The organism is Ruegeria sp. HU-ET01832, assembly GCF_040371315.1.
In the GTDB taxonomy this organism is placed as follows: domain Bacteria; phylum Pseudomonadota; class Alphaproteobacteria; order Rhodobacterales; family Rhodobacteraceae; genus Ruegeria; species Ruegeria lacuscaerulensis_A.
This window is the reverse complement of record NZ_BAABWL010000001.1, coordinates 902,286-958,984: the sequence shown is the minus strand read 5'-3', so window position 1 is coordinate 958,984 and position 56,699 is coordinate 902,286. Positions and strand designations below refer to the sequence as shown.

Sequence of the window (56,699 nt, the reverse complement as noted above, 5' to 3'; positions counted from 1 at the left end):
TTGCGGTCAGATCGATCCCATCCCGAGAGGCAATCTCGAATCCGAAAGTCAGGCGGCGTTTGGGCAGATCTTCGAAATAGGCGTCGAAATCCAGCGTGCCATCAGGGTTCGGGGTCTCGCGTTCTTCAAGCGCGACAACGTTAAAAGTTCCGGTCCTGCGCAGACGGGTCCCGACCTTTTGGATGTCCTCGGGGGAATAAACCTCGCCCTCTGGGAAGCCCGCGATCTTTTCGATCGACGAGTGTTTCACATCCGTATCGCCCGAGATGATCATTTTCCCGAACGTCAAGCGCGGCCCCGGAGCCAGATCAATCTGAGCGTCCAACTGGGCCTGCGCGTGTCGGGCGATGACTCTTTGACCTTGAATATCGGCTTTGGCATGGCCTGCATTGCGCCAGCCTTGGACCCCTGCGGAACCGGCACGCTGAATCGCCCCGGTGGTGGCCAGTTCGCCGATCGCGAATTCTTCGGGCAGGACGGTCTGTGGGGCCAAAGGCTGTACGATCGCTTCACCAAACCGGAACTTAGGTCCGGTCTGCACAGTGATGGCGGCGCGGTTGATCTGCGTCGGTACGCTCAGGGAACTCAGTTCGGCCGCTTCCTGACCGTCCAGCTTGATGCTGACGACCGGGCTGAAATACCCCTCGTCGTACAGAATCTGAACAATGGTCCGATAATCCGACAACGCGGCCGATAAAATTTCCAGTGGTGTGCCCAGTCCGCGCGACTCGGCGGTGGCAACGGATGAGGTTTCTTCAAGACGCTCGATCAGAGCTTTGGGCGCGCCTGGAGCGGTCAGAGTTGTCTCTAGCGCAATTAGCGAAGTGGGCAGAACCGCAGCCAGCAGGCCAAACAGGCAAGTTCTCACACAAGCGCGCGGTCCGGTCTTCTGCATCAATTGGCCTCAACTGCCCCAAGTTGAAATCAGTTTTCGCCGTCATGGAAGAAGCGGCGCGTCATGACATTCATGTTAGAGCATTCATCGCCGGTCAGGGGGAAAAATAATCGAAACAGACCAGAAATTAGCGGGTTGTGTGATCAGAGAGCCGCTGGATCAGGACCCGACACTGCGGAACCAGCGAATGATGGCTTCGCGATCTTCGGGTTCCATATAAGTGACGTTGGCCGGAGGCATGGCGTGGCTGACACCAGCCTGCAAGTAGATTTGCCTGGCGTTGCGGGCAATGTCGCCTTCGGTTTCAAGCAAAACGCCCTTCGGAGCCCATTGGATACCCTCCCAGACCGGTTCGCGCGCGTGGCACATAGAGCATCTTCCCAGAACGACGTCATGTGCCTCCTCAAAACCCTCTGCCGCCGCGACTTTCTGTTCATATTGCGTAAGGGGTTGCGCTTCGGCGTCTTCCACAGGTTTGTACATCGGCGCAGTCGACAGCCACATGATCCCAATGAAAAGCAGCGCTGTGGCCAGCCATGTCCACGTCGGGTTACCCGCGCGTGCGTGGCGCGTGTTGAAATAGTGCCGGATGGTAACGCCCATCAGGAAAACCAACGCCGCAATGATCCAGTTGTATTGAGTCGCAAAGGCCAGCGGGTAATGGTTCGACAGCATCAGAAAAACAACAGGAAGCGTCAGGTAGTTGTTGTGCGTCGACCGCAGCTTGGCGATCTTGCCGTATTTCGGGTCCGGCGTTCGGCCATTCTTCAGATCATCGACCACGATGCGCTGGTTGGGCATGATGATGAAGAACACATTCGCTGTCATGATCGTTGCGGTGAACGCCCCCAGATGCAGCATCATCGCGCGGCCCGTGAAAATCTGGTTGTATGCCCAGCCCATCGCCACCAGCAGCGCGAACAACAACACCATCAGCAGGGTAGGACGCTGCCCCAGCTTGGATTTGCATAAAAAGTCATAGATCAGCCAACCCACAGTCAGCGAAGCCGCCGAAATCGCAATGCCCTGCCACAGCGCCAGATCGGCCTTTTGCGCATCAATCAGATACAGCTCTCCGCCTACCCAATAGACGATCATCAGCAGCGCCGCGCCGCTCAGCCAGGTGGCATAGCTTTCCCATTTGAACCAGGTCAGGTGATCGGGCATCCGCTCGGGCGCGACCAGATATTTCTGGATGTGATAGAAGCCGCCACCATGCACCTGCCACTCCTCACCATCTGCCGGGCCTGAGATGTCGCGGTTCAGGCCAAGGTCCAGTGCGATGAAGTAAAAGGACGATCCGATCCAGGCAATGGCGGTGATCACGTGCAACCAGCGCACGGCGAATGCCATCCAATCCCAGAACACGGCAAATTCGAACATGTGGGGTCTCTCCGATTGGTTAGGGCCACACTAGGCAAACCGCTTTTTATTCGGTATTCCCGTATATTGCCAAACTGTATCAAAAAAAACGATAAGATGTCCTATCTCGACAATATCCGAACCTTCGTCCGCGTCTATGATTTAGGCAGTATGTCTGCAGCTGGTCGGGATTTGCGCATTTCCCCAGCGGTGACTTCGGCGCGGATATCGCAACTTGAAGATCACCTGGGCGTGCGCCTGTTCCAGCGCACCACACGCAACCTTTCCCCAACCGAGCAGGGCCGGGCGTTCTATCCAGGCGCAGTGGCCGTTCTTGACGCAGTGGATGAAGCCGAGGCGCAGGTGGTGCATCTGACCGAAGCACCGCGCGGGTCGCTTTTCGTTGCTGCTCCGTTAGGGGTGGGGCGGCGATTGTTGGCCCCGCATGTGCCTGATTTCCTGTCAGAATACCCCGAGATTGACGTTCGGCTACGTTTAACGGATCGATCGGTTGACCTGACGACTGAAGGCTTGGATCTGGCGTTCTTTATTGGCCAGCCCGAAGACAGCACATTGCGTATTCGCAAGATCGCAGACTGCCCGCGTGTTCTGTGCGCCGCGCCAGAATATGTCTCTCGACGGGGGATGCCGCGCACCGGTGCTGATCTTGTTTCGGACAAACATGAATGCCTGAACCTGCGGTTTCCGGGCGCGACCGAGTTCCAGTGGCTGCTGGAAACGCCAGACGGTCCTCGGCGGTTTGCGGTTTCCGGACGGTTCGAATGCGACGATGGCGACGTTCTGACGGATTGGGCCTTGTCTGGGCAGGGTATTGCAATGAAACCGGTGTTCGAAGTCGCCGAACACCTGAAAACAGGTCAACTTGTTCCAGTTGCTATCGAGACGCCCCCGGTCGCGGTGCAAATGGCCTGCCTGTACACGCATAGGCGCCATCAGGACCCGAAGGCACGTCTGTTTATGGATTTCATGATCGCGAGAATTGGTAAGATCGTCAACGCGTTGGGCGAAGGGGGTTGATAGGGGCTCCCGCCACTGTTCGCGCCCTTCGGGCGCTGCAAAGCGTTGGGCCCGGCGCTGCGGCATGGCCGCAGCGTGGGAACACCCTTGAGTTGCGGAACGCCTAGATCAGGAGAAACCGCGCCGTACCTGAAAAGGTGCGGCGCCCGGCCCAACGGGAGGAACCCGGCAGGGTGATCGACGGGCGGGAGGGGATCTGTGTTAACTGCCGCGATAGGTTGAATAGCCAAAAGGCGAAAGCAGCAGCGGTACGTGATAGTGCGCATCAGGATCTGACATGCCGAAACGTATTGGGATCTTGTCCAGAAACAGCGGATCTTCTGCCGATTGCCCCGTTGTCCGCAAATATTCGCCAGCGTCAAACACCAATTCGTATGTACCGATCGCAAAGGCGTCCTTTGGCAAAATTGGACTATCCGTTCGGCCATCAGCGTTTGTTGTCATTTGGGCGAGGATATGACGCGCCTCACCCGCTACGCTGTAGAGCGTGATGTTCAACCCTTGGGCCGGACAGCCGCGTGCGGTGTCCAGAACATGCGTTGTCAGATAGCCTGCCACGGCATTCTCCTGTGATCTGCAATTTGCTTTGCCACAGTCTGGCGCAAAGTTCTAAAATATGGAAATGCCAAAAGAACCGGAAACTGCGTTCGGATTAGTTTGATAATCATCCGGCTGTTTCTGGGCTATGGCTGAGGACAAACAAAAGAACGGACACCCATATGCAGCCCCCTCGTTATCCTCGCGACATGATCGGATACGGTTTGACACCGCCCGATGCTCAATGGCCCGGTGGTGCCAAGATCGCGGTTCAAATCGTGCTGAATTACGAAGAAGGCGGGGAAAACAACATACTTCACGGCGATGCGGCCTCCGAAGCTTTTCTGTCTGAAATCGTCGGGGCCGCGCAATGGCCGGGTCAGCGGCATTGGAACATGGAGTCGATTTACGAATACGGCGCACGCGCCGGGTTCTGGCGGTTGCACCGGCTTATGAAAGACCTGCCTATTACGGTCTATGGTGTCGCGACCGCGCTGGCCCGGTCCCCAGACCAAGTTGACGCAATGAAGTCTGCGGGATGGGAGATCGCCAGCCACGGTTTGAAATGGGTTGAGCACAAGGATATGCCCGAAGCAGAGGAACGCGCCCAGATTACCGAAGCGATCCGCCTGCATACCGAAGTCGTAGGTCCGCGCCCGCGCGGCTGGTATACGGGGCGCTGTTCCGAGAATACGGTTCGATTGGTCGCTGAAGAGGGCGGGTTTGACTATGTCGCTGACACCTATGCGGATGATCTTCCCTACTGGATCCACGCAGGCGAAAGGGATCAGCTGATCGTTCCATATACTTTGGATTGCAACGACATGCGCTTTGCCACACCGCAGGGTTTTAACGCGGGCGACCAGTTTTATTCCTATCTTAAGGACAGTTTCGACGCGCTCTATGCCGAAGGCCAAGAGGGCGCGCCCAAGATGTTGTCAATCGGGCTGCATTGCAGACTGATCGGGCGTCCCGGCCGGGTTATGGCGTTGAAACGGTTTCTCGACTATGCGCAGAGTTTTGAGGACGTATGGTTCGCCACCCGCTTGCAAATCGCACAGCATTGGGCCGCACATCACCCGCCGAGCCGCCATCCGAAACCGTCCCAGATGGACCGCGCAACATTCGTCGGCACTTATGGCGGCATTTTCGAGCATTCGGCCTGGATTGCCGAGCGCGCGTTCGAGCTAGAGCTTGGCCCGGCTCATGACACTGCGGGTGGATTGCACAATGCGCTGACGCGTATGTTCCGGTCTGCCTCGGATCACGAAAGACTGAGCGTTCTGACCGCGCACCCGGATTTGGCAGGCAAACTGGCGCAGGCGAAACGTCTGACACAGGAAAGCACGTCTGAACAGGCATCAGCCGGGTTGGATGCGTTGACAGACGCCGAGCGCGCGGCGTTTACGGACCTGAATACTCGTTACACCGAGAGGTTTGGTTTCCCTTTCATCATCGCGGTGCGGGATCACGACAAGGCCTCGATCCTGCAGGCGTTTCAGCGGCGGATTGAACAGGATCGCGAAACGGAATTCCGCGAAGCCTGCCGTCAGGTTGAACGCATTGCCGAGTTTCGGCTGCGGGACATTCTTCCGTCATGATGCAGATCGTCGCCCGTCCGCTGACCGCTCAAGCCTTTGCGCCGTACGGAGACCTGATTGAGGCTGCGGGTCAACCAGACAAAATCATAAACCAAGGACAATGCGGCCGTTTCCATGACCGTGCCCAGATGGATTTCGCTGACGGACGCGCGGGTATCAGCCTGTTTAACGCCAATCCGCGCGCTTTCCCCTATGTGTTGGATTTGGTCGAGCGGCATCCCGAAGGCAGCCAAGCCTTTATACCGATGACACCTCAACCGTTTCTGGTCGTGGTCGCACCAGATGCCAATGGAATGCCCGGCCAGCCCGTTGCCTTCCTGACGTCACCCGGTCAGGCCGTAAACTATCATCGGGGCACGTGGCATGGTGTTTTAACGCCGCTGCATGGTCCGGGCCTGTTCGCGGTTGTTGACCGCATCGGTGCCGGGGCGAACCTTGAAGAACACTGGTTCGACACGCCCTATGAAATTGTCGCCCGCTGACGTCGCCAATCAGCGGCCAACCATCAGTCGGGCGACATCCAGCATCCGGGCCGAGAAACCCCATTCGTTGTCGTACCAGCCAAAGACGCGGACCTGATGGTCGCCGATCTGCCGCGTCTCTGGGCCAGCGATGACAAGCGACTCGGGGCGGGTCCGCAAATCGGACGAAACCAAGGGCTCGTCCGTCCAACCCAGAACAGGAGATTGCGCAACGGCCTGACGCAGGTTGGCCTCGAACAAATCCGCAGACACCGGGTGTTCAAGAGTCACGATCAGATCAACCGCCGAGACGCTGGCCGTGGGAACCCGCACCGCCGCGCCCGAGACGCGACCGGCCAGATGGGGCAGAACCTCGTCAATCAGCTGCATGGCGCTGGTGGTGGTGGGAACCATCGAAAGTGCGCCCGCGCGGGATCGGGCCAGATCTCCGCGTGGTGCGTCCACCATTGGCTGGCTGTTCGTATAACAGTGGATGGTCGTCATGTGGCCCGATACCAGGCCACCGATCCCATCTAGAACCTTGACCAAAGGCGCCAGACCGTTCGTCGTGCACGAGGCGTTCGACACGATGCGCGCATCGCCCAGCCGGTCTTCGTTTGCCCCCAGTACAACGGTAACCTCGGTCGCCGGAGACGGGCCGGAAATCAACACTTTCCCCGCACCCGCCGTCAGGCCCTGGCTGGCGACATCTGATGTGCGTGCAACGCCGGTGCAGTCCATCAGGACATCGACGCCGGTCAGATCCACACGAGACAGATCCGCACTGTGGGTCACCGGTATCGCCATCCCGTCGACGATCAATTCGTCAGCAGAGTGTTTAACATCGCCAGCATAGGGACCGAATGTGCTGTCGTATTTGAACAGGTAGGTGCAGGTTTCCAGCGGTGCAATGTCGTTGATCAGCACCAGCTGGATACCACTGTCCTGCGGCATGGCCAGAAGCTGCCGCAGGATCGTGCGGCCGATCCGGCCGAATCCGTTAATCGCAAGTTTCATGCGCAAGCTATGGCAGCCGGTTGCGCTGACCTCAATGCCCGTTTCGCCTTGGGGTCAGTTGCAACTGACCTGCGAAAAGAACTGGCCCGAGATATTCTGGTACATGCTGCCTCGGATGGGGGTACACCCGGTGGCCTGCTGGATCGCTGCGATGGCCTGAAGGGTGCGCAGGCGCGGCGGCGGCCCAAAAGGGTTGAGGTTGTTGTTGTCCCGCGTCGCGCGATACACGACCGGAGCATCCGAGACCTGCGTGATCGCCCAGGTCCGGCTGAAGACCGAAACCGATTTGGTCGGTTCCTTGGCGACCACAGGGGTCGCGTTAATAGCCGTAAGGCCGATGACGGCGGCCAGCGCCAACATTGATCCACGCAGTACCATTGAACAATCTCCAGTGCTAAAAACTGCGGGTATTTCATCAGATTCAACCGGTCCTGTGAAGCCCCGAGCCCAAGAAACCCACCGGAAACTCAGCGTTTAGACAGGGTTAGGGGCATGTGACGGTTCACATCCTTGTAAAGAAGATAACGAAACCGCCCCGGTCCACCGGCATAACAGGCTTGCGGGCAGAAAGCGCGCAACCACATATAGTCGCCGGCTTCGACCTCGACCCAGTCCTGATTCAGCCGATAGACGGCTTTACCTTCAAGCACGTATAGCCCGTGTTCCATCACATGGGTTTCGGCAAACGGGATCACGCCGCCCGGCTCGAACGTGACGATGTTGACATGCATGTCGTGGCGCAGGTCTTGCGGATCGGCGAAACGGGTTGTGGCCCAACGCCCCTCGGTGCCGGGCATCGGGGTTGGGGCGATGTCGCGTTCATTGGTGATGATCGGATCAGGGGCGGGCAGGCCGGGAACGGCTTCATAAGCTTTGCGGATCCAGTGAAACCGGGCAATATCTTCGCCGCGATTGTGCAGGGTCCATTCGGACCCCGCTGGGATATAGGCATAGCCCCCTGTCTCCAACACATGAACATTGCCGTTCAGCGTCAGGGTTACCGAGCCTTCGACCACGAACACTACGGCCTGTGCATTCGGGTCGGTTTCGGGGCGGTCGCTGCCCCCACCGGGCTGAACCTCCATGATATATTGCGAGAATGTTTCGGCAAAACCACTCAGCGGGCGGGACAGAACCCAAAGCCGGGTGTCCTGCCAAAAAGGCAGGTAACTGGTGACGATGTCGCGCATCGTCCCTTTGGGGATCACCGCATAGGCGTCAGTAAACATGGCGCGGTCAGTCAAAAGCTGGTCTTGTCCGGGATGTCCGCCTGACGGCGCATAATAAGTAGGCTGTACCATTTGATGCCTCTGGTTCGGGTTTCTCGCACTATGGGGTGATTGGACAGGCGCTTATAGCGGCGCGATCGCAATAGGTTTGTTCGGGAATATTTGAAGGTTGAAACCTCTTGGGGTTGGCCATGCGGGTTCACATGACTATCCTTGAATGAAAGTGCATTTCAGAAGTGTGAGGCCCCATGAATTCTCTTTTCTCTCTTACAGCAGCAGGCGCTGTGATAATTGGCTTCAGCGTTGCTGCGCAGGCCAAGCCATTGTCGCGGATCATCGCAGAATCGGGGTTGAGCCCGGACGATTTCACATTGCTGACGACCGCGGCAGACGGATTGTTTCAGGGCAGTACGCCACAGGTTGGTTCAGAAGCTACGTGGGCCAGCACGGAAACCGACGCAAAGGGCACTGTCACCGTGCGGGATGTGCGCGACAATTGCGTGCATTTGCAGCACTTGATTGAACCGGCCAATACCGATCAGATACGTGAGGTCAGAACGCGACGTTGCCGCGACGCGGGCGGCAATTGGATTCTCACGCCTTAAAGAGCGCTAGTATCCGCGCGCCCGGTCCACTTCGTGCAACAAGGGCGCGCCACTGTTGAGGCGCTCGAAATTCTCGGCCACATCGTGCAGAGCATCGCCCAGATGCCAGCCAGAAACGTGCGGGGTGATTGTTACACCCGGATGTGTCCATAAAGGGCTGTCTGCAGGTAAAGGTTCGGTTCGGGTGACGTCCAGAACGGCACGACCGGGCGTTCCCTGATCCAAAGCGGTGATCAACGCGGCCTCGTCAATCAAATCTCCGCGTCCGGCATTCAGCAACTGGCTGCCGGGTTTCATGGCCGCCAGCATATCGGGTCCGAACAAGCCGACCGTTTGCGGGGTCGATGGCAGAATGGCACAGACATGGTCACATGCAGACAACAGATCGGGCAGGGCGTCCTCGCCATGCAGGCATGTGACACCTTCGATCTGCTTGGGTGAGCGACTCCAGCCCATGACCTGAAACCCTACCGCGCGCAGCATCTTTGCGCTGCGGGCACCAATATGACCCAAACCCAGCACTCCGACCACAGTGTCTGGCGAATAGAGCGGCGCCTTCGGGGACCATTCCGATCGGTACTGCGCAGCCTCGTGGAAGGGCATGTTGCGCTGTTGACGCAGGATATAGGCCACGAACCACTCGGCGATGCCTTGCGCAGGCGCGTCAGGTTTCAGGCGCGTAACACGCACATGGTCGGGCAGGTTGGGGTTGCCGACAATCGTTTCGACGCCTGCGCCCAGTTTTTGAACAAGCTGAAGATTGGGCAGGCGGGCAAGTTGATCATCGCTGAGTCCTGCCAATGCGATCATTGTAATGTCGCTGGGGTCTCCGATCGTGGCGGGGGTGCGTACGTCCAGACCGGGCTTCAGTGCCCGAACATCCCGCGCGATATCGCTGTCGCTCATCCAATCGGACAGACCTGTCTCTATCAACAATGCCATTTTAACCTCCCCCGAACAGTTTGATTGACTTGACGTCCCGTCCTAGCTGGACATCTTGACGGCAGCTAAGTCATTCTCGGGCCAAAGGTAAAGCCCGGTCACCGGGTCGGAGGAGGAAAACCCATGAACATGTCATTCGGCCTGCGTGATGAGAACGCTCAACTGTTACAACGTGTGGCAGACATGATCCGCGATGAGATCATGCCGCTGGAGGCAGAATATCACGCAGAGATCGGCAAAGGGGATCGTTGGCAATATACAGAACGTCAGGCCGAAATCCTTGAGGGCCTGAAGGCAAAGGCCAAGGCTGCGGGGCTTTGGAATTTCTGGCTGACAGACAGCGACAAAGGGTTTGGTCTTTCCACCGTGGAATACGCCTATTTCGCCGAAGAGATGGGCAAGACCCCATTGGGCGCCGAAGTCTTCAATTGTTCCGCCCCGGATACCGGCAACATGGAGGTCTTCGAACGCTACGGGACCGAAAAGATGAAGGAACAGTGGCTGAAACCGCTGCTCGAAGGTGAAATCCGCTCGGCCTATCTGATGACCGAACCGGATGTGGCCTCGTCGGATGCGACTAATGTGTCGATGTCTTGCGTGCGGGACGGCGATGACTATGTCCTGAACGGCGAAAAATGGTGGTCGTCGGGGGCCGGTGACCCGCGGTGCAAGGTCTATATCGTGATGGTCAAAACCGCCGGGGAAGAGCAGCCTAAACACCAGCGGCAGTCGATGATCGTCGTGCCGGCCGACACACCGGGTGTCGAAATTCTGCGCCCGATGGAGGTCTATGGCCATGACGACGCGCCGCATGGGCATATGCATATCCGGTTCACCAACGTGCGCGTTCCGGCTGAAAACATACTGTTGGGTGAGGGGCGTGGCTTCGAGATCGCTCAGGGTCGTCTTGGGCCGGGGCGTATTCACCATTGCATGCGCGCCATCGGGCAGGCCGAAAGCGCGCTGGATCAGATGTGCAAACGGTCCCTGCAACGCGAGGCGTTCGGTAAGAAGCTGGCCCAGCTTGGGGCGAATTTCGACATCATCGCCGAATGCAGGATGGAGATTGAGATGGCGCGCCTGCTGTGCCTCAAGGCTGCGTGGTACATGGATCAGGGCGATGCACGCGCGGCAGCACCGTGGATCAGCCAGATCAAGGTTGTGGCCCCACGCGTAGCCTTGAAGGTGATTGACGAGGCGGTGCAGATGTTTGGTGCGCAGGGGATCAGTCAGGACACACCGCTTGCCACGGCTTGGACCCATGTGCGGACGTTGCGGTTGGCCGATGGGCCCGATGCGGTGCACCGCCGTCAGGTCGCGCGGGCTGAGCTGAAGAAGCACACGCAGGAAAAAGTCTGAGCAAGGTCATGGTTTCCAATCCGGACGTGAGGGCGCAATCCTATTTCCACATTCGACAGGACGGTGCGTTTGTGGGCAATGACCCCGCGCGCGGCCCGTGGTCGGCCGTGCACTGTCATGCCGGGCCGGTCAGCGGGTTGGTCGTGCGCGCGGCGGAAACCGAAGTCGGGCCCGAGAAGATGTTGACCCGGCTGACGGTGGATTTATTGCGGCCATTGCCTTTGGCTGGATTGCGAGTCGCTGCCGAAACCACGCGCCATACAAAGACATTGGCGACAACGCGGGTGACCGTGCACGATTTGGATGACACGCTTTGCGCTGTTGCAACGACGATGCATCTGGTGCGCCGTGATCTTGGGCCAGTGCCAAACGTGACGATGCAGCCCCCTCGGTTGGATGATGCGGTCACGGGTCCTTTTCCAATTGGCGAAACACGTCACGATCTGCCGGGCTTCGCCAACCATTCGGACATTCTGTATCCCAAAGGCGGAAATCAGGCAGCCGGTCCGAAAACCGTTTGGATGCGCACGCCGCCGCTTTTGGCCGATGAGGCACAGTCGCCGATACAGGCCCTGTGTCCGCTGGCAGATTGCGGGAATGGTATCTCGTGGAACGCGCCCACCACCGAGATGGGGTTCATGAACACCGACCTGACAGTGCAAGTTCACCGTGAGCCGGTCTCGGACTGGTTGGCGTCAGAGTCATTGTGCCATTGGCAACCCTCGGGCATCGGGATGTCTCAGTCCGTACTTTATGACACAGAGGGTCCGGTCGCGACGGCGCTGCAAACGCTTGTCTTATTTCCGCCGGATTAAATGGTTGGCCGGATTCTGCGTGCTGTCTCAAAAGTGCGTTGTCGCTGCGGGGCCGAAACCCTATCTTTCTCACATGCGCTGGATATTGACCCTTTTCACCTTTTGCTTGCCAGTCCCGGTCTTGGCTCATCCCCACGTGTTCATCGACACGGGGCTGGAGTTCATCGTCGATGACGCAGGCAATCTGACGCATGTGCGGGTAACCTGGGCTTATGATGAGCTGTATTCGCTTTTCGAGCTCGAGGACAGAAAACTTGATCAGGATGGCGACGGTATTCTGAGCGAGAGCGAACAGGCCTTTCTGGCCGGGTTCGACGCGCAGTGGATCGAAGGGTATAACGGCGATCTGGTGGTGCGTGCAGATGGCCAGATCATCCCTCTGTCGGGTCCGATGGAACCTACGGCCACCACTGATAACGGCCGCATTGTCTCGACCCATCTGAGGGCTGTTGAGGGCGAACCGGTCGCAGCGGCGGCTTTGTCAGCGAAGGCGTTCGATGAAACCTACTACACAGCATACGAGGTTACGCGCCCGGTAACAGTGTCCAGTAACCTGACCTGCCAGATAGAGCGGACGGATCCCGATATTGACGGCCAGCTCGCCCAGATGCGGGCGTTCTTGCTGACCCTTGATGCCAATTATGATCTTGGGGAGAATGACATCCCCCTGGTTGGTGAAAGCTTTGCGACCGAGATCCGCGTTTCATGTCCAAGTACCTGATTATCCCGGTCCTCCTGTCGCTTGGCCTGCTGCTGTGGTTCTGGGGCAGCGGCGGGTTTGACAGCCTTGCTGCGTGGGCCGCCGGCGAACAGCGGGAGTTTCAGAACCAGATCGCCCGATCCCTGCGCGCCGCCCGCGCGGAACAACCCGAGGCTGTCGCGACCCTTTTAACTGTTTGTTTTGCTTACGGGTTTTTCCACGCCATAGGCCCGGGTCACGGCAAAGTCTTGATCGGAGGGTACGGGCTGGGGCGCAAGGTGGCCTTTTGGCGTTTGTCCGCGATCAGCGTGCTGTCCAGTCTGGGGCAGGCCGTCACTGCAGTGGTTCTGGTGTATGCCGGGGTTCTGGTGTTCCAGATGTCGCGGGACAGTTTGGTCGGCACAACCGAACAGGTCATGGCGCCCGTAAGCTATGGCGCCATAGCGGCAATTGGCCTTTGGCTGGTGTTCCGGGCGTTACGCAGTTTCGCCAGGCGGTACCGGGCGGATCGGACACAGGTCCATCATCACCATCATCATCATGACGGCCACGATCATCATCACGGTCATGACCACGAGGTTTGTTCGGATTGCGGGCATCGGCACGGTCCGACAGCGGAAGAAGTTGCGCAGATCGGGAATTGGAAAGAGGCTGCCCTGCTGATTGCGGGCATCGCTGCGCGTCCCTGCACCGGTGCGCTATTTGTGTTGATCCTGACGTGGCAGATGGGCATCGCGATGGTTGGAATCGCCGGTGCTTTTGCAATGGCACTGGGAACGGCGACAGTGACAACACTGGTCGGTTGGACCTCATTTGGTTTGCGCGGCGGGTTGCTGGCCTCGGCCTCGGCCACCCGCTTTGCGCAAGTTCTGGCGCCGACGATCGAACTCGTCGCGGGTCTGGTGATCGCCGTTATTGCCAGCGGGCTACTTCTACGCGCGATTTAGTCGAATACCGGCTTGGGATATCCAACCCGCGCCAGATACAGACCTTGCGGCGGACAAACTGGCCCGCAGGCGGCGCGGTTCTGGGCCGCAAGCGCGTCTTGCACATCCTCAGGTGTCCAAGCGCCTGCGCCGACCCTTTCTAAAGTGCCAACAAAGCTGCGCACCTGATTGTGCAGAAAAGAGCGGGCGCGAACGTGGAAATGCACCTCTGGGCCCGAGAACCCGTCGGTTTGTTCCACCCGCAATTCATCCAGTGTTTTGACCGGGCTGGCCGCCTGACAGATCGAGGACCGGAAGGTGGTAAAATTATGCCGCCCAATCAGCCTATCCGCACCGGCCTGCATCGCCTGCACGTCCAAGCGATGATTGATCTGCCAAACCTGCCCAGCATCATGTGTGGCTGGCGCACGACGCATCAGGATACGGAACAGGTACTGCCGTTCGACCGCCGAAAACCGGGCGTGCCAGTCGTCATCGACCTGCGCCGCCTGCACAATCGCCACAGGGTGGGGTTTAAGGTGGTAATTCAATGCTTCGGACAGTCGGAACGGATCCCAGTCCTTGATCAGATCACAATGGGCGACCTGTCCCAGTGCGTGAACGCCTGCATCGGTGCGGCCGGCAGCTGCGATGGTATGCGCGCCGGGTTGGATGCGCGACAGGGCCTCTTCGATCGCCCCTTGCACGGATGGCTGATCCTTTTGCCGCTGCCATCCGGCAAACGGCTCTCCTTGGTATTCGACTTTCAACGCGTATCTTGGCATGGGCCGCTGGTAGCGCGACGCGCCGCCACGGGCAAGAGCGGGAAAGCGCTGGCATGTAAGGCGGTGGCTACCTATCTTGAGCGAAACAATAAAAGCGGGGCGACGGTTTGGTCATCTCTTCCCTGGCAGACAGTGTGGTGCGCGGCGTCGAGTCCGTGGGCGATACCGTGTCAGAAGCCTTTTTTGAACCAGTGATCCGGCTGGGCGTGACCGGTTTGGCGCGGTCCGGCAAAACGGTATTCATCACGTCACTGGTGGCAAACCTGCTGGACCGTGGGCGAATGCCCGGATTGGTGGCGCAGCAAGAGGGGCGGATCAATGCGGTTTACTTGCAGCCGCAGCCCGACGACACCGTGCCTCGGTTCGATTATGAAAACCACCTTGCGGCGTTGACCGGGCCTCAGCCACACTGGCCAGACAGCACCCGCGCCGTGTCCGAGTTGCGCTTGTCCTTCAAAGCACGTCCGTCCGGACTTTTGTCGGGTTTGCAGGGACCACGCACTGTGCACCTGGATATTGTCGACTATCCGGGTGAATGGCTGCTGGATCTGGCATTGTTGGACAAAACCTATGAGGCTTGGTCGGCAGAGACGCTCGAACGCATTACCGCGCGTCCACAGGCTGCCACGTTTCTCACTCAGGCTAATGCTGCCGATCCGGCGGACACGCATGACGAACCCACCGCTCAGGCGCTTGCGAAAGCGTTTGCAGAGTATCTGAACGCGGCCCGTGATGCGGGGTTCTATGATTGCACACCGGGGCGTTTTTTGTTGCCCGGTGACCTGGCTGGTTCGCCGGTGTTGACATTCGCGCCGCTGCCGGTTGATGGACCAGCGCCCCGGCGCAGCCTGCACCGCGAAATGGCCAGGCGGTTCGAGGCATATAAGTCGCAGGTCGTTAAGCCGTTCTTTCGGGATCACTTCGCGCGGATCGACCGGCAGGTCGTTCTGGTGGATGCGCTGGGCGCGATTCATAAGGGTCCGCAAGCGGTCGAAGATATGCGCCGCGCGATGGCAGATATCCTGTCCGCATTCCGTCCCGGCCGAAACGCTTGGCTAAGCCGATTGCTGCTTGGAAAACGGGTCGAGCGCATTCTGTTTGCCGCCACCAAGGCCGACCACTTGCACCACCAACAACATCAACGTCTGACCCATATCATGGAGGCGCTAATTCGTGACGCCCGCGACAGGGCCAGCTTTGCCGGGGCGGACACGACGGCCTTATCGATGGCCTCATTGCGCGCGACAACCGAGGAAATGCGTTTGCATGATGGGGTAGAATTGCCCTGCGTTCGAGGAACGTTGATGGATGGCAAACAGGCGGCGTTTTATCCGGGCGAATTGCCGGATGACCCTTTGAAACTGTTGGGGGCGGCGCGCAATGGGGCCGAAGGTTGGCTTGACGCCGAATACGGCTTCATGTCATTCGCCCCCGCCAAATTGACCCTGCGCCCCGGAGATGGACCGCCCCATATTAGGCTGGATCGCGCAGCGCAGTTTCTGATCGGAGATCGCCTGTGATCGCAACTCTGCGCCCGGCTCGCAGCACCGATGCCGGTGCGACCGGAGAGATTCTGCACGGTTTCGCGCGCGAGAACGACTGGATGCCAGAGCTGCACACTCAGGCCGAGACCATCGCTTTCTGTGGCCGTATGATAGATCAGGATTGGGTCACAGTGGCTGAACTGGACGCCCGCGTGGTGGGTTTTCTGGCTTTGAACGGGACAGAAATTCATTCCTTGTACCTGAAAGCCTCTGCCCGACGGCAAGGCATCGGACGACACCTGCTGGACCATGCCAAATCCCGGCGCACGCAGCTTTCGCTGTTCGCGTTTCAAGCCAATCTGCCCGCGCGGCGGTTCTACGAACATAACGGATTTGTCGAAGTTGCGCGTAGCGATGGGGCCGATAACGATGAAAACCTGCCGGACATTAAATATGTCTGGATACGAGAGGGGGCAGAAAATGGCTAAAGGTCCCGTGCTGATCGACCTCGAAGCGGACGAGCCCACTGTGGACGTGGCGAAGGCGCCTCCGGTACCTGAGATCGGGCAACCTCAAGGGCAGGCGATGCAGGGCGTGGTCCGGCTTGCAGCTCGCAGGCCCTCGCGGCTGGCGCGTTGGTTCTGGGGGCTGGCCTTAACTGCCGTTGGCGCAGTTGTGTCCATCGCGGCGTGGGACTTTGTGAACGGGCTTTTGCTGCGTGCGCCGGTTTTGGGATGGGTCGTGACGGGGCTTTTTGCAGCGCTGGTGTTGGTCGCCCTGATCATCGCGCTGCGTGAATTGGCGGCAATCGCACGTTTGTCTCGTGTTGACGGGATAAGGCAAGCGGCGGACACGGCGCTGGCCGAGGATGATCTGGCACAGGCACGCGCGGTTACGACCAAGCTTATTGCTTTTTACAAGGGTCGGGATGAAACCAAATGGGGTCGTGACAAGCTGACCGAACGTATGGGGGAACAGTTCGACGCCTCTGGGCTGCTGACCTTGGCCGAAGATGAATTGCTTGCCCCATTGGACGCCGCCGCCAGCCGCGAGGTCGAAGCGGCCGCCCGTCAGGTGGCCACTGTTACGGCCCTGGTGCCTCTGGCGTTGGCAGATGTCGCCACGGCTTTGGCTGCGTCGCTTCGGATGATCCGGCGCGTTGCTGAAATCTATGGCGGTCGCGCCGGGTTTCTGGGGAGTTGGCGGCTGACCCGTGCGGTTTTTGTTCATCTGGTCGCAACCGGAGCAGTCGCGGTTGGCGATGACCTGCTGGAGCCCGTTTTGGGCGGCTCGGTTCTTAGCAAACTGTCCAGAAGATTCGGCGAAGGTCTGGTCAATGGGGCCCTCAGTGCCCGTGTCGGTGTGGCCGCAATGGAGGTTTGTCGACCTTTGCCCTTCTCTGACCGTCACAAACCCTCGACAAGGGGAATGATCAAGCGGGCCTTGGCGGGTTTGTTTTCCAAAACTTGACCTGCCGCAAGGTGCTGACGTCCACTGGATGGCATACCAGACCCGGAGCCAGCCATGACCGAGCACGGACACAGCCAACAGGAAATAGCCGAGCGTATCAACGCGCCACCCGGCCGCGGCGTGCTGCGCGATGTCGTGTATGGGGGCATCGACGGATCAGTGACCACCTTTGCGATCGTGGCCGGGGTTGCTGGGGCTGGCCTTTCTCCGTTCATTATCGTGGCGTTGGGGCTGGCCAATGTTTTGGCAGATGGCTTCTCGATGGCGGCGGGCAACTATTCCGGCACAAAAGCTGAATTGGACAACATTCGCCGCATCCGCGCGATCGAGGAACGGCATATCCACTTGTACCCCGACGGCGAGCGAGAAGAAGTGCGCGAGATTTTGGCGCAGAAAGGTCTGTCGGGGCGGGTGCTGGACGAGGCGACCGACGCAATCACTGCAAACCACGACAACTGGATCGATCTGATGATCGAAGGGGAATACGGGCTGGGCAGTGTCGACCCTCATCCTCTAAAGGCTGCGATGGCGACCTTTTGGGCATTCCTGATCGCGGGGATGGTGCCGCTGTTGCCCTTCCTCGCCGGGGTGGATCAGGCTTTTACCATTTCCGCCTGGATGACAATGGCCGTGTTTTTTGCCATCGGTGCGCTCAAAAGCCGGTGGTCGCTGGCACCTTGGTGGCGATCCGGGGGCGAGACGTTGTTGATCGGTGGTGCTGCTGCCTTGATCGCGTATCTAGTCGGGTCGCTGTTTCATCCTTGACGGGCTAGATTGATCCAGCTTGGCGCAGGTGCTTGTTGACGGTAACAAAAATAAACTCGGGCCTTTCATTACCTGTCCAACAACTACTTTAGTTGCGGGTTTCCGGCGATTGCGGTGGTGCAGATCATCTTCGGGCAGTTAATCGTGCGCCTCACGTCTGGCTGCATTTAGCCCTGAGTTATGCCTGCGAACTGGCGGATTTTCTGACTGTTGCCCAATGCATGTCTCGGGTAGCCTGGCGGTGAAACCAACCGGAGAGCCCATTGGAATCCTTGCTTGTTCTTGTTGGATTGATCGTGCTGGCCATCCCGGTAGGCATCATTTTTCTGATTGTAAGTCACATCCGCCTGCGCCGTCGGGTTGAGCAGTTAGAGCAGGATCTTCGCGCGCTGGGTGGGGATGTTTCCAAAACCAGCGATGCACCACCCCAACCCGAACCGCGCAAGCCGACCGAAAAACCGGACAAAGCGCTGAAACCCGCCCCGTGGTCCAAGGCGCAGACACCCCAACCCGCTGCCGAGCAGACACCGCCTGCCGCCGTAGTGTTTCGTGAGGACCGGTTTACTGCGCTCTCGAATTGGTTGCGAGAGAACTGGTTTTATGTGGTGTCCGCCCTTTCACTGGCGTTGGCAGGGATATTCTTGGTTCAATACGGTGTCGAAAATGGGTTGTTGCCTCCGTCCGCCCGTGTGATTGCCGCGTTGAGTTTCGGTGTGGTGTTGATCGTGGCCGGAGAAGTGATCCGCCGCAGGTTTGGAGATGATGAAGCCTCGGCCACCGCATATTTGCCCTCGGTTTTCTCGGGCGCCGGTCTGGTTACCCTGTTCGGAGGCATTCTTGCTGCTAGGCAGCTCTACGACTTGATCGGCCCCGAAAGCGCGTTGATTGCGATGGTCGTTGTTGCCCTGTTGGGATTGATCCTTGGCTGGTTCCACGGCCCCTTGCTGGCTGCTGTCGGTCTGATCGGGGCCTTTGCAGCCCCCTTTGTTGTTGGCGGCACGTCCAAGGATCCGGGCTGGCTATATGCCTATTTCTTTGTGATCGCCGTTTTGGGATTGGGGATCGACACAGTGCGCCGCTGGGCGTGGATATCCGTCCTGACTCTGTTTGGTGCCTATGCCGCTTGCCTGCTGCTGGTGCTGTCCTCACCGCTGACAGAACCGTATTACCTGATCTGCGTCACAGCGTTGGCCGTGATTTCCATTGCGATACCAATTCGGCGTGTCTGGCCCGATCATGAGGGCGCGATGATCAGCCAGATCATCAGTCGCAAAACGGGCGATGCATGGCCCGAATTTCCCACGCGGGTTGCCTTTGGCGCGGTCGCCGTTAGTTCCGCGATTCTTTCGGTGCATTGGGCTGATAGCCCGGCGGAGTTCTGGCTGGGCGTTACCTTGCTGGCAGGGCTGGCGCTTGGATTGATGCTGTGGGGTAGGCGGGCGGAGGCATTGCAGGATGCGACGATATTGCCAGCGCTGGGCCTTGTCTGGTTCGTTCTGATGCATGGCTGGGATAACGGCATCGTTCTGCGCCACTTCGCTGAGACCTATGCCGAAACCGCCGAAGCGGATTACCCCTGGGTGGTCACGGTCTTGATCATTCTGGGTGGGGTGATTTCCGTCACTGCAGCCTGGCGCTCGATGCATGCGCACAAATATGCGGCCGGGTGGGCTGGCGCCGCTGCGGTCTTTGCGCCCGCGTTGGCCATCGCTCTTGAGGTCGGCTGGCACCCTGCGACTGTGATCGGAGCCTACCCGTGGGCACTGCATAGTATCGCATTGGGTGCGTTGATGGTTATCTTTGCCGAGCGTTTTTCGCGCGTTGACGGAGATCAACGGATGCGCGCGTCGCTGGCGACGCTCTCGGCTTTATCCTGTTTGACCTTTGCCTGCGTTATTGTCCTGAGTTCTGCGGCGCTGACCATTGCTCTGGTCGCGATGGTAGTCGTGGCCGCCGTGCTGGATCGCAAATTCAACCTGCCGCCGATGAGCTGGTTCATCTGGGCTGGTGTCTTCACAGTCACGGTGCGGCTGGTGTTGAACCCGGGGCTTGATTGGGCCGGTACCGCCGCGATCCTTGAAATGACGCTGGTCTACGCAGTCGCAACCCTTGGTTTCCTGGCGGGTTGGTTGCTGATCCGCTCAATGAATCGGCCTGTTGCAACTCTATTGCTAGAGAGCGCCACCTGGGCCACCGGGGGTATATTGCTGTCTTTGCTGCTGGAACGCTGGTTGCAGAGTTTTGGCGAGGGCAACGCCACTAATAGCCACTGGGGGCTGGGCTTACTGGCGATCATCTGGTTGCTTCTGGCCTTCGCGCAGATTCAGCGGTTCGAACTGGGCGGAAAGCTGAACTATGCTCGCTATTTGCTTGCGGCGTTTTTTGCCGGGCATGGTCTTTTCCGATTGGTTCAGACGTTGGTTGATGCGAACCCGCTGCTTAACAAGGTTGCGTCACCGGTTCTGGGTCTGCCGTTATTGAACACGCTTGCGGTCGCTTACTTGTTGCCTGCACTGGCAGTCGGGCTGTCGGTCTGGAGGATTCATGCGACTCCGCTGTGGCTGAAGCGCGCCAGTTGGGGCTTGAGCGGTGGATTGACGGCTGTCTGGTTGGGGCTGATGATCCGTCATGTTTGGCAGGGCGCGGCCGGCATGTATGAGGGCAACGGCGTGACCCAGCCCGAGCTTTACACTTACACCATTGCTCTTCTGGTAATCGGGGCGGTGGTTTTCTACCAGTCGCTGGCGCGCCGATCCGACCTGATGCGCAAAGCCGGGCTGGCGGTGATTGGGCTGGCGGTGGCCAAGGTGTTTCTGATCGACATCGCCGGGCTGGGCGGGCTGATCCGGGTGTTCTCGTTGCTGGCTTTGGGGTTGGCTTTGGCGGGTCTGGCGTGGCTTAACCGCTGGGCGCAGTTGCGCCATTCGCCGCATGGGCCGGAACCTCTGGACCATTGAGGGCGGGCGTCCTATAAGCGCGGCCATGTATGACCGGATGGCCATCATTATTCGAATTATATCCCCGGCGCTCTGACATCCTGAGACGCCGGGCAAAGGTGTTTGAGACCTCGCACCGACCGCTTCGATCCACACGACCAGATCATCCAAAGGACGCCCCCAATGTGCGCCGAAACACCTGATTACAAAGACACGCTGAACCTGCCCAAAACCGATTTCCCCATGCGCGCTGGCCTGCCCAAGCGCGAACCCGCATGGCTGGAGCGTTGGGAAACCATCGGCGTCTATGACCGCCTGCGCGAGAAGGAAGGCCGCACGCCCTTTACTTTGCACGATGGCCCTCCCTACGCGAACGGCCATCTGCATATCGGACACGCGCTGAATAAAACCATCAAGGACATGATCGTGCGGAGCCATCAGATGATGGGCCACGACGCGCGTTATGTTCCCGGCTGGGACTGCCACGGCTTGCCCATCGAGTGGAAGATCGAAGAGCAATACCGCAAGAAGGGCAAGAACAAGGACGAGGTGAACGTCGTCGATTTCCGTCAGGAATGCCGCAAGTTCGCCGAAGGCTGGATCGATATCCAGCGCGACGAGTTCAAGCGCCTTGGCATCACTGGCAACTGGGCCGATCCCTATATCACCATGGACTATCACGCCGAGGCCGTGATCGCCGATGAGTTCATGAAGTTCCTGATGAACGGTACGCTCTATCAGGGGTCCAAACCCGTGATGTGGTCGCCGGTGGAAAAGACCGCTCTGGCAGAGGCCGAGGTCGAGTATCACGACAAGGAAAGCTTCACCATCTGGGTGAAGTTCAAGGTCGTGAATGCGGGTGATCTGGATGATGCGTTTGTGGTGATCTGGACGACGACTCCATGGACCATGCCATCGAACAAGGCGGTCGTGTACGGCAAGGATATCTCGTATGGCCTCTACGAAGTCGTCGGAGCGCCCGAGGAATGCTGGGCCGCTGTGGGTGACAAGTTCCTGCTGGCCGATAATCTGGCTGCTGATGTGCTAGGCCGTGCCCGTTTGAACGACGACCAGTGGACCCGTGTCCGCGACGTGACCGCGGATGAGCTGGCAGGTGTGCAACTGACCCACCCGCTGGCCGGGGCCGAGGGCGGCAATGGCGAATGGGACGACATCCGCGACTTCCGCGCCGCTGAGTTTGTGACCGATACTGAAGGTACGGGGTTCGTCCACTGCGCGCCGTCCCACGGTATGGAAGAATTTGAGCTGTACCGCGATCTGGGCATGCTCGAGCAGGTCATCACCTATAACGTGATGGACGACGGCTCGTTCCGTGCCGATCTGCCTTTCTTTGGCGGCAAATACATTCTGTCCCGCAAAGGTGGCGAAGGTGATGCAAACAAAGCCGTCATCGACAAGCTGGCAGAGGTCGGTGGGCTGCTGGCGCGCGGCAAGATCAAGCACAGCTATCCGCATTCGTGGCGCTCGAAGGCTCCGATCATCTATCGCAACACGCCGCAGTGGTTTGCATCCGTGGACCGCAAGCTGGACGATGGCATGGGAGAGATGGGCGACACCATCCGCGAACGCGCCCTGCGCTCGATTGATGAACTGGTGAAATGGACCCCGCAGACGGGCCGTAACCGCCTGTATTCCATGATCGAAGCGCGCCCGGACTGGGTTCTGTCCCGCCAGCGCGCCTGGGGTGTTCCTCTGACCTGTTTCACCAAGAAGGGCGCCCTGCCCACCGACGCGGACTACCTGCTGCGTAACGCCGATCTGAACGCGCGCATCAAGGCTGCGTTCGAAGAAAACGGTGCGGATATCTGGTACACCGATGGGTTCAAGGAACAGATGCTAGACGGCATCGCCAACCCGGATGACTACGATCAGGTGTTCGACGTGCTGGACGTTTGGTTCGACTCTGGCTCGACTCACGCCTTTGTTCTGCGCGACCGCGAGGACGGGACCGAGGATGGTATCGCCGACGTTTATATGGAAGGCACCGACCAGCATCGCGGGTGGTTCCATTCGTCCATGCTGCAGGCTTGTGGCACTAAGGGCCGTGCGCCCTATCGCAACGTGGTGACTCATGGCTTTACGCTGGATGCCAAGGGCAACAAGATGTCCAAATCGCTGGGCAATACCATCGTGCCGGAAGAGGTCATCAAGCAATACGGTGCCGATATCCTGCGTCTTTGGGTGGCCCAGACCGACTATACCGCCGACCAGCGGATCGGGCCTGAGATCCTGAAAGGCACTGCCGACAGTTATCGCCGTTTGCGCAACACGATGCGGTTCATGCTGGGATCGCTGGCGGATTTCACTGAAGCCGACCGGGTTGAACCGCAAGACATGCCGCGCCTGGAGCGCTGGGTGCTGAGCCGTCTGGCCGATCTGGATGAACAGGTCCGTAAGGGCTATGCCGCCTTCGATTTCCAGGGCGTGTTCAGCGCCGTGTTCACCTTTGCCACGGTCGATTTGTCCTCGTTCTATTTCGACGTGCGCAAGGATGCGCTCTATTGCGATGGCGACAACCTGCGCCGCCGCGCCGCGCGAACTGTGCTGGACATCCTGTTCCACCGCCTGACCACATGGCTGGCCCCGGTTCTGGTCTTCACCATGGAAGAGGTCTGGCTGGAGCGGTTCCCGGGCGATGACAGTTCGGTCCATCTTGTGGATTTCCCGGACACGCCCGCCGATTGGCGACATGCCGAGCTTGAGGCCGCCATGGCCAAGGTGCGCCGCGTGCGCCGTGCCGTCACCGCAGCGTTGGAAATCCAGCGTCAGGACAAAGTGATCGGTTCCAGCCTTGAGGCTGCTCCGATTGTGTATGTCGAGGATCAGGAAACCCGCGATCTGCTGGCCACGTTTGATGTAGACGACATGTGCATCACCTCAGGCCTGACAGTCAGTGGTGATCCTGCGCCGGCAGAGGCTTTCCGTGTGCCCGAGATCGAGGGCGTTGCGGTGGTGTTTGAAAAGGCCGAAGGCGAGAAATGTCAGCGGTGCTGGAAGATCTTGCCGGATGTGGGTCTTCATGCCCATGCGGGTGTCTGCGGTCGCTGTGACGAGGCGTTGGCGTAACGTCTCTGGCTTTGGAGTTTTGCGAGGCTCTGCCTCGCGCTCCGAGGTATTTATGGCCAGATGAAGGGGCGGATCGCTCTGATTGGGGTTGCGGGTTTGGCGAAACATCTGCAACCCTTTTTCTATGCCGATGATTGCCGTTGATACTCAGTTTGGCCGCCTTGGGGTTGAGGAAACCGATGGGGCGCTGACGCGTCTGGTTTGGGACGGGGTGGATGACGGGCCGGTCACGCCTTTGTTGCGTGAGGCTGCGGCGCAATTGCGGGCCTATGACCGGGGGCAGTTGGACCGGTTTGATCTGCCATACCACATCGCCGGATCGAAGTTTCAGCGGCAGGTTTGCGACCTGATGTTTGCCATTCCGCTGGGTGAAACGCGGACCTATGGCGAGATCGCCAAAGAGCTGGGCCAGCCGCCGCAACCCGTAGGACAAGCCTGCGGAGCCAATCCAATTCCCGTTATCATCCCGTGCCATCGGGTGTTGGCGGCAAACGGGCTGGGCGGGTTCTCGGGCGAGGGCGGTGTGGAGACCAAGGTCGCCTTACTGCGACACGAACGGGCGGCGGGTTTGCTGATCTGAGGAGCGGATTTCTGTTGCAATCCCGTTGCTTGAAGCTCAATTTATCTCATATTGAGAACTCAAGGGATCAAAGATCATGACAGCTCATACAGACCCTGCCGCTCGTAAGAAGGCCATTATTGACCGCCTGATGTCGTTGGAAGAACAGGAACTGGCAACCGCTCAGGCCCATTACGATGCGTTCATGAAAGAGTCGCAGCTGGATGATCGCGAAGGACATGACAAGGACGACATTGCGGCCTCTCGGGAAAGTGCGGATCTGGCGGCGGCGTTTGATGCGCCGGTTCAGGCGCATCACGCCAAGATCGACGTGATCGAGAACACCGATTTCAGTGTGACTGATACGGTCAAGCCCGGAGCAGTGGTCAAGTTCAACAATAGGCGCTTTGTCGTCTGTGTATCGACCACGCGGTTCGAGGTTGAGGGCAAGACCTATATGGGCATCTCAACCCAAAGCCCGATTTATCTAACGATGACGGGGCTGCAAGAAGGCGACGTTTTCACCCATAACGGCACCGAGTTCGAGGTGCAGGAGGTTCTTTAACTTTTGCGCTGGGGGATCACCTGCTGGGCGATCCCTGCAAACACCAGGTAGAGGCTGGTGATAACGAGCCCCCAGTGTGCCCAGCTTTCGGGGTGGAAATCGACCCAGGCGGCCCAGCCTGCGAAGAATGTCCAGGCAAGCGCCATCGGCAGGGTCAAATTGCGCCAGCGCTCGGTGCGGACGGGGTGGACGAATTTCAGCGGTAGGAACATCGCCAGCGACAGCAGCGAGACCAGCAGCAGGATCACCCAGAAATTCGGCTCGAGCGCGAAGATCACGATGACGAACATATTCCAGCAGCCGGGAAAGCCGGAGAACGAGTTATCCTTGGTCTTCATCCGCGTATCCGCGAAATACATGGCGCTGGCAAAGGTGATGACGATGATGGCGAACCAGCCGGTCCAACCGTCCATCAGTCCGGATTTAAACAGGGCGAAGGCGGGGATGAAAACATATGTCAGGTAATCGATGATCAGATCTAGCAGAACACCATCGAATTCAGGCGCATTGTGCTTGACGTGGTAATGCCGCGCCAAAGGGCCGTCGATTCCATCCACGATGAAAGACACAACCAGCCACAGATACATCAGGCTCCACTTTTCCTCGACGGCGGCCAGCATGGCGAGCATGGCAAAAACTGCACCGGTTGCAGTGAAAAGATGAACGGATAGAGCTTTGAATCTGAGTGTCATTCGCGTGTCATGTACGAAGCGTGCCAAAGATGCAAAGCAAAAAGCCGGGACATGCGAAAATGCATTGCGTCACGCCTTGGGATGGGTGCGGTCGTACACCTCCATCAGACGGGTTGTGTCGACGGCGGTATAGGCCTGTGTGGTTGAAAGTGAGGCATGACCCAGCAATTCTTGTATCGCGCGCAGGTCCCCTCCAGCGGACAAAAGGTGGGTTGCAAAGCTGTGCCGCATGGCGTGTGGGGTCGCTGTAGCAGGAAGCCCAAGTTGCTGACGGGCTTTTGCCATAACCGCCTGAATGGCGCGAGGGTTCAGCGCGCCACCCCGCACACCGCGAAACAGAGGTTTGTCTTTGGCCAGCGGATGCGGACACAGGGTCGCGTAACGATCGACGGCCGCCCCTGCGGCAGGCAAGACCGGCACGATCCGTTCTTTGTTGCCTTTGCCGACGATTCGCAGCGATTGGGGTAGAGGAGCGTCGGCACCAGTCAGGGAAAGGGCTTCGGAAATCCGTAGGCCGCAGCCATAAAGCAAGGTGACTACGGCCGCATCGCGGGCCGAAATCCAATCGCTGGTCGATTGCAGCTCGACTGTTTCTATCAAGGCGAGGGCGGCGTCTTCGACCACGGGGCGGGGTAGCTTTTGGGTGAATTTGGGGGCACGCGTTGACAAAACGGCTGTCGGCTCGAACCCTTCCCGTTCCGCCAGCCAGCGATAAAAGGTTTTAACTGCAGATAGCTTGCGCGCCAAGGACCTTGCGCCGACGCCGGAACTGCGCTGATCGGCCATCCAGGCGCGCATGTCGGATACTGTAATTCGCGCCAAAGCGGCCAGCCCCTGGCGTTCGCTGTGGTGCAGAGTCATGAACGACAAGAATTCGGCCACGTCGCTGCGATAGGCGGCCTGCGTATTTTCCGAGCGCCCGGACAGGGCCACAAGTCCCTCAAGCCAATGCTGCAACGCGTCGCGGCAGGCCGGAGAGATCAGGCTCATGACAGCCAGTTGCGCATTGAACGTTCGAACACGCCGGCGAAAAAGGTCAGCAGATCTGTTCCCAGTTGCGGAGTGAAATGGTTGGGGTCCTTCGCGCTCATGATAATCATGCCCGGCAGGCGACCCTCGCCAAGATCCAGTCTCATGCACGCCTCAGAGCGCAGGTGGTCGGCTTGCTCGCCGAATATGCGGTGGGTGGGATGAATGACTTCACGTAACACGACCTCACGTGCGGGGCCGCTGCGGTCGAATGTCAGGTAGTTGTCGACAAAACCGGGTTCGACAACGGCCAATGCACCGCCCAGTTTCTCGATAGCCGGGTCTTGCTGCAGGGCAGTGGTTTCCAGCACCAGAGTGATGCGATCAACGCGCAATATCTCGGCCACATCCGTACCGAGCGTGCGCAGGAAGTCTTCGAACCCTGTGGGCTCCAGCAGGCGCAAGATTGCGCGGTGGACCTGATTGGTGCCTGCAAGGTTTTCGTAAGCGGCGGCGATCACCGAACGGTGCGTGTCTTCAAGCCGATCCAGTCGTGCTTCGAGACGTTGCATGGCGATGCCACGCAGGTCGATGATGTTGTCTCCGCGCGCCCGTTCGTTGGCGGCGACAAGCGCCTGCATCAGGTCCTTGTCGTCGAGAACTGCGTCAGGCTCGGCCAGAATCGCCTCGCGGAGAGTGTCCTTGAGTTTGGTATTGCTGCTCATGTCCCGTCCGGTCTTTTTTATGTTTTGCCGCCTTATAGCACGGCTGGACCGATTTGCCTTGGGAAAAGTGAGCTTGCGGAAGGATTTCCCGTCTTTTGCGCAACGGAGGCCTCTCCCGCCTGCAAGACCCTGATCTGCGATCAGGGCTGGCAGTTGAGCCGGGCGCGGTGCCTTGCAGCACCGCGCGGCAGCTTCAGGGGTCAGAGGATTTTCTGACCGGTCTTGGCCCAGTCGGCCAGGAAGGTTTCAAGCCCCTTGTCGGTCAGCGGGTGATCGGCCAGTTTCTTGATTACGGCAGGCGGAGCGGTGATCACGTCGGCGCCGATGCGGGCGCTGTCTGTTACGTGGTTCACGGTGCGGATGGACGCGGCCAGAATTTCGGTCTCGAACCCGTAATTGTCATAGATCTGGCGGATATCGGCGATCAGGTCCATGCCGTCGAGGTTGATGTCGTCCAGACGTCCGATGAAGGGCGAGATGAAGGTCGCACCTGCCTTGGCGGCGAGCAGCGCCTGATTGGCCGAAAAGCAGAGCGTCACGTTGACCATCTGGCCTTCGTCAGAAAGGGTTTTACAGGTTTTCAGCCCTGCCCATGTCAGCGGAACTTTCACGGCGATGTTCGGCGCGATCTGGGCCAGCTTGCGGCCTTCGGCGATCATGTCGTCGGCTTCGGTGGCGACGACTTCGGCGGATACGGGGCCGTCGACCAGATCACAGATCTCTTTGGTGACTTCCAGAATGTCACGACCTGATTTCAGGATCAGCGAGGGGTTGGTGGTCACACCGTCCACCATGCCCAGATCGTTCAGTTCGGCGATGGCGTCGATCTCGGCTGTGTCTACGAAGAATTTCATGAGGGCAGTCCTTTGATGGGTTGGCCTTGGTCGCGGATGGCTTTACCCCAATAACACCGATGCTGAAACCCCCGACCCGAGGAGATGCGGTGAGCGCGCAGGAGTATTTCGACCAGGGTGAGCTGGTGGCTGTGCTGACCACACAGCCCTTGGACCGGACGCTGGATTATAAAGCGCCCGAGGGCGGGTGTTTTCTGGGCGCGTTTGTCGAGGTGCCGCTGGGCCCGCGCAAGGTACTGGGTGTGGTTTGGGGGCCGGGGCAGGGCGGTTTTGATCTGGCCAAGGCGCGATCCGTGATCCGTGTGCTTGAGGTCGCGCCGATGCGCGAAGAGATGCGTCTGTTTCTGGGCAAGGTGGCCGATTATACGCTGACACCGATGCCTGCGATGCTGCGGCTGGCAACCCGCGCGCCGGGGTTGGGCGATCCGCCGTCGATGCGAAAAATCTATCGTTTGGGTGATGCCGAACCCGACCGTATGACCGACGCGCGGACCCGAGTGCTTGAGGTGCTGCGCGAATACGGAGGGTTGGCGTTCACGTTGAAGGAACTAGCCGAGCAGGCGGGGGTGACGTCCTCGGTCGTCAAGGGGTTGGTCAAGCAAGGCGCGGTGCGCGAGGAAGACAGCCCACGTGATTTGCCCTATCCCCGGCTGGATCCGGACTTGCCGGGCAAGACGCTGACCGGGGATCAGGCCGACGCTGTCGCGCGCTTGCAGGCCGGGCAACGGTCCGGCGACTATGGCACGACACTGCTGAAGGGTGTCACCGGCTCGGGCAAGACCGAGGTTTACCTAGAGGCCGTCGCCGAAGCTCTGCGCATGGGGCGGCAGGCGCTGGTTCTGTTGCCCGAGATCGCCCTGACCGCCGAATTCCTGACGCGGGTCGAGGCGCGGTTCGGCGCGCGGCCTGCCGAATGGCACTCGGGTGCCACCATGACCGAGCGCCGCCGGGTCTGGCGCATGGTCGGGCAGGGGGAAGCGCAACTGGTCGTCGGCGCGCGCTCGGCGCTGTTTCTTCCGTTCCGCGATCTGGGGTTGGTGGTGGTCGATGAAGAACACGACACCTCTTATAAACAGGAAGACGGCGTGCATTACAGCGCGCGGGATATGGCGGTGCTGCGATCCTCGATCTGCGGGGGACGCGTGATTCTGGCCAGCGCGACGCCGTCGTTGGAAAGCTGGGCCAATGCCGAGGCCGGAAAATATGAGCGGCTGGACCTGACCTCGCGCTTTGGGGCGGCAGTGCTGCCCGAGATGAAGCCCATCGACATGCGGGCCGAGCAGATGCAGCCGGGGACGTGGACTTCGCCGTCGCTGCGGCAGGCAGTGCGGCAACGGATCGAACGCGGGGAACAGTCACTGCTGTTCATCAACCGCCGTGGCTATGCGCCAGTGACGCTGTGCCGGGCGTGCGGCGAACAAATTGCCTGTGATCATTGCGATGCGCGGATGGTGGAACACCGGTTCCTTAAACGCCTGATGTGCCACCAATGCGGTGAGACCAAGCCGATGCCCGACACCTGCCCGTCCTGCGGGGTCGAAGGCAAGCTTGCTCCGGTTGGTCCGGGGATCGAACGGCTGGCCGAAGAGGCGGAGGCGACCTTCCCCGAGGCCAAGATCGCAATGCTCAGTTCCGATCTGTTCGGTTCGGCCCGCGCGCTGAAGGCCAAGATCGAAGAGATTGCCGAGGGCGACGCGGATATTGTCATCGGCACGCAGCTGGTGGCCAAGGGGCACAACTTTCCCAAGCTGACGCTGGTCGGGGTGATTGATGCCGACCTGTCGCTGCACGGGGCCGACCTGCGGGCAGCGGAGCGCACATTCCAGCTTATGCGGCAGGTTGCAGGCCGGGCGGGACGGGCGGATAAGCCGGGGCAGGCGCTGTTGCAGACGTTTCAGCCTGAACACCCGGTGATCCGCGCCATTCTGTCAGGCGATGAAGAAGGGTTCTGGAAGGCCGAGGCCGCCGGGCGTCAGGCCGCAGGCGTCCCGCCCTATGGGCGCATGGCCGGGATCGTGCTGTCCGGGCCCGAGGTCGGTCCGGTTTTCGACATCGGCAACGCGATGGCACGCAACGATGCGCCGCTACGCGCCATAGATGCCCAAGTCTTCGGACCTGCGCCCGCGCCAATAGCACGAATACGCGGGCGGCACCGTGTACGCCTGCTGGTCAAAGCCCCCAAAGGCGCGCCGATTCAGGATGCTATCGCCCGCTGGATTGCGCCCCTGCGTCTGAAGGGCGATATCCGCCTGACCGTCGATATCGACCCGCAGAGTTTTTACTGACCTCTGCACCGGTGCAGACCGCCTGTGCGTCTGCCCCCTCGCCAAACCGAAAAAATGAGCGTAGAGCGGTGTCATGCTGAAACCCATGCCGCTCTCTGATGCGCAGAGCCTTCCGTTCTGGCGCCGTCCCATAACGCTCTTGTTCATGATGGCGTTGATGATGCCCATTGCGTTCAACGCGTGGAGCGCGCTGCTGAACAATTTCGTCATCGAAGTGGCGAATTTCGACGGAGCGGATATTGGTCTGCTGCACACCGTTCGCGAAATTCCGGGCTTTCTGGCCGTTGGTGTGATTGCGGTGATCATCTTTATCCGCGAGCAAGTGCTGGCGATGATCTCGCTAATGATGCTGGGCGTTGCGACGGCGATCACGGCGTGGTTCCCCAGCCTTGGCGGGCTGCTGTTTGTGACCTTGTTCAGCTCGATCGGGTTTCACTATTACGAGACGGTAAACCAGTCGCTGCAGCTGCAATGGTTGCCCAAGGATCGCGCACCGCAGGTGTTGGGCTGGCTGGTCGCGATGGGCTCAGCGGCGACAGCAGTGGTGTACGGTTTGATCGTACTGACATGGGACCGGTTCGATCTGTCCTATAACTTCGTCTTCATGGCGGCGGGCGGCGTGACGGCCCTGTTGGCGCTGTTCTGCCTGCTGGCTTACCCGCAATTCGATGCGCCAACGCCGCAGACCAAGAAACTGATCCTGCGCAAACGCTATTGGCTGTATTACGCCCTGCAATTCATGGCCGGTGCCCGGCGGCAGATCTTTGTCGTCTTCGCAGGCTTCATGATGGTCGAGAAATTTGGGTTCGAGGTGCATGAGCTAACCAGCCTCTATCTGATCAATCTGGTGATCAACATGGCCGCCGCTCCGATGCTGGGCAAAGCCGTGTCCGTGTTCGGCGAGCGCCGCACGCTGATCTTTGAATATGCCGGTCTGGCCATCGTGTTCGCGGCCTATGGCGGTATCTACTGGTTCGGCTGGGGCGTGGTGCTGGCCGCGATCCTTTATGTGATTGACCATGTGCTGTTCGCGCTGGCGCTGGCGCTGAAAACCTATTTCCAGAAAATCGCCGACCCTGCCGATATCGCACCAACCGCAGCCGTGGCGTTCACGATCAACCACATTGCCGCTGTATTCTTGCCTGCGTTGCTGGGTTTGCTGTGGGTGGTCTCGCCCGGCGCGGTGTTTACGCTGGCGGCAGCGATGGCGATGATCTCGCTGGCCTTGTCGTTGCTGATCCCGCGCCACCCCGAGCCGGGCAATGAAACCATCCTGTCAAAATACGCTCCGGCCCCTGCGGAATAAGCCAGCGCTTGACCTTGCCTGCCCGGCGGCCTAGGCGCAGGGGAAACCCAAACAGGAGGCCCCCATGCCCACATTCACTGCGCTGACCACTCTGATGGGCAAGAAAGCCGCCGAAGGCTTGGGCGAAGCAATGGAGCGTCTGGAGCCGGAACCCACCGGCGTTGGTGTGTTCGAGGTCGAGGACGGCTCGGGCCTGTGGGAAGTTGGTGGCTATTTCACCGAAACCCCGGATGAAACCGCGCTGGCCGTTCTGACCGCCGCGTTCGAGGCCAAACCCTTTGTCGTCTCGGAACTGCCCGAAACCGATTGGGTCGCTCATGTGCGCCGCGAACTCGCCCCGGTAGAGGCCGGGCGCTTCTTTGTCTATGGCAGCCACGACGCGGACAAACTGCCCGAAGGCCGCATACCTTTGCTGATCGAGGCCGCGATGGCTTTTGGCACCGGGCACCACGGGACGACGCTGGGGTGCCTAAAGGCGCTGGATCATCTGCTGAATGAGGGGTTCGAGGCGACGAAGGTGGCCGATATCGGCTGCGGCACCGCTGTTCTGGCCATGGCCGCAGCGCGGGTCTGGCGGGGTGATATCATCGCCAGCGATATTGATCAGGTGGCCGTCGATGTGGCCGAGGCGAACCTGAAAGCTAATGGCATGGCCGGACAGGTGCAGTGTGTCGAGGCGGCGGGGTTCGACCATCCCGACCTGAAAGCGCATGCGCCCTACGATCTGATTTTTGCCAACATCCTGAAAGGCCCTCTAGTCGCGTTGGCACCCGAGATCGGGGCGAATCTGAACGCTGGCGGGTATGCGATTCTATCTGGAATCCTGAACGAACAGGCCGATGATGTGGTCTCGGTTTATTCTCAAAACGAGTTAAATCTTACCCAAATATCCCGGATTGGCGAGTGGACGACGCTAATCTTAAGCAAACAGGGCTAAATTCGGGCCATTTACAGGAGTTTTGTGGATTCCTGCCACTTTTTTGGCGCAATCTCTTTTTACCGTTCAAGCATAGATATCGGGGGCGGTTTGTGGAGGCTGCCATGACTGGAAAACAACTGGAATTTGATCAGCGCATTCATCGCCTGAACAAAAAGCACGCAAAACTCAGCCGAGGCTATCGCGCGACGATGCGCAAAGATGGTCTTGTAGTAATGAGGCCGCAGCGTGTTCAGTCGGCTGTGCCGTTCAAAGTTCTTGTGATGGCTTTTTTGGGCTTTATCGCATTCAAAACTTTCTTGCTTACGAGCTTAGGTTCTGGCGGGTATCAGTATCGCGTGGACAGCCTTGCCGAAGGCACTCAGGTCGAAAAAGCTGGTGCGTGGATCATGCAGATTGATCCGCTTTCTTCGTTTCTCTCAACTCAGGTCGCCAAATATTTGCCCTGAGTTTCGTCTGCTCTGACGAAAAACGCCGCGCATAGATGAATGCGCGGCGTTCTTCTTTGCCCCCGAGGGAGAAAGGGGCTTGTGAGTGGTGGGGGTGTGCTAATCCCTACCGGCGGCCTTCTGCCACGACGTCGATGTCGCCCCGGCACAGACCGATATCTTCCAGTTCGCGATCTGTCAGACCGCTCAGCGCATTACGGGTCATGCGGGCGTCATTCCATTCAATAACGGCGTTTGCGGCCGATGCAAAAATTCCACCGATACGGCCAGCAGGGCCGAATGAGCCAGTGGTGGCGCGGGTGGTATCCAGTGCAGCCATATCCTGTTTCCTTCTGGTTAGAGTTCCATGAGTGTCATTCGATTTGACGGGCATTTAGGGATGTCGTTCTGACACTGCAAGTGATGAAAACGCATGTGTCCTATGCGTTTTTTGCAAGTCTCGGAATTTGTGAAAACCCCTTAATATTATGGCCATTTTACGGTCATAAAACATGTCGAAAACAGGCTTTCCGCTGTCGTAAATTGACTGATTTGTCGGTGGCGAAACAGGTCTGTCGTTTTTAGCCCGCCCGTCAATTCGCTTGGAAAATGTTCACGCTTCGTGCTAACCCGTAAGAAAGATCACAAAAACCCGAGCAGGCTGGGGCACAACATGCGGATTTTGGGCATTGATCCGGGGCTACGAACCCTGGGATGGGGCGTCATCGAATCGCATGGCAGCCGCCTGAGCCATGTGGCCAACGGGCTGTGCAAATCGGATGGGGATGATTTGGGTGAGCGGCTGTTGTCTCTGCACAACCAGATTGTCGAGGTAATCGCCGAACACGCACCCGATCAAGCCGCGATCGAGCAGACTTTCGTGAACAAGGATGGCGCTGGAACGCTGAAACTGGGTCAGGCGCGCGGGGTTGCGCTGCTTACTTTGGCGCAGGCGGGGTTGCCGGTAGGGGAATACGCGCCGAACCGAGTTAAGAAAACGGTGGTAGGTGTCGGGCACGCCGAGAAAGAGCAGGTCTTGCACATGGTAAAGCTGCAGCTGCCTGGGTGTCAGCCCAAAGGCGCGGATGCGGCAGATGCGCTGGCGATTGCGATCTGTCATTCCTACTACGGCACGGCGCCGCAGGCGCGGATGAAAGAGGTACGGGCATGATCGGAAAACTCACAGGGCGGCTGGATTACCGCGCGGCGGATCACATCCTGATCGACGTGCGCGGAGTTGGGTATATCGTCTATTGCTCGGACCGGACCATGGCGGCGCTGCCGGGCGTGGGTGAGGCGGTCTCGATCTATACCGACATGGTGGTGCGTGAAGACCTGATGCAGTTGTATGGGTTCTTGTCTTTGGTCGAAAAGGAATGGCATCGGCTGCTGTGTTCCGTTCAGGGCGTGGGGGCCAAAGTGTCTTTGGCGATCTTGTCGGCGCTTGGCCCAGATGGCGTCAGCCGCGCGATTGCCTTGGGCGATTGGGGCGCGGTCAAGGCGGCCAAGGGCGTGGGGCCGAAGACGGCGCAGCGCATCGTTCTGGACCTGAAAGACAAAGCGCCGGGTGTGATGGCCATGGGCGGCACCGTGACCGAGGCGATGGATGGCCCTGTGCTGGAAACGGTCGAATTGGTTGAGTCCGAGCCTGCGCCGAAACGCGCGGCGAAACCGGCCTCGGGCAATGCGGCGGCCTCGGCTGGTGCGTTGTCGGCGCTGTCCAATCTGGGGTACGGCCCGTCCGAGGCGGCCTCGGCCGTGGCTGAAGCTGCGGCCAGCCTGCCGGATGCGGGCGAGGCCGAGTTGATCCGGGCGGCGTTGAAACTGCTGGCTCCGAAAGGCTGAATGAATGACTGACGCCGATCCAACCCTGCGCCCTGACCCTTTGCCCGAGGATAACGATCGCGCCCTGCGTCCTCAGGGATTGGATGAATTCATCGGTCAGGCCGAAGCACGCGCCAACCTACGCATCTTCATCCAATCGGCCCGTCAGCGGGGCGAGGCGATGGACCATACGCTGTTTCATGGCCCTCCGGGCCTTGGCAAGACAACGCTGGCGCAGATCATGGCGCGCGAGCTGGGGGTGAATTTCCGCATGACCTCTGGCCCGGTGCTAGCCAAAGCGGGCGATCTGGCGGCGATCCTGACCAATTTGGAATCGCGCGACGTGTTGTTCATCGACGAGATTCACCGGCTGAACCCCGCCGTCGAAGAAGTGCTGTACCCGGCGATGGAGGATTTCGAGCTGGATCTGGTGATCGGCGAAGGCCCCGCCGCGCGCACCGTACGGATTGAGCTGCAGCCCTTTACGCTGGTCGGCGCGACCACGCGGATGGGTCTGCTGACCACGCCCTTGCGCGACCGTTTCGGCATTCCGACAAGGCTGCAATTCTACACCGTCGATGAACTGCACGAGATCGTCACCCGTAATGCCCGCAAGCTGGGCGCCCCAGCGGATGAAGCAGGCGCGCGTGAAATCGCGCGCCGGTCGCGTGGCACGCCGCGCATCGCGGGGCGGCTGCTGCGTCGGGTGGTGGATTTCGCCATCGTCGAAGGCGACGGGCGGATCACGCAGGAACTGGCCGATGGCGCTCTGACCCGTTTGGGCGTCGACAATCTGGGTCTGGACGGTGCGGATCGGCGCTATCTCAAGCTGATTGCCGAAAATTACGCTGGGGGACCGGTGGGGATCGAAACGCTCTCGGCGGCGCTGTCGGAAAGTCGGGATTCGTTGGAAGAGGTGATCGAGCCATACCTGTTGCAGCAGGGTCTGATCCAACGAACGCCCCGTGGGCGGATGCTGGCGCAAAAGGCGTGGACGCATCTGGGTATGGCCGCGCCCAAGGGGCAAAGCGATCTGTTTGGTTGAAGCCTGAGACCAGAACTTTTATGGGTGCGCCATGGCAGCCACCCAGTGTCGAGGATTGCGTGTGACCCCTGAAGACATACAAACCCTGTTCACCCGCGAATGCGGAGAGTTCCTGTTCGCCCGCTGGGGACGCCCAATCGTCCCGATCGTTTTTGGGGTGCAGGACGGTACGCTCGCCACCGTCAAAGGCGCGTTTGAGGCGGTTGTAACCTTGGCCGGGCACAAGATGGCAGAAACCGACCCCGAGTTGGGCGCAAACTGCATGGTCTTCTTTTTCCGCGACTGGAAGGAGTTGCTGGAGGTTCCCGATCTGGACCGCCTCATCCCCGACCTTGCGCCTTTGGTGGATCGACTGGTCGCGGCAGATGCCAATCAATACCGCGTTTTCCGGTTCGAAGAGGATGGTGCAATTCGGGCGGCGTTTGTCTTTCTGCGCATGGACAATGAGCTGTCGCAAGTTCCGGCTGAAACCCTGGCGCTTAGCCAGGTGGTGCAGACAATATTGCTTTGGTCTGACACCGCTTTTCGGGCGCAATCACCGTTGGCTGTGGCCGGTGAAACAACAGTTTTGCGCCCCGATGTCGCCGCGTTGATCCGGGCCGCTTACGACCCCGTGCTGCCAGGGGCAACGCAGGATTCTGCACATGCTTTACGATTGTTCGCGCGTCTGCAGGCAAGCCACTAAGTCGAACCTCAAGGGGTTTTGCTGTGGAACGTTGACAGCAACGCAGCCTCGTCGGTGTAAAAGGCTTCCTTTCCCACCAGATCGGTGACGCCGTACCTGTCCAGTTCCGCGCGCACCTTTGGTGAGATAAGCAAGAACACCAACCGAATGCCCTGTGCGTCCAGCATCCGGTACATGTCGCGCAACGTGAAACCGGCGGAGAAGTCCACGTCATCTACGGCGGATGCTTCAAGGCAGAACCAGCGTATATCGTTTTGTGGGTCCGAAGTGATCGCCCGGATCTCATCTGCAAGCCGTTGCGTGTTTGCATAATACAGGCTGTGGGAAAAACGATAGATCACCAGTCCGGGGTCAAACTGGTTGGGGGGCGCGATGGATTTGGCGCGCCAGCCTTCGCCTGTTTTATTGCGCACGATCACGGTGTTTCTGGGGTGATAGCCGCGTCGCGTATGGTCGATCAGGGATAGGGCCATCGCCAGAATGATCCCTTGTTCGACTCCAACCAGCACCACAACTGCAGCGGTTGCCACTGCGATCCAGAATTCGGACCGTGCCTGGCGATAGATCGCAATCAGACCCTTTACGTCGATCAGTTTAAGTCCGATCAGAAACACGATGGCAGAGAGTGCGGCGTTAGGCAGATACGCCAGGGGACCGGTCAGGAACAGAATGACAATAAGCACGATCAGCACGGTGGTCAGCTGCGCAATCTGACTGCGCCCACCCGCGCTTGCGACCATTTCGGTTTTTGTGGGGCTACCGTTAACCACAAAAGTCCCGCTGAACGCAGCGCCAATATTGGCCAGACTCAACCCGATCAAATCAGTGTTTTCGTTGAAGCGCTCATCATACCGGGCAGCGTATGCGCGCGAGGTTGCTGCGCTTTGTGCCAGGATGACAATAAAGATCGAAATGGCCGTCGGCAGCAATTGTTTGAACAGGTTCCAGCTCCAGTCGACGTTTGGAATGGACAAGGATGGCAAACCGCTGGGGACAGGGCCAAGCACTGCAATTCCTGATGCACTGAGTTGAAACGCCCAACTGCACAGGATGACGCCGATAATGGCGATCAAAGGCCCCGGAATTTTGTTCGACAAGCGTTTGCAGCCGACGACGATGACTAGAACAGCGGCGGATACCAGTAGCGTACCGGAATTGATCTGATCAATCTGTTGCACGGTAGCTGCCAGCTTTGCGATTGTGCCATGTTCGGAAGTCTCGATCCCCAATAAGCCGGGAAGTTCACCACACGCGACCTGGATACCGACGCCGGTAAGGAATCCAACAAGCACCGTTCTGGACAAGAAATCCGCAAGAAAACCTAAGCCGATAACTCGGGCAACTATCAGCAATACCCCGGCCATCAACGCCAGGAGTGAGGCAAGGGCCAGATATTCGTTGGATCCCGAAGCCGCCATGCCCGCCAGCGCCGAAGCCGTAATTGCCGCCGTCGCTGAATCTGCGCCCACGACCAAGTGCCGCGAAGATCCGAAGATCGCGAACAGCGCCATCGGGATGAGGATAGTGTACAGGCCAGTCACGACCGGAGTGCCTGCGATTTTGGTGTATCCCATCACCTCAGGGATCGCTAGGCAGGCAAAAGTCAGGCCCGCCAGAACCTCGGCTGGCAGTCTGGACAGGTTCAGCGGCAGAATGCCCTGAAAGATCGGTAGCGCCCTGTTTTCTCGGCCTTTACCTGCCACGTTGCCCCCTATGCGATGCCGGTTCCTTGAGTGAAAGTGTATCGGGAGGAGCGTTGGAATACGAGCGTCTGTACCTGATCACGAAAATTAACAGGTCTTGGGGATTGCAGGTGGCACGGCGGACATGCATCTGTTTGGAATAGGGGATGCCCCGTTTGTTCAGAAGTCCTTATGTGGCCGGAATTCAGATCATGACCCAAGATTCAGACGCGTTGAAAAAGCACATTTTCCCGATCCGGGTTTATTATGAAGACACCGATATGGGCGGCGTGGTCTACCACGCGAACTATCTGAAATACATCGAACGTGCCCGGTCAGACTATGTACGCAATATTGGTAACGACCAGAACGCGATGCGGGATGCTGGCATCGTCTGGGTCGTGCGAAAAATCGAAGCTGAATACCTGGCCACAGCCAAATTCGATGATGAACTGCAGATCGAAACCTGGATCACAGCACTTTCGGGTGCCAGATTAACGATGGCACAGCGCGTGACGCGAGGGGAAACCGAGGTATTCACTGCCTCGGTCACGGCAGTTTGCATGAATGGGCAGGGCAAACCGGTGCGTCTTCCGGCAGAGATTCGCGCATTGATGTAACAATTTTGACCGCCCGGGTGGTTCTGTTGGCTTTTCATACCCAACTGCGTTAGCGTTCATCAAAACAAGGCCAAAGAAACGGCCGTCAGGCAAAAACTAAAGAGCAGGTTCATGGAAGCTGAAACGCTGGCGCTGGCGCAGGAGATCGACTTCTCCATGTGGGGGCTGTATGCCCGCGCGACCTTTATCGTAAAATTGGTGATGCTGATGCTGATCGGTGCGTCGGTTTGGTCTTGGGGGATTATCATTCAGAAAATCATCAACTATCGGGCCGCCCGGCGCGAGGCGCAGGTGTTTGATGAGGCGTTCTGGTCCGGAAACCCCCTGGATGAGTTGTTCGAACAGATCGGCACACAGCCTGACGGCAGTTCGGAAAAGATTTTCGCCTCGGGTATGATCGAGTGGCGTCGCTCGCACCGTACAGATGGTGGGTTGATTGCCGGCGCAACGGCCCGGATCGACCGGTCGATGGATGTTGCCATCGCGAAAGAGGCTGAGACTCTGCAAAAGGGTCTGCCTGTCTTGGCAACGGTAGGTTCGACCGCACCTTTTATCGGCCTGTTCGGAACTGTTTGGGGCATCATGAACGCCTTTATCGAGATTGCCGAACAACAAAACACCAATCTGGCGGTTGTGGCCCCCGGTATCGCCGAGGCTTTGCTGGCGACTGGTCTGGGCCTGTTAGCCGCGATCCCGGCGGTGATTTTCTACAACAAACTTAGCGCGGATAGTGATCGGATCGTGGGCGGTTACGAGGCGTTTGCCGACGAGTTCGCCACCATCCTGTCGCGACAGTTGGACAGCTAAGATGGGTGCGGCGGTTCAGCAAAGCTCGGGCGGGAATGGGCGCAGACGCGGACGGCGTCGCGGTCGTGCGCAGCCCATGGCCGAGATTAACGTGACCCCGTTTGTGGACGTCATGCTGGTGCTGCTGATCATCTTCATGGTGGCCGCACCTTTGTTGACAGTCGGGGTGCCGGTGGATCTGCCCAAGACGGCGGCAAGCGCATTGCCCGGTGACAACGAAGAACCCTTGACCGTAACGCTGACCGCCGATGGGCAAGTGCAGATCCAGACCACTGACATTCAGCGTGAAGAATTGATTGGCAGATTGCGCGCCATCGCGTCCGAGCGCAGCAGTGACCGCGTGTTCTTGCGGGCGGATGGCTCGATCCCCTATGCGCAGGTGATGCAGGTAATGGGTGCCTTGAATGCGGGTGGGTTTTCCAATGTCGGTCTTGTGACTGACACCGGCGGTCCGACGCTTGACGAAGGTGGAGAGTGAGGCGGCACGGTGGATACCGGCACCAAGATCTCGGCGATTGCCCATGTCGGTCTGATCGGATGGGCCTTGTTCGGCGGCACGTTCCGGTCCGAACCCTTGCCTATGGCCGTACAGGATGTCTCTGTGATTTCGGCTGAGCAATTTGCGGCAATGACCGCCCAACGGGACGCGCCCGAAGTGGCCACCCCGGCCGCTTTGCAGCAACCCGAAGCTCCGGTCGAAGATGCAACGCCCCCCGCACAGGTCGAAGAAGAGCAGCCGGTGCCAGAGGTGTCGGAACCGGCTGAGCCGGAGCCTGATACGGTTCCCGAAGCGGTTGAGCCCCCTCCTGAACCAGTTGTGATAGAACAACCCCCGACGCTTGAGCCTCCCGAGCCGGACGTAGTTGCCTTGCCAACACCGCCGGGACCCGAAGCACAGCCGCGCCCTGCGGACAGGGTTGCGCCCGAGCCCGTCGCGCCGCCTCCGCCTGAGGCCGCACCGGATGATATCGAAACACCCGCTGTGTCTTTGGACGAAGGCGCCGAGGTTCAGCAGGAACAGCAGGATCAAACCGCCCCCGAAGAGGCGACGGATGAGATCGTGACCGAGGCCGAGGAAGCCAAGGAATACGCGCCCCGCAGTTCTCCGCGGCCACAGGTTCGGCCAAACCGACCGACCCCTCCGGCGCAGCCCGAGGTGGCGGAAGCGCCTGAAGCCAAGCCCGAGACGCCTGCACCCCAGCCTGCGGATGAAAGCGCCATCGAGGATGCGTTGGCTGAAGCGTTGGGGCAGGGCAACGAACCCTCGGGCCCGCCACTGACCAGCGGTGAGAAAGATGCGATGCGTTTGGCAGTGTCCAAGTGTTGGAATGTAGGGTCGTTGTCGACCGACGCGTTGCAGACTGTGGTCGTCGTCGGGTTTTCACTCACGCCGGATGGCAATGTGGTGGGCGGTAGCTTGCGCCTGATCGAGAGTTCCGGCGGATCTTCCGGCGCTTCAAGACAGGCCTACGAAGCCGCCCGGCGTGCTATCTTGCGCTGTGGAGCCAGAGGATATGACCTGCCTGCTGACAAGTATGCGCATTGGCAGGATATTGAGATTACATTCAATCCCGAGAGGATGCGGATCAAATGATAAGATTTCTGACCAGCCTGTTGCTTGGCCTGACGCTTTTGACAGCGCCGGTTTATGCCCAGAACGGACCGCTGCGCTTGGAACTGGATCAGGGGATCATCGAACCCTTGCCCTTCGCGGTGCCCAGTTTCGTGCCCGACGGTCCCGCTGCGGCTCAGTACGCGCAGGATATCACGCGGGTTGTCGCAGCGGATCTCACCGGCACCGGGCTGTTCCGCGAAATCTCATCCGATGCGTTTATCAGCCAGGTCAGCAGCTTTGAAGATGCGCTGCAATTTGCCGACTGGAAGGCGATCAATGCCGAGGCACTTGTTACCGGGGCGGTGAATGTTTCGGGCAATCGGCTGACGGTCCGCTTCCGGGTCTGGGACGTTTTTTCCGGGCAGGAGCTTGGTAACGGCTTGCAGTTCGCAGGCACTACAGATGGCTGGCGGCGCATGGCGCATAAGGTGGCCGATCAGGTCTATAGTCGCGTGACGGGTGAGGGCGGTTACTTCGACAGCCGAGTGGCCTTTGTGTCGGAAAGCGGTCCCAAGAATCAGCGGCTTAAACGTCTGGCGATCATGGACTACGATGGTGCCAACGTGCAGTACCTGACCGACAGTGCAGCCATCGTGCTGGCCCCGCGCTTTTCGCCGACGGGGGATCGGTTGCTTTATACCAGCTATGAGACGGGCCAGCCCCGCATCTATGTGCTGGATGTCGACCGCGTGCGACGCAGCGAGTTGAACACGCCCGGCGGCACCATGAGCTTTTCGCCCCGCTTTTCGCCGGATGGGCGCTCGATCGTCTATTCGCTGATACAGGGCGGCAATACGGATCTGTGGAAAATGGATCTGGCCTCGGGGCAGAGCACTCGTCTGACCAACACACCTGCGATCGAAACCGCGCCCAGCTATTCGCCGGATGGATCGCAGATTGTATTCGAAAGCGACCGGTCGGGCACGCCGCAACTGTATATCATGCCCGCGAATGGGGGAGAGGCGACGCGGATCAGCTTTGGTGCAGGCCGCTATGGCACGCCGGTCTGGTCTCCGCGCGGCGATCTGATCGCGTTTACCAAGCAGAACAAAGGCCGGTTCCATATCGGCGTGATGCGCACCGATGGCAGTGAGGAACGCCTATTGACCTCGTCCTTTCTGGACGAAGGGCCGACATGGTCGCCCAATGGTCGGGTGATCATGTTCACCCGCGAAACCCAAGGGGCGAGCGGACGGGCGACTTTGTATTCGGTGGATATCTCGGGCCGGAACCTGCGCCCGGTGCGCACGCCGGATGGCGGCAGCGATCCGTCCTGGGGGCCGTTGCAGAATTGATCGCGGGGGCGGTGGGAAAAGTTCACAAGAAACCCGCGCTGTGCTACACAGGCGGCAATAAACAGATAAAACAACGAGGCACTTGAAATGAACGTATTGGGCAAAGTGGTAGCAGTGGGCGCACTTGGCATTCTGGCTGCCTGTACCAGCAACGATCCATCCGATTTGGGCGGGGGCTTTGGCAATGGCGCGAATGGTGGTGGATTGGCGGCTGGGTCACCAAGTGATCCGCGCTCGCCTGCCTATTTCCAGCAGACCGTCGGCGATCGTGTGTTGTTTGCGGTCGATCAATCAACGCTGACACCGCAGGCGCAGACTGTTTTGCAAGGGCAGGCGGATTGGTTGCTGGCAAACCCAGATTTCGTGGCGAACATAGAAGGTCACGCGGATGAACAAGGCACCCGTGAATATAACCTCGCATTGGGCGCACGCCGGGCGAATGCGGCACGGGAATATCTGATCTCGCGCGGGGTGGCAGGCAATCGCTTGACTACGGTCAGCTTTGGCAAGGAACGCCCGATCGAGATTTGCAGCACCGAGGATTGCTATTCCAAGAACCGCCGCGCGGTTACTGTGCTGACCGGCTCAACACTGGGGTAAGGCGATGAAAGTTGCAGGATGGGTTCTGGCGGCGGTTCTGACTACCGCCAGCGTGGCGCAAGCGCAAGATCAGCAGACTCTGGCGGATATCCGGCAAGAACTGACTGTGTTGCATGTGGAAATCCAGCGTCTGAAGCGTGAGTTTTCGACAACGGGCTCTCCGGCACCGAACCTGTCCGGCAGTTCGATATTGGAGCGTGTGGACGCGATCGAGGCCGAGTTGCAGCGCCTGACCCGTCAGACTGAGCAGTTGAACCAGCGGGTGCAGAATATCGTCACCGACGGTACCAACCGCATCGGCGATCTGGAGTTCCGTCTGGTCGAACTGGAAGGCGGTGACCTGAGCGCGCTAGGAGAGACCTCGAGCCTTGGAGGGGACACCGAGATTGCTACCGCGGCCCCGACCTCGCCCAGCGTACCGGTTGCGATTGATCAGGGAGAGCTGGCAATCGGTGAACGGGCGGATTTTGATGCTGCGGTGCAAGCATTGGCTGAAGGTAATTTCCAAGCAGCCGCCGACCAATTTGCCAATTTTGACGTCTCTTACCCGGGCAGCCCACTGGCGCCTGAAGCCAATCTGAAGCGCGGGCACGCTCTTGAGGGCCTGGGCGACACGCGTGAAGCTGCGCGTGCTTTCCTGGCCAGCTTTACCGGCGACTCCGAAGGCGCATTTGCGCCTGAAGCGTTGTTTGAACTTGGCTCGGCCCTTGGGCGTCTTGGGCAGCGGGATCAGGCGTGCATCACGCTTGGGGAAGTCGGGGTGCGGTTTCCCGCCTCTCCTGCGGCGACTAGCGCAACGCAGGAAATGACCTCGCTGGGCTGTCCTTGAGCGAACTTGCCGACAGGTTACGATCCGAGCTTCGTGCAGGTTTGCCTGAACGATTGCCTTATCGACTAGGTGTTGCCGTATCGGGCGGAGGCGACTCGCTCGCCTTGTTGCATCTGATGAATGATCTCGCTCATGACGAAGGTATCGAACTGAGTGCGGCGACAGTAAACCATCATCTGCGCGCGGAAGCCGCGACCGAGGCGCTGTGGGTTTCGGACCACGCAAAGTCTATGGGTGTGTCGCATGACATTCTGGAGTGGCACGGTTGGAAAAAATCGGGAAACCTTCAGGATCAGGCGCGTCGCGCACGGTACGATTTGCTGGCGGACTGGGCGCGGCGAAACCAGATCGGTGCGGTTGCTTTGGGTCATACTGCGGATGATCAGGCCGAGACCTTTCTGATGCGTTTGGGTCGCGCGGCAGGTGTAACCGGTCTGTCCGGTATGTCGACTGTTCGTGATCGTGACGGGTTCGTCCTGTTACGTCCAATGCTGAAGATCACCCGACAAACCCTGCGGGAATACCTGACCGAGATCGGTGTCGAGTGGATCGAAGACCCTTCGAATCAGGATCGCCGGTTTGATCGTGTCAAAGCCCGTGATGGGTTGGTCGGACTTGGTGAAATCGGCATAACGGTCGAGTCTTTGGCACGGGTTGCTGATAATCTTGCACAAGCCCGTGATGCCTTGGATCACTTTACGCAGGAATCCGCTGCCAAGGTGTTGGTTCCGGTGTCCGGTGATGTCTGTTTGGATCGCGAAGGCTTCGATGCTCTGCCCCAAGAGATTAGGCGTCGCTTGTTGATTGGCTGCATCCGATGGATTGCGGGCGGTGACTATCCGCCGCGCCAATCAGCGGTAGATGTGGCCCTGCATGCGATCAAACAGGGAAACGGGACCACATTAGGCGGTTGTATTCTTGTTACAAAAGCGCAGAAAACATGGGTTTGTCGAGAGCTAAACGCGATTTCGCACGAAACATGCGATCCCGACCAGACTTGGGATAAACGCTGGATTCTGTCCGGCCCCTCCGGAAGCGATTTGCAAGTAAAACCACTTGGTGAAGAAGGTATCGCGCAGGTTTCAGGTTGGCGTGATTTTGGAAAACCACGTGCGGCTTTAGTCGCCTCGCCCGCGATTTGGCACAAAGATGTGTTAATTTCGGCCCCATTGGCCGGTTTTGGCAACGGATGGCGCGCGGAAATCGTGTCGAAATGGCCCGACTTTCACTCTTCGTTTTTATCGCATTGAACCTGCTTGAATCCTCTCTATTTTAAGAAGCAACCCGGCGGACACGCATCCGCCGAAATCTTTTGGGAGATTTTCCTTGGGCAACGCTCGTAACATCGCCTTCTGGGTCGTTCTGTTTTTGCTGATCCTTGCACTGTTCAATTTGTTCAGCGGACCGGGTGGAACGCTTCAGAGCAATGAAAGAACCTATTCCGATTTCGTGGCCGCCGCGCAAAGCGGTGAAGTCAAAAACGTTACGCTGGATGGTGAACAGATTCGCTATACCACGCAAAGCGGCGCAAATTATGTGACCATCAAGCCAGCCGACGCCGAAGTCACAAAACTGCTGATCGATGAAAACATCCCTGTGCAGGCGGTCAAACAGCAGCAGTCGGGTTTCCAGTCCTTCCTGATCACTCTGCTGCCGTTCCTGCTGCTGATCGGTGTCTGGGTTTATTTCATGAACCGGATGCAAGGTGGCGGCAAAGGCGGCGCGATGGGCTTTGGCAAGTCCAAGGCCAAGATGCTGACCGAAAAGCATGGCCGTGTGACCTTTGACGACGTCGCGGGTATCGACGAGGCCAAGGAAGAGCTGGAAGAAATCGTTGAATTCCTGCGCAACCCGCAGAAATTCAGCCGTCTGGGCGGCAAGATCCCAAAAGGCGCGCTACTGGTGGGCCCTCCGGGTACTGGTAAGACACTTCTGGCCCGTGCGATTGCAGGTGAGGCAGGCGTGCCCTTCTTCACAATCTCAGGCTCGGACTTTGTCGAGATGTTCGTGGGTGTTGGTGCGTCCCGTGTGCGCGACATGTTCGAACAGGCCAAGAAAAACGCACCTTGTATCGTGTTTATCGACGAGATTGACGCCGTGGGCCGCCATCGTGGTGCCGGTTATGGCGGCGGGAATGACGAACGCGAACAGACGCTCAACCAATTGCTGGTTGAGATGGACGGGTTCGAGGCCAACGAAGGTGTTATCATTCTGGCGGCTACCAACCGTAAGGACGTGTTGGACCCCGCGCTGTTGCGTCCGGGCCGATTTGACCGCAACGTGACCGTCGGCAACCCGGACATCAAAGGCCGGGAGAAGATCTTGGGCGTGCATGCGCGCAAGACGCCTCTGGGTCCCGATGTCGATCTGCGCATCATCGCGCGGGGGACACCGGGTTTCTCGGGTGCCGATCTGGCGAACCTTGTGAATGAGGCCGCTCTGATGGCCGCGCGTGTGGGCCGCCGCTTTGTCACTATGGAAGATTTCGAAAACGCCAAAGACAAAGTGATGATGGGTGCCGAGCGTCGCAGCATGGTGCTGACGCAGGACCAGAAGGAAAAGACCGCGTATCACGAGTCCGGCCACGCTGTGGTTGGTTTGGAACTGCCGCTTTGCGATCCAGTCTATAAGGCGACGATCATTCCGCGCGGTGGTGCGCTGGGTATGGTTGTGTCGCTGCCGGAAATGGATCGCCTGAACTATCACCGCGATGAGTGCGAGCAAAAGCTGGCCATGACCATGGCCGGTAAAGCCGCCGAGGTCATCAAGTATGGTGAAGATCACGTCTCGAACGGCCCTGCCGGCGACATCATGCAGGCCAGTCAATTGGCGCGCGCGATGGTGATGCGCTGGGGCATGTCGGACAAGGTTGGCAATATCGACTATGCCGAAGCGCATGAGGGCTATCAGGGCAACACCGCAGGTTTCTCGGTCTCGGCCCATACCAAAGAGCTGATCGAGGAAGAGGTAAAGCGCCTGATCCAGCAAGGGTATGAGCGCGCTCACCAAATCCTGACCGACAAGAACGAGGAATGGGAGCGTCTGGCCCAAGGTCTGCTGGAGTATGAGACCCTGACCGGCGATGAGATCAAGCGCGTCATGAACGGTGACAAGCCAACTGAAGATGATGACGAAAGTGACAAGCCGGACGAAGGCAGCGCACCCAGCGTGACGGCTATCCCAAAGACCAAGGTCAAAAAATCTCCACCCGATGGCGGGATGGAGCCGGAACCGACGGCATAATTCAAAAACCCGGGCTAAGACCCGGGTTTTTCTTTTTTTTCCCGTGTGCCTGCATTCTAGTAGCGGCTGGAACAGAGCGAAGGAGAGAGACGATGCCGGTCTTACGCAAAACGGAATTCACGGCCGAAGTTGTCTGGCTTGGTCAGGTGCCGGCTGGGGCCTCCATCAGGGCCGAGGCCGCGGCCTCATTGTCTCTTGGGTTCGCGGGGGTTGCAGGAGAGCGACACGAGGGGGAAAACCGCGCGTCCTGTGTGCGCGTGACAAACATCTATCCCAAGGGCACGGAAATCCGGAATGTACGGCAGCTCTCGGTGTTGTCCCAAGAGGAAATGCAGGAAACTGCGGCCGAGATGGGGTTGGACACGCTCGATCCGTCCTATCTTGGGGTCAGTATCCTGTTGAAGGGTATCCCCGATTTCACCCACGTGCCTCCGTCATCGCGCCTGCAAGGGCCGGATGGAGTAACGATCACAATCGACATGGAGAACCGCCCTTGTGTGATACCGGGACGCGAGGTTGAAGCCGATCTGCCCGGTCACGGTGCCGCTTTCAAGCCTGCCGCGCAGGGAAGGCGCGGTGTGACGGCTTGGGTCGAACGCCCCGGAGTTCTGAGCTTGGGTGATTCCCTGACGTTGTTTGTTCCCGATCAGCGCGCTTGGGCACCTTAAGACACAGGCTTTCCGATGCGAAACGATCAAAGTTACGTGACGCCACCCTGTAAGTGACGCTACGCCGTTTCAAGACATGATTATGTCGGAATCCACATCTATCGCCACGGTACACGACGGTATGGGTTGACCAGCGCCGACGCCCTGCGTCGGTTTTGCACGGCATTCAATCAGGGACCCTGCCCAATGAGCTATAAATCCGACATCGAAATCGCCCGCGAAGCGAATAAGAAGCCGATTCAGGAAATCGGTGCCAAGATCGGCATCGACTCTGCCGATCTGCTGCCTTACGGCCATGATAAGGCCAAGGTCAGCCAGGACTTCATCAACTCGGTTCAAGACCGCGAAGACGGCAAGCTGATCCTTGTCACCGCGATCAACCCGACCCCTGCGGGTGAAGGCAAGACCACCACCACCGTTGGTCTGGGCGACGGTCTGAACCGCATTGGCAAGAACGCGATGATCTGCATCCGCGAAGCCTCGCTGGGCCCGAACTTCGGCATGAAGGGCGGCGCTGCGGGTGGCGGTTACGCACAGGTTGTTCCGATGGAAGAGATGAACCTGCACTTCACCGGTGACTTTCATGCCATCACCTCGGCCCACTCGCTGCTGTCGGCGATGATCGACAACCACATCTATTGGGGTAACGAGTGCGACATCGACATTCGTCGCGTTGCATGGCGTCGTGTGGTCGACATGAACGACCGTGCTCTGCGTCAGATCACCGCCTCGCTGGGCGGCGTGTCGAACGGCTTCCCGCGCGAGGCTGGCTTTGACATCACCGTGGCGTCGGAAGTTATGGCGATCCTGTGCCTGGCCAACGACCTGAAAGATCTGGAAAAGCGTCTGGGCGACATCATCGTTGCTTACCGCCGCGACAAGACCCCGGTCTATTGCCGCGACATCAAAGCCGAAGGCGCAATGACCGTTCTGCTGAAAGACGCGATGCAGCCGAACCTGGTGCAGACACTGGAAAACAACCCGGCCTTCGTCCATGGCGGCCCCTTCGCGAACATCGCGCACGGCTGTAACTCGGTCATTGCGACCAAGACCGCGCTGAAAGTGGCTGACTATGTCGTCACCGAAGCAGGTTTTGGTGCCGACCTGGGTGCCGAGAAGTTCATGAACATCAAGTGCCGCAAGGCGGGAATTGCCCCGTCTGCCGTGGTGCTGGTTGCCACCGTGCGCGCGATGAAGATGAACGGCGGCGTCGCCAAGGCTGACTTGGGCGCAGAAAACGTCGATGCGGTTCAGTCCGGCTGCGCTAACCTGGGTCGCCACATCGAGAACGTGAAATCCTTCGGTGTGCCGGTTGTTGTCGCCATCAACCATTTTGTCACCGACACTGATGCCGAAGTTGATGCGGTCAAGAAATATTGTGCCGATCACGGAGTCGAAGCGGTTCTGTCACGTCACTGGGAACTGGGCTCGGAAGGCTCGGCACCGCTGGCCGAAAAAGTCGTGGAAATCGTCGAAGGTGGCACTGCTAACTTCGCGCCGATCTACCCCGATGACATGCCGCTGTTCGAGAAGGTTGAAACTATCGCCAAGCGCATCTACCGCGCCGATGAGGTTCTGGCCGACAACAAAATCCGTAACCAGCTGCGCGAGTGGGAAGACGCGGGCTATGGCAACCTGCCGGTCTGCATGGCGAAAACCCAGTACTCGTTCTCGACCGATCCGACCCTGCGCGGTGCGCCCACCGGCCACTCGGTCCCGGTGCGTGAAGTCCGCCTGTCCGCTGGTGCCGGCTTCATCGTGGTTGTCTGTGGTGAGATCATGACCATGCCCGGTCTGCCCCGCAAACCGGCCGCGGAAACCATCTGCCTTAACGACGCAGGCGAGATCGAGGGCTTGTTCTAAGCCCCCAAATAAGACATCTCGTGGTCCGGGGATATCCCCGGGCCATGAGGAGACGAACATGCCCACTCTGACACCTCCGCAGGACTGTCATTCAATGCAGGAACTGCGGGTTCAGATCGACAAGCTGGACCGCCAACTGATCGAGATGTTGGTGATGCGTGCGGGATATATCGACCGCGCCTCGCAGTTGAAACCTGCCGAGGGGCTGCCCGCCCGCATCCCGGACCGTGTCGAGGAAGTGGTGCAGCGCGTGCGCGCAAGTTCGGACGATCTGGGTTTGGACCCGGAACTGGCCGAACGGCTGTGGCGCATATTGATTGATTGGTCGATCGCACGCGAGGAACGTGTGCTCGGCGCCGACTGATCGGGCGTTTCAGGCGCCTGATCCGTTTTTGATAGAAGGGATGACAGGATGGTAGCCGAGGTTATCGACGGTAAAGCTTTTGCGGCGAAAGTGCGTGCGCAGGTGGCGGATCAGGTTGCAAAGCTGAAAGAGCAAAGTGGTATCACGCCCGGTCTGGCCGTAGTTCTGGTTGGTGAAGACCCGGCCAGCCAGGTCTATGTCCGCTCGAAAGGCAAACAGACCGTCGAGGTCGGCATGAACTCGTACGAGCATAAGCTGGATGCCGAGACCTCGGAAGAAGACCTGCTGGCGCTGATCGATAAGCTGAACAACGACCCGGCCGTACACGGTATTCTGGTCCAGCTGCCGCTGCCCAAGCACCTGAACGAAGACCTTGTGATCAACTCGATCGACCCGGCCAAGGATGTGGACGGCTTCCATATCTCGAACGTGGGTCTGCTAGGCACCGGTCAAAAATCGATGGTGCCCTGTACGCCGCTGGGTTGTCTGATGATGCTGCGCGATTATCACGGCTCGCTATCGGGGATGGACGCGGTGGTGATTGGCCGTTCGAATATCGTGGGCAAGCCGATGGCGCAGCTGCTGCTGGGTGACAGTTGTACCGTGACCATCGCGCATTCGCGCACCAAGGACTTGCCAGACGTTGTGCGCCGGGCCGACATCGTCGTCGCCGCCGTTGGCCGCCCCGAAATGGTGCCGGGCGACTGGATCAAAGAAGGCGCAACCGTAATCGACGTAGGCATCAACCGGATCGAGCGTGACGGCAAGAACAAGCTGGTCGGTGACGTGGATTATGCCAGTGCGGCCGAGCGTGCAGGCGCAATCACCCCGGTTCCGGGCGGTGTCGGTCCGATGACCATCGCCTGCCTGCTGGCCAACACCCTGACCGCCTGCTGCCGTGCAAACAGCCTGCCGGAACCTGAAGGGCTGACCGTCTAGCGCGTACGATCCGCGCGAACCAAAGAATACGACGGGCCGGGAGTGGAAACACTTACCGGCCCGATTGTTTCACGGAACAATCAACGAAACTTAATCTGGCAGGGTTTGAATATGGCGAGAACGATGATAAACCTATGATCTCAGCGAGTTAGGCGCTTGAGTGTCATGCTCGACTGGAAACAGGAGAGAGTATCTGAGCTGTCATGCCGAATAAACTAAGCTCATTGGTTGCCGAGTTTACGATGCGCCGGGTGGTTGCCGGTGCGATTTTCCTGCCCTTAATGGCCATTGCATTTCAACCGTTCCAGAATATGGATCTGAGCTTTTCCTTGCGCCTGATATTTTGGACCGGGGTCACAGCCTTGGCTTTGGGGGTGACATGGGCGGCGCGACAACTGCTGAAGAAATGGTTCGCTGAAACCTCTTTCACGGGGTGGGATCTTGCTTTTACGTTTGTTGCTTTTGCGCTGTTCGTTCCTTCGCTGTGGTTGATGACCTTGCTTGTCTTCTCGGCTGGTGGGCAGCAGGCACCAGACGTTCTGTCAGTGGTATCTTACGGAGCTTTGTTTACGACCGGGTTGTTGATCATCCGGCGGGCTCCGGTTCAGTCAGCTACGGATCATGACATCAGCCGCTTTGCGCCACGACTTTACAGACGATTGCCGCAAGAGTTCACGGGGCAGGTTCTACGTTTGGCAGTCCGGGATCATTCCGTTGACGTCGTTACCACCGAGGGACTTTTCACCATCCGTTCAAGGTTTACCGATGCCATTGCCGAGATGGAGCCCGAGCGTGGGCATTGCACCCACCGCTCGCACTGGGTGGTCGACGCTGCTGTGACCGGGATTGAAAAGAGTCACGGAAAAACTTTTCTACGCCTGACAAATGGCGAACTGGTCCCAGTCAGTCGCAAGTACAAACCCATACTTGAAAAAGACGGCGTGATCTAAACGCCTCAGCGAGGCATTGGGATCATCTGCGGGGATTGGCCCGTTAGAATCGCCATAGCGCGGTCGCTCATTAGTCCTTTTAGCGCTTCGTCAGAGCTGTATAGACCGCCGGTGTATGTACCATACGCGGGCAACAGTAGGCGCGTTTCGTCGACCAGAAACGCAGCACGCGTGATTGTTCGTCCGCGCAGCCGGAACCGTGCCTTGGGGTGGTAGTGACCTGAAACCTCTGCTTGACCGTCCGGTAGGGCTATGTGTCGGAACACAAGCGATCGCAGCTTGTGCTCAGCCAGATGGCTGCCACCCGATTCGACCGGGCCGGGGTCGTGGTTGCCTTCGATCCAAATCCAGGTCCGACCGGCTTGCAACGCCGCGATTTGCAGCTTTTCCCGACTTCCAAGGGCCGAGGCCGCATCTAGGTCGTCAAAGCTGTCACCAAGGCAAATCACTGTGGTTGCTTTGGTGTATTCCACATCGTTTGCTAACCGCACCAGCGTGTCCAGCGTGTCGTAGGGCGGTAGTGAAGCGCCTCCTCGCCGTGCGATGCGTTCTGCCTTTCCCAGATGCAAATCCGACACGCATAGAAGGCTTTCTTCCGGCCACCACAAAGCCCCGGTTCCAAGTGCGCGCAGGTCATGACCGGCGAAGGAAAACGACAATTCGTTCATGGTACGTTCTTTGCTTGTTTACGCGCCCGAGGCAAGTGATTCCAAGCCCGCCTCTTGCAGCAAACGCGCGCTCTCTTCGGCCAGCAGGCGCTCTTCGGCTGATCCTTTGACTGGGACCTTTCCAACCTCAAGAAACAGCGGTGCCGCAAGGGGCGACACCCGGTTCAGCCGTTTCAAGTCGATCTGGTCGCCGATACGCGCAATCATGGCTTCGATCCGTCCGAAGTCGACCAGGCCTCGCATGGCTTCTTCACGGGTAATTTGCATCAGCAGGTGATCGGGGTCGTATTTCAGCAATGTGTCGTACAAAATATCCGAAGAAAATGTTGCCTGACGACCGCTTTTGCGTTGTCCGCCCGTGTTGCGTTCGATTAGCCCTGCAATAGTGGCTGAGGCGCGGAAGGTTCGCTTCATAACGGCGTTCCCGGCCAACCAAGTTTCAAGCCCATTGCGCAGAGCTTCTAGTTGAAAAAGTGGGCGGGGGTCCGTTACGGCATCCAACCCCCAAATCAACGTTGCGTAGTCGGTCGCGACAAAGCCCAAGGGGGCAAGGCCGGTTTCTTCCATCCGTTTTGTCAGCAACAAGCCCAGTGTTTGCTGCGCGTTGCGACCCGCAAAACCGTAGACGCAGAGGTGTTCGCGCCCATTATCGGGAAAGCTTTCGATTAGCAGCCTGTCGCGGCTGGGCAGGCGCGAGACCTGCCGTTGGAGCGTCAGCCACTCGGCCGTATGCGCGGGCAGTTGCGGCCAATCGGGTTGCGCGAACATGCGCAGAATACGATCGCTCAACTGGGTTGAGGTGGCAAATTTGGTGCCCGAGAAGGTGGCGATCTTAGGCTTTTTGTCTGCGCGGCGGCTGACCTCGACCGTCATCTCGCGCAGCCCCTCGTAGCGCACGATCTGACCGCCGATCAGGAAGGTGTCGCCGGGGGTGAGCGAGGCGGCAAAGGCCTCTTCGACCTCGCCCAGTGGCTTGCCGCCCCGGCTGCGTTTCAGGCGCACTTTCAGCGTATCGGTGTCCTGAATTGTGCCCAGATTCATGCGGATACGCTGCGCGGCACGGGGGTCACGCAGTTGCCACAGACCGTCAGGGCGCTGTTGCAGCCGCTGCCAGCGGTCATAGGCGCGCAGGGCGTAGCCGCCGGTGGCGCAAAACTCCAGACAATCATCGAACTGCATGCGGCTGAGATCGGCGAAAGGCCCGGCGGTCGTCATTTCGGAATAGAGCGTATCCGCATCAAACGGCCCCGCCGCCGCCGCGATCAGGATATGTTGGCACAGCACGTCACGGGGGCCTGTGCCGCGTGGCTCTCCGTCCAGATCATGCGCGCGGGCGGCCTCAAGCGCTGCGACGCATTCTACCACCTCGAACCGGTTGGCCGGCACCAGCAGGGCCTTGGAGGGCGCGTTGTATCGGTGATTGGCCCGCCCGATCCGCTGGACCAGCCGTTTAACGTTCTTCGGCGCGCCGATCTGGATCACCAGGTCCACGTCGCCCCAATCGATGCCCAGATCAAGGCTGCCGGTACAGACGATGGCGCGCAGATCGCCGCGCACCATGGCGGCTTCGACCCGCTCGCGCTGTTGCCGGTCAAGGCTGCCGTGATGGATACCGATGGGCAACGCATCGTCATTGGCCAGCCAGAGATTGTGAAAGAATATCTCGGCTTGCGCGCGGGTGTTGTGAAAGATCAGCGTGGTCTTGTGTTGTTTGATCTGCTCCAACACGGCGGGGATGGCATAGGCGGCACCACCTCCGGCCCAAGGCGGCAGCTCCTGCGTTTCCAGCATCCGAATGTCGGGGTCCGGACCTGGATCGGCCTGCACGATCTGGCAGGGGTCAGGGTGGCGTGCCAGAAAGCGCGCGATTGCCTGCGGGTCTTCGACCGTGGCCGACAGACCCACCCGGCGCAGATCAGGGCACAATGATTGCAAACGCGCAAGCGCCAGCATCAACTGATCACCGCGCTTGCTTTCGGCCAGCGCGTGAATTTCGTCGATGATCACCCGCTGCACCCCCGCAAACATGCGCGGCGCGTCCTCATACGAGGTCAGCAGAGCAAGACTTTCCGGCGTCGTCAGCAGGATATGCGGAGGGTCTACCCGCTGACGTTTCTTCTGCGTGGCCGAGGTGTCGCCAGTGCGGTCCTCGATCCGGATGGGCAGGCCCATTTCGTCAGCAGGGCCGCGCAGGTTGCGGCGGATATCGGCGGCCAGCGCTTTTAGTGGCGAGACATAGATCGTGTGCAGACCGCTATGCGCGCCATCGGCCAACTGCGCCAGAGTCGGCAGAAATCCGGCCATGGTCTTACCCCCACCCGTCGGCGCAATCAGCAGCGTCGCCGGATCGGCAGCCCGGTCGAACATCTGTTGCTGATGAGGGTGGATCGACCAACCTTTGGCGGTGAACCAGTCGGTGATCCTGGCGGGAATCTGCGTCATGGGCGCAGACTACCTGCCCGGCATCGAAATGACAGTGGCCTAGTGAACGATCTTTTCTTCGCGCACGAACATGTTGGCCCAGGCGCGGTCGATCAGGTCGGGGCTCATCTGATAGGGGATGCCCTCGAATTCACAGATCGAGATCATCTGGTCGATCAGGAAGATCGGCTGATAGTTCGCATAGATATTGTTGATGGTCGGGTATTTGACCTTCAACAGATGTACCAAAGCAGCTTCATCCAGTGGCATACCGCGTTTGCGCGCCACCATTGCAAAGATTTTCAGGAAGTTTTCCTGGTTCGGCCCGTCGATCTTGATCTTGAAGAAAATCCGACGCAGGGCCGCTTGGTCGAAGATTTCATTCGGGTGGAAGTTGGTCGAGAAAATGACCAGCGTGTCAAAAGGCACCTCGAATTTTTCACCTGACTGCAAGCCAAGGATATCTTTGCTTTCTTCCAGCGGAACGATCCAGCGGTTGATCAGCGCTTGCGGAGGCTCGGCCTGACGTCCAAGGTCGTCCACGATAAAGATGCCGCCGGTCGATTTAAGCTGCAGTGGGGCCTGATAGGTCCGCGCAGTGGGGTTGTAGACCAAGTCCAGCATGCTGAGCGACAGTTCACCACCGGTCACAACGGTGGGGCGCTCGCATTGTACATAGCGTGAATCGAACCGTTTGCGGCGGCGTAGGCTGTTGGGGTCGTCGGCCTCTTGCTCGATAGCAGTGTGAACGATCGGATCATAAACGGTGATCACCTGACCGGCATACTCGATTGCGCGCGGGACATAGACATTGTCGCCAAGCGCGTCACGAATACCGTTTGAGATGGACGACTTACCGTTGCCCGGAGGACCATACATCAGGATCGAACGGCCTGCGCTTACTGCAGGTCCAAGGTGATCCAAAAGACTGTCGGGCAGAACCAGATGCCCCATTGCCCCGGTTAGCTGGTCGCGGGTGACCTGAATGTTTCGGATGGATTGGCGTTTGACCTGTTCGCGGTAGACATCCAGTGGAACCGGCATGGCACCGAAATATTCCGACTGGCTGAGCGCGTCCAGTGCACGGGCTTTACCTGCATCTGTCAGCTGATAGCCCATCTCGTTGCCGCTGTTGGCGTTCAGGGTACCTGTCGCCTCGATCAGTTTCTGTTCGCGCGAGATATCGATCAGTTCTTGAGTCACCGAGCCCGGCAGGCAGATCGCTTCCGCCACTTCCGAGACCGTAT

55 protein-coding genes (2 of these 55 cut by a window edge) are annotated in these 56,699 nt (G+C 59.1%); 38 read left to right on the top strand and 17 right to left on the bottom strand.

What is annotated here, in order from left to right:
* Nucleotides 1-895: the 5' portion of an autotransporter assembly complex protein TamA gene (locus ABWV79_RS04830; RefSeq protein WP_353390668.1), read on the bottom strand. The gene continues 911 nt to the left of window position 1, outside the view; 895 of the gene's 1,806 nt are visible here — the first part of the coding sequence; the start codon lies at nt 893-895; its stop codon lies off the left edge, out of view.
* 159 nt (nt 896-1,054) lie between these two features.
* Nucleotides 1,055-2,278: a urate hydroxylase PuuD gene (locus ABWV79_RS04825; protein ID WP_353390666.1), complete on the bottom strand. Its 1,224-nt coding sequence runs from the start codon at nt 2,276-2,278 to the stop codon at nt 1,055-1,057.
* Nucleotides 2,279-2,374: 96 nt separating this feature from the next.
* Between ABWV79_RS04825 and ABWV79_RS04820 the strand changes: the two genes are divergently transcribed.
* The gene (locus ABWV79_RS04820; RefSeq protein WP_353390665.1) at nt 2,375-3,295 is read left to right on the top strand and encodes a LysR family transcriptional regulator; all 921 of its coding nucleotides are present in this window, start codon (nt 2,375-2,377) and stop codon (nt 3,293-3,295) included.
* Nucleotides 3,296-3,496: 201 nt separating this feature from the next.
* Here ABWV79_RS04820 and uraH read toward each other — a convergent pair whose 3' ends face one another.
* A complete protein-coding gene (gene uraH / locus ABWV79_RS04815) occupies nt 3,497-3,853 on the bottom strand; it encodes a hydroxyisourate hydrolase (protein ID WP_353390663.1) in 357 nt (118 codons plus the stop codon).
* Nucleotides 3,854-4,014: 161 nt separating this feature from the next.
* Here uraH and puuE point away from each other — a divergent pair, with 161 nt between their 5' ends.
* Both puuE and ABWV79_RS04805 read left to right on the top strand, forming a co-directional pair.
* Complete coding sequence (gene puuE / locus ABWV79_RS04810) at nt 4,015-5,433, top strand: allantoinase PuuE (protein WP_353390661.1); 1,419 nt, start codon at nt 4,015-4,017, stop codon at nt 5,431-5,433.
* Nucleotides 5,430-5,915, top strand: coding sequence for an ureidoglycolate lyase (locus ABWV79_RS04805; RefSeq protein WP_170354883.1), 486 nt, complete (start codon nt 5,430-5,432; stop codon nt 5,913-5,915). Before puuE ends, ABWV79_RS04805 begins: the two co-directional genes overlap by 4 nt.
* Nucleotides 5,916-5,924: 9 nt before the next feature.
* Here the strand turns inward: ABWV79_RS04805 and ABWV79_RS04800 are convergent, their stop codons facing one another.
* The 3 genes from ABWV79_RS04800 to ABWV79_RS04790 form a co-directional block, all read right to left on the bottom strand.
* A complete protein-coding gene (locus ABWV79_RS04800; protein ID WP_170527418.1) occupies nt 5,925-6,911 on the bottom strand; it encodes a type I glyceraldehyde-3-phosphate dehydrogenase in 987 nt (328 codons plus the stop codon).
* 54 nt (nt 6,912-6,965) lie between these two features.
* Nucleotides 6,966-7,289 (bottom strand): hypothetical protein, encoded by a 324-nt coding sequence (locus tag ABWV79_RS04795; RefSeq protein WP_170354885.1) that lies wholly within the window; start codon nt 7,287-7,289, stop codon nt 6,966-6,968.
* Between the two features lie 89 nt (nt 7,290-7,378).
* On the bottom strand, nt 7,379-8,212 hold the full coding sequence (locus tag ABWV79_RS04790) for a bifunctional allantoicase/(S)-ureidoglycine aminohydrolase (RefSeq protein WP_353390658.1): 834 nt from the start codon (nt 8,210-8,212) through the stop codon (nt 7,379-7,381).
* Nucleotides 8,213-8,388: 176 nt separating this feature from the next.
* Between ABWV79_RS04790 and ABWV79_RS04785 the strand changes: the two genes are divergently transcribed.
* On the top strand, nt 8,389-8,745 hold the full coding sequence (locus ABWV79_RS04785; RefSeq protein ID WP_353390656.1) for a hypothetical protein: 357 nt from the start codon (nt 8,389-8,391) through the stop codon (nt 8,743-8,745).
* Between the two features lie 6 nt (nt 8,746-8,751).
* On the opposite strand, the gene ABWV79_RS04780 is transcribed toward ABWV79_RS04785, so the two are convergent.
* Nucleotides 8,752-9,687 carry a 2-hydroxyacid dehydrogenase gene (locus ABWV79_RS04780; RefSeq protein ID WP_353390654.1) on the bottom strand — a complete coding sequence of 312 codons (936 nt, stop codon included), beginning with the start codon at nt 9,685-9,687 and terminating at the stop codon, nt 8,752-8,754.
* 123 nt (nt 9,688-9,810) lie between these two features.
* Between ABWV79_RS04780 and ABWV79_RS04775 the strand changes: the two genes are divergently transcribed.
* From ABWV79_RS04775 to ABWV79_RS04760, 4 genes are read left to right on the top strand one after another with little or no spacing between them, the layout of a single operon-like run.
* Nucleotides 9,811-11,046: an acyl-CoA dehydrogenase family protein gene (locus tag ABWV79_RS04775; protein ID WP_170354889.1), complete on the top strand. Its 1,236-nt coding sequence runs from the start codon at nt 9,811-9,813 to the stop codon at nt 11,044-11,046.
* Nucleotides 11,047-11,054: 8 nt separating this feature from the next.
* Nucleotides 11,055-11,861, top strand: a complete 807-nt coding sequence (locus ABWV79_RS04770; protein ID WP_353390653.1) for a thioesterase family protein — start codon at nt 11,055-11,057, stop codon at nt 11,859-11,861.
* A gap of 19 nt (nt 11,862-11,880) precedes the next feature.
* Nucleotides 11,881-12,582, top strand: a complete 702-nt coding sequence (locus tag ABWV79_RS04765; RefSeq protein WP_353390652.1) for a DUF1007 family protein — start codon at nt 11,881-11,883, stop codon at nt 12,580-12,582.
* Nucleotides 12,567-13,508 (top strand): nickel/cobalt transporter, encoded by a 942-nt coding sequence (locus ABWV79_RS04760; RefSeq protein ID WP_353390650.1) that lies wholly within the window; start codon nt 12,567-12,569, stop codon nt 13,506-13,508. Before ABWV79_RS04765 ends, ABWV79_RS04760 begins: the two co-directional genes overlap by 16 nt.
* Here the strand turns inward: ABWV79_RS04760 and truA are convergent.
* Nucleotides 13,505-14,272: a tRNA pseudouridine(38-40) synthase TruA gene (truA, locus tag ABWV79_RS04755; RefSeq protein WP_353390649.1), complete on the bottom strand. Its 768-nt coding sequence runs from the start codon at nt 14,270-14,272 to the stop codon at nt 13,505-13,507. The two genes, ABWV79_RS04760 and truA, sit on opposite strands and share 4 nt — an antisense overlap.
* Nucleotides 14,273-14,379: 107 nt before the next feature.
* Between truA and ABWV79_RS04750 the strand changes: the two genes are divergently transcribed.
* From ABWV79_RS04750 to ABWV79_RS04715, 8 genes are all read left to right on the top strand, one after another.
* Nucleotides 14,380-15,792 (top strand): YcjX family GTP-binding protein, encoded by a 1,413-nt coding sequence (locus ABWV79_RS04750; RefSeq protein WP_353390648.1) that lies wholly within the window; start codon nt 14,380-14,382, stop codon nt 15,790-15,792.
* Nucleotides 15,789-16,244 (top strand): GNAT family N-acetyltransferase, encoded by a 456-nt coding sequence (locus ABWV79_RS04745; RefSeq protein WP_353390647.1) that lies wholly within the window; start codon nt 15,789-15,791, stop codon nt 16,242-16,244. The genes ABWV79_RS04750 and ABWV79_RS04745 overlap by 4 nt, the downstream gene beginning before the upstream one ends.
* Entirely contained in the window at nt 16,237-17,226 is a 990-nt protein-coding gene (locus tag ABWV79_RS04740; protein ID WP_353390646.1) for a YcjF family protein, read from the top strand. Before ABWV79_RS04745 ends, ABWV79_RS04740 begins: the two co-directional genes overlap by 8 nt.
* A gap of 54 nt (nt 17,227-17,280) precedes the next feature.
* Complete coding sequence (locus ABWV79_RS04735) at nt 17,281-17,991, top strand: VIT1/CCC1 transporter family protein (RefSeq protein WP_353390645.1); 711 nt, start codon at nt 17,281-17,283, stop codon at nt 17,989-17,991.
* 263 nt (nt 17,992-18,254) lie between these two features.
* Nucleotides 18,255-20,948 (top strand): DUF2339 domain-containing protein, encoded by a 2,694-nt coding sequence (locus ABWV79_RS04730; RefSeq protein WP_353390644.1) that lies wholly within the window; start codon nt 18,255-18,257, stop codon nt 20,946-20,948.
* 162 nt (nt 20,949-21,110) lie between these two features.
* Nucleotides 21,111-24,014 carry an isoleucine--tRNA ligase gene (ileS, locus tag ABWV79_RS04725; protein ID WP_353390643.1) on the top strand — a complete coding sequence of 968 codons (2,904 nt, stop codon included), beginning with the start codon at nt 21,111-21,113 and terminating at the stop codon, nt 24,012-24,014.
* Nucleotides 24,015-24,138: 124 nt separating this feature from the next.
* Nucleotides 24,139-24,594, top strand: a complete 456-nt coding sequence (locus tag ABWV79_RS04720) for a methylated-DNA--[protein]-cysteine S-methyltransferase (protein ID WP_170354900.1) — start codon at nt 24,139-24,141, stop codon at nt 24,592-24,594.
* A gap of 76 nt (nt 24,595-24,670) precedes the next feature.
* Nucleotides 24,671-25,138 (top strand): hypothetical protein, encoded by a 468-nt coding sequence (locus tag ABWV79_RS04715; RefSeq protein WP_170354901.1) that lies wholly within the window; start codon nt 24,671-24,673, stop codon nt 25,136-25,138.
* Here ABWV79_RS04715 and ABWV79_RS04710 read toward each other — a convergent pair.
* The 4 genes from ABWV79_RS04710 to fsa all read right to left on the bottom strand — a co-directional run bounded on the left by ABWV79_RS04710 (nt 25,135) and on the right by fsa (nt 28,378).
* Nucleotides 25,135-25,830 (bottom strand): CDP-alcohol phosphatidyltransferase family protein, encoded by a 696-nt coding sequence (locus ABWV79_RS04710; RefSeq protein ID WP_170354902.1) that lies wholly within the window; start codon nt 25,828-25,830, stop codon nt 25,135-25,137. The genes ABWV79_RS04715 and ABWV79_RS04710 overlap by 4 nt on opposite strands.
* A 69-nt stretch (nt 25,831-25,899) precedes the next feature.
* Complete coding sequence (locus ABWV79_RS04705) at nt 25,900-26,820, bottom strand: tyrosine recombinase XerC (protein ID WP_353390641.1); 921 nt, start codon at nt 26,818-26,820, stop codon at nt 25,900-25,902.
* Nucleotides 26,817-27,524: a DUF484 family protein gene (locus ABWV79_RS04700; RefSeq protein ID WP_170354904.1), complete on the bottom strand. Its 708-nt coding sequence runs from the start codon at nt 27,522-27,524 to the stop codon at nt 26,817-26,819. The genes ABWV79_RS04705 and ABWV79_RS04700 overlap by 4 nt, the downstream gene beginning before the upstream one ends.
* 200 nt (nt 27,525-27,724) lie before the next feature.
* Nucleotides 27,725-28,378 (bottom strand): fructose-6-phosphate aldolase, encoded by a 654-nt coding sequence (gene fsa / locus ABWV79_RS04695; protein WP_170354905.1) that lies wholly within the window; start codon nt 28,376-28,378, stop codon nt 27,725-27,727.
* A 59-nt stretch (nt 28,379-28,437) separates the two neighbouring features.
* Between fsa and ABWV79_RS04690 the strand changes: the two genes are divergently transcribed.
* From ABWV79_RS04690 to ABWV79_RS04675, 4 genes are all read left to right on the top strand, one after another.
* On the top strand, nt 28,438-30,663 hold the full coding sequence (locus tag ABWV79_RS04690) for a primosomal protein N' (protein WP_502949843.1): 2,226 nt from the start codon (nt 28,438-28,440) through the stop codon (nt 30,661-30,663).
* Nucleotides 30,664-30,736: 73 nt separating this feature from the next.
* Nucleotides 30,737-31,969: an MFS transporter gene (locus ABWV79_RS04685; RefSeq protein ID WP_170769953.1), complete on the top strand. Its 1,233-nt coding sequence runs from the start codon at nt 30,737-30,739 to the stop codon at nt 31,967-31,969.
* Nucleotides 31,970-32,033: 64 nt separating this feature from the next.
* Nucleotides 32,034-32,906: a 50S ribosomal protein L11 methyltransferase gene (locus ABWV79_RS04680; protein ID WP_353390637.1), complete on the top strand. Its 873-nt coding sequence runs from the start codon at nt 32,034-32,036 to the stop codon at nt 32,904-32,906.
* A 104-nt stretch (nt 32,907-33,010) separates the two neighbouring features.
* Nucleotides 33,011-33,355 (top strand): hypothetical protein, encoded by a 345-nt coding sequence (locus ABWV79_RS04675; protein ID WP_170355063.1) that lies wholly within the window; start codon nt 33,011-33,013, stop codon nt 33,353-33,355.
* Nucleotides 33,356-33,461: 106 nt separating this feature from the next.
* Here the strand turns inward: ABWV79_RS04675 and ABWV79_RS04670 are convergent, their stop codons facing one another.
* Nucleotides 33,462-33,674: a DUF1127 domain-containing protein gene (locus ABWV79_RS04670; RefSeq protein WP_170753718.1), complete on the bottom strand. Its 213-nt coding sequence runs from the start codon at nt 33,672-33,674 to the stop codon at nt 33,462-33,464.
* Between the two features lie 333 nt (nt 33,675-34,007).
* Between ABWV79_RS04670 and ruvC the strand changes: the two genes are divergently transcribed.
* The 4 genes from ruvC to ABWV79_RS04650 are packed head-to-tail and all read left to right on the top strand — an operon-like array spanning nt 34,008 to nt 36,888.
* On the top strand, nt 34,008-34,505 hold the full coding sequence (ruvC, locus tag ABWV79_RS04665) for a crossover junction endodeoxyribonuclease RuvC (RefSeq protein ID WP_170354909.1): 498 nt from the start codon (nt 34,008-34,010) through the stop codon (nt 34,503-34,505).
* On the top strand, nt 34,502-35,179 hold the full coding sequence (gene ruvA, locus ABWV79_RS04660; protein WP_353390635.1) for a Holliday junction branch migration protein RuvA: 678 nt from the start codon (nt 34,502-34,504) through the stop codon (nt 35,177-35,179). The genes ruvC and ruvA overlap by 4 nt, the downstream gene beginning before the upstream one ends.
* 4 nt (nt 35,180-35,183) lie before the next feature.
* A complete protein-coding gene (ruvB, locus tag ABWV79_RS04655; protein WP_353390634.1) occupies nt 35,184-36,203 on the top strand; it encodes a Holliday junction branch migration DNA helicase RuvB in 1,020 nt (339 codons plus the stop codon).
* Between the two features lie 31 nt (nt 36,204-36,234).
* Nucleotides 36,235-36,888, top strand: a complete 654-nt coding sequence (locus ABWV79_RS04650) for a hypothetical protein (RefSeq protein WP_353390633.1) — start codon at nt 36,235-36,237, stop codon at nt 36,886-36,888.
* Nucleotides 36,889-36,896: 8 nt separating this feature from the next.
* Here the strand turns inward: ABWV79_RS04650 and ABWV79_RS04645 are convergent, their stop codons facing one another.
* A complete protein-coding gene (locus tag ABWV79_RS04645) occupies nt 36,897-38,591 on the bottom strand; it encodes a SulP family inorganic anion transporter (RefSeq protein WP_353390632.1) in 1,695 nt (564 codons plus the stop codon).
* A 191-nt stretch (nt 38,592-38,782) separates the two neighbouring features.
* Between ABWV79_RS04645 and ybgC the strand changes: the two genes are divergently transcribed.
* The 14 genes from ybgC (at nt 38,783) to ABWV79_RS04575 (ending at nt 52,363) form a co-directional block, all read left to right on the top strand.
* On the top strand, nt 38,783-39,190 hold the full coding sequence (ybgC, locus tag ABWV79_RS04640) for a tol-pal system-associated acyl-CoA thioesterase (RefSeq protein ID WP_170753724.1): 408 nt from the start codon (nt 38,783-38,785) through the stop codon (nt 39,188-39,190).
* 111 nt (nt 39,191-39,301) lie between these two features.
* Nucleotides 39,302-39,997, top strand: coding sequence for a protein TolQ (tolQ, locus tag ABWV79_RS04635; protein WP_170354913.1), 696 nt, complete (start codon nt 39,302-39,304; stop codon nt 39,995-39,997).
* 1 nt (nt 39,998) lies between these two features.
* On the top strand, nt 39,999-40,475 hold the full coding sequence (gene tolR / locus ABWV79_RS04630; protein ID WP_170753725.1) for a protein TolR: 477 nt from the start codon (nt 39,999-40,001) through the stop codon (nt 40,473-40,475).
* A gap of 9 nt (nt 40,476-40,484) precedes the next feature.
* On the top strand, nt 40,485-41,591 hold the full coding sequence (gene tolA, locus ABWV79_RS04625; RefSeq protein WP_353390630.1) for a cell envelope integrity protein TolA: 1,107 nt from the start codon (nt 40,485-40,487) through the stop codon (nt 41,589-41,591).
* The gene (gene tolB, locus ABWV79_RS04620) at nt 41,588-42,907 is read left to right on the top strand and encodes a Tol-Pal system beta propeller repeat protein TolB (protein WP_353390629.1); all 1,320 of its coding nucleotides are present in this window, start codon (nt 41,588-41,590) and stop codon (nt 42,905-42,907) included. The genes tolA and tolB overlap by 4 nt, the downstream gene beginning before the upstream one ends.
* Before the next feature lie 87 nt (nt 42,908-42,994).
* The gene (gene pal / locus ABWV79_RS04615) at nt 42,995-43,507 is read left to right on the top strand and encodes a peptidoglycan-associated lipoprotein Pal (protein WP_170354917.1); all 513 of its coding nucleotides are present in this window, start codon (nt 42,995-42,997) and stop codon (nt 43,505-43,507) included.
* 4 nt (nt 43,508-43,511) lie between these two features.
* Nucleotides 43,512-44,336 carry a tol-pal system protein YbgF gene (gene ybgF, locus ABWV79_RS04610; RefSeq protein ID WP_353390628.1) on the top strand — a complete coding sequence of 275 codons (825 nt, stop codon included), beginning with the start codon at nt 43,512-43,514 and terminating at the stop codon, nt 44,334-44,336.
* Complete coding sequence (gene tilS, locus ABWV79_RS04605; protein ID WP_353390627.1) at nt 44,333-45,586, top strand: tRNA lysidine(34) synthetase TilS; 1,254 nt, start codon at nt 44,333-44,335, stop codon at nt 45,584-45,586. Before ybgF ends, tilS begins: the two co-directional genes overlap by 4 nt.
* 76 nt (nt 45,587-45,662) lie before the next feature.
* The gene (ftsH, locus tag ABWV79_RS04600) at nt 45,663-47,579 is read left to right on the top strand and encodes an ATP-dependent zinc metalloprotease FtsH (RefSeq protein WP_170354920.1); all 1,917 of its coding nucleotides are present in this window, start codon (nt 45,663-45,665) and stop codon (nt 47,577-47,579) included.
* 92 nt (nt 47,580-47,671) lie between these two features.
* Nucleotides 47,672-48,247 carry an MOSC domain-containing protein gene (locus ABWV79_RS04595; RefSeq protein ID WP_353390626.1) on the top strand — a complete coding sequence of 192 codons (576 nt, stop codon included), beginning with the start codon at nt 47,672-47,674 and terminating at the stop codon, nt 48,245-48,247.
* 186 nt (nt 48,248-48,433) lie between these two features.
* Nucleotides 48,434-50,110: a formate--tetrahydrofolate ligase gene (locus ABWV79_RS04590; protein ID WP_170753739.1), complete on the top strand. Its 1,677-nt coding sequence runs from the start codon at nt 48,434-48,436 to the stop codon at nt 50,108-50,110.
* Between the two features lie 58 nt (nt 50,111-50,168).
* The gene (locus ABWV79_RS04585; protein WP_353390625.1) at nt 50,169-50,474 is read left to right on the top strand and encodes a chorismate mutase; all 306 of its coding nucleotides are present in this window, start codon (nt 50,169-50,171) and stop codon (nt 50,472-50,474) included.
* A 48-nt stretch (nt 50,475-50,522) separates the two neighbouring features.
* Nucleotides 50,523-51,413 carry a bifunctional methylenetetrahydrofolate dehydrogenase/methenyltetrahydrofolate cyclohydrolase FolD gene (folD, locus tag ABWV79_RS04580; RefSeq protein WP_170753741.1) on the top strand — a complete coding sequence of 297 codons (891 nt, stop codon included), beginning with the start codon at nt 50,523-50,525 and terminating at the stop codon, nt 51,411-51,413.
* A gap of 203 nt (nt 51,414-51,616) precedes the next feature.
* Nucleotides 51,617-52,363 (top strand): LytTR family DNA-binding domain-containing protein, encoded by a 747-nt coding sequence (locus ABWV79_RS04575; RefSeq protein WP_353390624.1) that lies wholly within the window; start codon nt 51,617-51,619, stop codon nt 52,361-52,363.
* A gap of 5 nt (nt 52,364-52,368) precedes the next feature.
* Here ABWV79_RS04575 and pdeM read toward each other — a convergent pair whose 3' ends face one another.
* The 3 genes in view from pdeM to ABWV79_RS04560 are tightly spaced (at most 39 nt apart) and all read right to left on the bottom strand, a layout consistent with a single transcriptional unit that may run on beyond the window.
* A complete protein-coding gene (gene pdeM / locus ABWV79_RS04570) occupies nt 52,369-53,031 on the bottom strand; it encodes a ligase-associated DNA damage response endonuclease PdeM (RefSeq protein ID WP_353390623.1) in 663 nt (220 codons plus the stop codon).
* An 18-nt stretch (nt 53,032-53,049) separates the two neighbouring features.
* The gene (locus ABWV79_RS04565; protein ID WP_353390622.1) at nt 53,050-55,473 is read right to left on the bottom strand and encodes a ligase-associated DNA damage response DEXH box helicase; all 2,424 of its coding nucleotides are present in this window, start codon (nt 55,471-55,473) and stop codon (nt 53,050-53,052) included.
* 39 nt (nt 55,474-55,512) lie between these two features.
* Nucleotides 55,513-56,699 carry the 3' portion of a DUF8689 domain-containing protein gene (locus ABWV79_RS04560; protein WP_170724506.1) on the bottom strand. The gene runs 121 nt beyond the window's last position, so the window shows 1,187 of its 1,308 coding nt (coding positions 122-1,308); its start codon lies beyond the right edge, outside the window — the gene reads right to left on this strand; it ends in the stop codon at nt 55,513-55,515.

Excerpts from the sequence above, each read along its gene's own strand:
- ABWV79_RS04825 (WP_353390666.1), bottom strand. The coding sequence starts at position 2,278 with ATGTTCGAATTTGCCGTGTTCTGGGATTGGATGGCATTCGCCGTGCGC.
- ABWV79_RS04820 (WP_353390665.1), top strand. The coding sequence starts at position 2,375 with ATGTCCTATCTCGACAATATCCGAACCTTCGTCCGCGTCTATGATTTA.
- puuE (WP_353390661.1), top strand. The coding sequence starts at position 4,015 with ATGCAGCCCCCTCGTTATCCTCGCGACATGATCGGATACGGTTTGACA.
- ABWV79_RS04805 (WP_170354883.1), top strand. The coding sequence starts at position 5,430 with ATGATGCAGATCGTCGCCCGTCCGCTGACCGCTCAAGCCTTTGCGCCG.
- ABWV79_RS04800 (WP_170527418.1), bottom strand. The coding sequence starts at position 6,911 with ATGAAACTTGCGATTAACGGATTCGGCCGGATCGGCCGCACGATCCTG.
- ABWV79_RS04795 (WP_170354885.1), bottom strand. The coding sequence starts at position 7,289 with ATGGTACTGCGTGGATCAATGTTGGCGCTGGCCGCCGTCATCGGCCTT.
- ABWV79_RS04790 (WP_353390658.1), bottom strand. The coding sequence starts at position 8,212 with ATGGTACAGCCTACTTATTATGCGCCGTCAGGCGGACATCCCGGACAA.
- ABWV79_RS04785 (WP_353390656.1), top strand. The coding sequence starts at position 8,389 with ATGAATTCTCTTTTCTCTCTTACAGCAGCAGGCGCTGTGATAATTGGC.
- ABWV79_RS04780 (WP_353390654.1), bottom strand. The coding sequence starts at position 9,687 with ATGGCATTGTTGATAGAGACAGGTCTGTCCGATTGGATGAGCGACAGC.
- ABWV79_RS04775 (WP_170354889.1), top strand. The coding sequence starts at position 9,811 with ATGAACATGTCATTCGGCCTGCGTGATGAGAACGCTCAACTGTTACAA.
- ABWV79_RS04770 (WP_353390653.1), top strand. The coding sequence starts at position 11,055 with ATGGTTTCCAATCCGGACGTGAGGGCGCAATCCTATTTCCACATTCGA.
- ABWV79_RS04760 (WP_353390650.1), top strand. The coding sequence starts at position 12,567 with ATGTCCAAGTACCTGATTATCCCGGTCCTCCTGTCGCTTGGCCTGCTG.
- truA (WP_353390649.1), bottom strand. The coding sequence starts at position 14,272 with ATGCCAAGATACGCGTTGAAAGTCGAATACCAAGGAGAGCCGTTTGCC.
- ABWV79_RS04740 (WP_353390646.1), top strand. The coding sequence starts at position 16,237 with ATGGCTAAAGGTCCCGTGCTGATCGACCTCGAAGCGGACGAGCCCACT.
- ABWV79_RS04735 (WP_353390645.1), top strand. The coding sequence starts at position 17,281 with ATGACCGAGCACGGACACAGCCAACAGGAAATAGCCGAGCGTATCAAC.
- ileS (WP_353390643.1), top strand. The coding sequence starts at position 21,111 with ATGTGCGCCGAAACACCTGATTACAAAGACACGCTGAACCTGCCCAAA.
- ABWV79_RS04720 (WP_170354900.1), top strand. The coding sequence starts at position 24,139 with ATGCCGATGATTGCCGTTGATACTCAGTTTGGCCGCCTTGGGGTTGAG.
- ABWV79_RS04715 (WP_170354901.1), top strand. The coding sequence starts at position 24,671 with ATGACAGCTCATACAGACCCTGCCGCTCGTAAGAAGGCCATTATTGAC.
- ABWV79_RS04710 (WP_170354902.1), bottom strand. The coding sequence starts at position 25,830 with ATGACACTCAGATTCAAAGCTCTATCCGTTCATCTTTTCACTGCAACC.
- ABWV79_RS04705 (WP_353390641.1), bottom strand. The coding sequence starts at position 26,820 with ATGAGCCTGATCTCTCCGGCCTGCCGCGACGCGTTGCAGCATTGGCTT.
- ABWV79_RS04700 (WP_170354904.1), bottom strand. The coding sequence starts at position 27,524 with ATGAGCAGCAATACCAAACTCAAGGACACTCTCCGCGAGGCGATTCTG.
- fsa (WP_170354905.1), bottom strand. The coding sequence starts at position 28,378 with ATGAAATTCTTCGTAGACACAGCCGAGATCGACGCCATCGCCGAACTG.
- ABWV79_RS04690 (WP_502949843.1), top strand. The coding sequence starts at position 28,438 with ATGCTGAAACCCCCGACCCGAGGAGATGCGGTGAGCGCGCAGGAGTAT.
- ABWV79_RS04685 (WP_170769953.1), top strand. The coding sequence starts at position 30,737 with ATGCTGAAACCCATGCCGCTCTCTGATGCGCAGAGCCTTCCGTTCTGG.
- ABWV79_RS04680 (WP_353390637.1), top strand. The coding sequence starts at position 32,034 with ATGCCCACATTCACTGCGCTGACCACTCTGATGGGCAAGAAAGCCGCC.
- ABWV79_RS04675 (WP_170355063.1), top strand. The coding sequence starts at position 33,011 with ATGACTGGAAAACAACTGGAATTTGATCAGCGCATTCATCGCCTGAAC.
- ABWV79_RS04670 (WP_170753718.1), bottom strand. The coding sequence starts at position 33,674 with ATGGCTGCACTGGATACCACCCGCGCCACCACTGGCTCATTCGGCCCT.
- ruvC (WP_170354909.1), top strand. The coding sequence starts at position 34,008 with ATGCGGATTTTGGGCATTGATCCGGGGCTACGAACCCTGGGATGGGGC.
- ruvA (WP_353390635.1), top strand. The coding sequence starts at position 34,502 with ATGATCGGAAAACTCACAGGGCGGCTGGATTACCGCGCGGCGGATCAC.
- ruvB (WP_353390634.1), top strand. The coding sequence starts at position 35,184 with ATGACTGACGCCGATCCAACCCTGCGCCCTGACCCTTTGCCCGAGGAT.
- ABWV79_RS04650 (WP_353390633.1), top strand. The coding sequence starts at position 36,235 with ATGGCAGCCACCCAGTGTCGAGGATTGCGTGTGACCCCTGAAGACATA.
- ybgC (WP_170753724.1), top strand. The coding sequence starts at position 38,783 with ATGACCCAAGATTCAGACGCGTTGAAAAAGCACATTTTCCCGATCCGG.
- tolQ (WP_170354913.1), top strand. The coding sequence starts at position 39,302 with ATGGAAGCTGAAACGCTGGCGCTGGCGCAGGAGATCGACTTCTCCATG.
- tolR (WP_170753725.1), top strand. The coding sequence starts at position 39,999 with ATGGGTGCGGCGGTTCAGCAAAGCTCGGGCGGGAATGGGCGCAGACGC.
- tolB (WP_353390629.1), top strand. The coding sequence starts at position 41,588 with ATGATAAGATTTCTGACCAGCCTGTTGCTTGGCCTGACGCTTTTGACA.
- pal (WP_170354917.1), top strand. The coding sequence starts at position 42,995 with ATGAACGTATTGGGCAAAGTGGTAGCAGTGGGCGCACTTGGCATTCTG.
- ybgF (WP_353390628.1), top strand. The coding sequence starts at position 43,512 with ATGAAAGTTGCAGGATGGGTTCTGGCGGCGGTTCTGACTACCGCCAGC.
- ABWV79_RS04595 (WP_353390626.1), top strand. The coding sequence starts at position 47,672 with ATGCCGGTCTTACGCAAAACGGAATTCACGGCCGAAGTTGTCTGGCTT.
- ABWV79_RS04590 (WP_170753739.1), top strand. The coding sequence starts at position 48,434 with ATGAGCTATAAATCCGACATCGAAATCGCCCGCGAAGCGAATAAGAAG.
- ABWV79_RS04585 (WP_353390625.1), top strand. The coding sequence starts at position 50,169 with ATGCCCACTCTGACACCTCCGCAGGACTGTCATTCAATGCAGGAACTG.
- folD (WP_170753741.1), top strand. The coding sequence starts at position 50,523 with ATGGTAGCCGAGGTTATCGACGGTAAAGCTTTTGCGGCGAAAGTGCGT.
- ABWV79_RS04575 (WP_353390624.1), top strand. The coding sequence starts at position 51,617 with ATGCCGAATAAACTAAGCTCATTGGTTGCCGAGTTTACGATGCGCCGG.
- pdeM (WP_353390623.1), bottom strand. The coding sequence starts at position 53,031 with ATGAACGAATTGTCGTTTTCCTTCGCCGGTCATGACCTGCGCGCACTT.
- ABWV79_RS04565 (WP_353390622.1), bottom strand. The coding sequence starts at position 55,473 with ATGACGCAGATTCCCGCCAGGATCACCGACTGGTTCACCGCCAAAGGT.